The sequence below is a fragment of the Caloranaerobacter azorensis DSM 13643 genome (assembly GCF_900129995.1).
GTDB lineage: Bacteria > Bacillota > Clostridia > Tissierellales > Thermohalobacteraceae > Caloranaerobacter > Caloranaerobacter azorensis.
Map to the genome: position 1 here is coordinate 1 of NZ_FQXO01000015.1, position 44,248 is coordinate 44,248.

Consider the following 44,248-nt stretch of genomic DNA (forward strand, 5'->3'; position numbering starts at 1 on the left):
CAACTAGCTAATGGGACGCGGGGCCATCCTATGCCGCTAAACACTTTGACTTATGCACCATGCGGTCCATAAGTGTTATGGGGTATTAATCCCGGTTTCCCGAGGCTATCCCCCTGCATAGGGCAGGTTCCCCACGCGTTACTCACCCGTCCGCCGCTTTCAGTACTTTAAATCCCCCGAAGGTTCATTAAAGTACCTACCCGCTCGACTTGCATGTGTTAGGCACGCCGCCAGCGTTCGTCCTGAGCCAGGATCAAACTCTCAAGATAAAAATTATATACTCAAAAGAATCCTGCTCCGCACTGTTCAGTTTTCAAAGACCAAATCTATTTTTCTGTCGACTTTTGCCGCCGACTCTTAATACTATAGCAGATTTTTTTATCCTTGTCAACAACTTTTTTTACTTTTTTTACTTTGCCTTTTCTCAACGGCAAAAAATAATTTACCACAAAATTTTAATTTAGTCAAGAATATTTTCTGCAATTTTTATATACATAAAAGCCAAGAGTTTGGAATACTCTTGGCTTTTAAAAAATAACTATTTATTATCAACAGGTTTCATAGTTGGGAATAATATAACATCTCTGATTGATGATTGATTAGTTAAAATCATTATCAATCTATCTATACCTATACCTAATCCTCCTGTTGGTGGCAAACCTACTTCTAGAGCATTTAAGAAATCAGTATCCATCATATGGGCCTCATCATCACCTGCTTCTCTTTGTTTCAATTGTTCGATAAATCTCTGTCTCTGATCTATTGGATCATTTAATTCAGAGAATGCATTGGCTATCTCCCATGTATTAATAAATGCTTCAAATCTATTAGTAATTCTCGGATCATCAGGGTTCCTCTTAGCCAATGGTGATACTTCTACCGGATGATGTGTAATAAAAGTAGGTTGAACTAAATGTTCTTCAGCATATTCCTCAAATAGCTCATTTATTACATGCCCTCTAGTCATTCCCGGTTTTATTTCTATTCCCTTTTCTTTTGCTATTTTTAATGCTTCTTCATCTGTATTTATTTCACTAAAATCTACTCCTGCATATTTCTTTACTGCTTCTTCCATACTCATTCTATTCCATGGCGGCGTTAAATCTATTTCTTTACCCTGATAATTTATTTTAGTTGTTCCTAACGCTTTTTCTGCAACATATGCAACTAATTCTTCAGTTAATTTCATCATATCCTCATAATCAGCATAGGCCTGATATAATTCAATAGCCGTATATTCAGGATTATGTTTTATTGACATTCCTTCATTTCTAAACATTCTGCCCATTTCATAAACCTTGTCAAAGCCACCTACTATCAACCTCTTTAGGTACAGTTCATTCGCAATCCTTAAGTACATATCTATATCTAACGTATTATGATGAGTAATAAATGGTCTAGCAGCTGCTCCTCCAGCTATAGTATTTAAAATTGGTGTATCAACTTCTAAGAAGCCTTTATTATCTAAGTACTCCCTAACTGCTTTTATTATTTTCGACCTTAAAATAAATGTTTGTTTTACTTCAGGATTAACAATTAAATCTACATATCTCTGTCTATATCTTAAATCCGGATCTTTAAGCCCATGAAATTTTTCAGGTAATATTTGTAATGATTTAGTAAGTAATACGATTTCTTGGGCTTTTACGGAAATCTCACCTTTCTTTGTTTTAAATACTTCTCCCTTTACGCCAATTATATCTCCAATATCATATGTTTTAAAAATTTCATATTCTTCTTCTCCAATTAAATTAACCTTTACAAAAACCTGAATTCTACCTTCACTATCTTGTATATCAATAAAACTTGCTTTCCCATGTCCTCTTTTAGACATGATTCTACCTGCTACTGAAACAAATTTTCCTTCCATTTCATCAAAATTATCAATAATATACTTACTGTGATGAGTTACCTCATATTTTTCTATCTTAAATGGATCTCTTCCCATTTCTCTAAGTTTATTAAGTTTCTCTCTTCTAAGTTTTAACATCTCATTAAGATTATTTTCTTCATATGTCATTTAATACACCTCCAAATTACCTAGTTATCTCTAGTACCTCGTACTTAATAACCCCATCCGGAACCTGTACCTCTACTATTTCACCTTTTTTTCGTCCAATTAGTGCTTCCCCTACCGGAGATTCATTAGAAATCTTTCCTTCATAAGGGTCTGCTTCTGCTGATCCAACGATAGTATATTCTATTTCTTCATCAAATTCTAAATCTTTAACCTTAACTTTAGTACCTATACTTACTGTTTCTAAATTAATATCTTCATCATCTATAACTCTTGCTGTTCTTAATATTCCTTCTAACTTAGCTATTCTCTCTTCTAATTGTGCTTGTTCATTCTTTGCCTCATCATATTCTGAATTCTCACTAATATCTCCAAATGCAAGTGCATGCTTGATCCTTTCGGCTACCTCTTTTCTTTTAACTGTTTTAAGATGTTCTAATTCATCTTCAATCTTTTTTAAACCCTCTAGGGTTAAAACTACTTCTTTATCTGCCACTTTACTCTCTCCCCTTCACGACCAATTTTATCTAATTTTGATTATTTTTGATATTATTCGTCTTAAATAATAAGCACCGTAATTTTTTTACAGTGCTAGCCCATCTTTTGTATGATGACTATTATAATTTAGCTGTATAACATTGTCAAGAGGTTAATCAACTTATTTAATATAATAATACAAATTTACCTATACATGCCCAAAAATTATTTTTCTAGCTTCTTTAAACCTATATCTTTTATTATTAATTTCAACTTTTACTAAATCTCTGGAATTAAACATTTGTATACTCTGATAGAAATATGAAGGTATCTCTTTATTAAATTCATAACCTGACGGTATACTTTTTATATTTTGATTCATCTTAAATATAAAATCGGTTATTACTACCGCCTTCTTTCCAATTCTACTCATTTCCTTAAATATCACTCTCTCAATACTAAAATCAAATATAATACTACTGCTATAGATGTCTGACACATTTAAATTTAATTTACTATTTAGATTGACAATTATATTGTATTTATTTAACTTTTTAATAAACTGTGCCGTATATATAGAAAGCCCCGTTTCATTTAGAATATCGTCCGCCAATTCAATAATAAATTTTTCATCTTTCCCTAAAACTGTAACATATTTAAATTCTTTTGCAATTTCAAAAACTATGTTCCTACTTAAATCTGTATTATCACTTATAATAAGAATCTCTTTATCTTTGAATAAGTCATATTTTTCTTTAAGAAGTTTTTTTAATGCATATATTATTACTTTACATTTTAGCTCTCTACCGTCACATACCTTAATATTATATTCCTGTTGAACAAATTTGATACTATTACTATTAAGTAAATCAATTCTATATAAAAAAATTCTATCTATGTCCCTTAAATTTAAATAGTTAATCCCGTTCAATATTCTATTAATAATCCCATCATAATCATCATATTCATCTTCAAGAAAAATCCCTACCCCATACCCCTTCACTTCATTGTTATCATTTACATATTTACACACAACCTTAGGTTTTATCCTTTCCTTTAAAGCAAATAGGACTCCATCAGGAATAATTTTTATTATTCCTCTTTTAATAAATTTTTTATAGTATTGCGGCTCTAAAATATAAATCCACTTACCCTGCCATACAATCCCCTCTTAGTATCAAACTAAAATCCCCTCCATATCATTTAAATATTCTATTCTTGGTTTGAAATCTAAAGTATCTAGAGCTTTATTAAAATCTTCACTAGTCATTTCATCAGGTCTTTTCCCTAAAAAAGCAACTATCATAGCTTCCATTACATTTGTACCAAATGATCTGCCTTCAAATTCAGGAGTAGTAGTTATCAACATTTTAACTCCTCTATTCTTCATATCATCTATATCATATGGCGTTACTGTATTTGTTATTATAATCTTCTCTTTCATATTTTCAGGCATATATCTTTTTATATAATTAAAATCACCAGCTATTATATCTGCCTCGTAATAATATTTAGAAAATTTACTATCTACAGATTTATTTTGTTTTTGTCCAGTAGGATATAATATTTCAAACGGCATCTTAACAGCTATAGGAGCAATTATTCTTGCTACATTATACAATGTATTATATGATTTGATTCTTATAGGTATTCCTAAAGCAAATATAGCATCTCCATAGACTACATCACTACCAGCTTCTTGGAAAGCTTCAGCCATGCCATACCTATCTAGTGCCGATGTAATAAGAACCCTTTTATCTTTCAAGTCGATAATATTATTTTCACTTATATACCTTATAACTCTCTTCTCTAATGTATTCTTCAAAAAAGTACCATCTAGCATTGGAGTTTTTTTAGCAGCCGCTTTAATTGGAAGTGAATCTTTTATTATATACCTTTTATCTTTACAGGTTAAATAAATATCTATTCCACCCATTCCAAAAGCATCAATCTTACCATCTAATTCCTTAATCAGTTCTATGGCCTTATCTTTATCGCCATCCGTTCCAATTCTTTCTATTATAAAATCCTCTCCAAAAAGATTAACTTTTACCTTATGATTTCTCTTAGATGAACCTAAACTAACACTTACAACTCTCTTCAAAACGTTTACCCCCTATCCCTAACTAATTTAAGAATATTTTCTATAGTCCTAATATCGATTTCAATATCTTCTGTTAAAGGAGATTTACCTATGTCTATTGATATAATTTCTCTATCTAGCAGTTTATGTACTAGAGAATTTCTCATGTCAGAAAATAGTGTAATAATCAAATCATAATTCCTTAATTCTGCTATAATCTCTAATACCTTATTAAACAGTTCTAATCTGCTTTTGTTCTGTATAAAGCTCCACCGTTCTTCTTCTGACATTAAAAAAACATATTCAACACCATATTTTAAACAGATGTTTTCTACTTCTTCTTTATTTTTTATTGGAAATCCAATTAAAGCTACACTCTTTCCCTTTCTTATTTCTCCTAATCTTTCTAGTCTAGAAATAAACGTTCTCTGAATCCCTAAAATATTTGCAACTTCCTGTTGTGATTTCCCTCTTATTCTTAATTCAATAATTTTATCAATATTTCTATATATTTTATTTATATCTATTACCTTATCCCCAATTCTAATAATATCCAATATCATACTCCCCTCTCTATATGTGCACAACATTGAGCTCATATTTATATATTACCATCTTATATAATTTTTATAAAGGAAAAAGATAGCTATGCCCTTAACCATCTTATAAATTCTCCAAATATTTATTCAAAACATCTATAATTTCATCTTTATTATCAATAGTATTTATCCTTCTTCTCATATCTGCTGCTTTAGGCATCCCCTTAATATACCAACCAATATGTTTTCTCATTTCTCTAACTGCAATCTTTTCTCCTTTTAATTTAATTAATAATTCGAGATGTTTTATAGCCATATCTATTTTCTCACGATTCGTTGGCGGAGGTATTTCCTCACCATCTTCAATAAGTGCTACAATCCTTTTAAAAATCCAAGGGTTTCCCTGACTTCCTCTGCCTATCATTACTCCATCACAGCCTGTATAATCAATCATTCTTTTAGCATCCTCAGGAATAAAAATATCTCCATTGCCCACAACTGGAATCGACACATTATTTTTAACCTCTCTAATTATATCCCAATTTGCCTTCCCAGAATAAAATTGTTCTCTAGTTCTGCCATGTATAACTACTAATGATGCACCTTCTTCTTCAATAATTTTAGCTATTTCTACTGCATTTATATTTTTTTCATCCCATCCCATTCTTATCTTTACAGTAACAGGTTTATTTGATGCTTTAACAACCGCTCTTACAATCTGTCTAACTATCTTTGGTTCTTTTAACAAAGCACTACCATCCCCATTTTTAACTATCTTAGGTGCTGGACATCCCATATTTATATCAATAATGTCAATATCATCTCGTTTATTTAATACCGATAATACTACATGAGCCATAATATCTGGTTCGTGCCCAAATATTTGCAATGCTATCGGTCTTTCATTTTTATCTATTTTCATTAATTCGTAAGTTTTCTTATCTTCATAGTAAAGACCTTTTGAACTTATCATTTCACTATAAACGAGACCAGCGCCTAATTCACTACAGATTAATCTAAATGCCATGTCCGTAATACCTGCCATAGGAGCAAGAAAAACATTATTTTTCGTCTCAATATTACCTATTTTCACTATCCCACCTCATTTCTTCTTTCGTCAAAAAAGTAGCCTTATAAGGCTACTTGTTTCTTTCATATATTATTCTCAAACCTTCTAATGTTAATAACTTATCTACTCTATTAATAGTTTTTGACTCGCTTGCAATTAAAGTAGACAATCCCCCAGTACATACAACATTTTTTACTTCTCCTTTCATCTCTTTTTTCATTCGTTCAACAATATAATCAACCATACCTACATATCCATATATTATACCTGACTGCATACTGTTTACGGTATTCTTACAAATAACAGTTTTAGGTTTTACTAATTCAATTTTCGGAAGTTTAGCTGCCCTTTGAAAAAGAGCTTCACTTGATATTTTAATGCCCGGTGCAATAGCTCCACCCAGATAATCTCCTTCTTCAGATACTGCACAAAAAGTTGTAGCTGTACCAAAATCGACTATTATAGTAGGTCCTCCATATTTTTCATATGCTGCAATGGCATTTACAATTCTATCGGCACCTACCTGTTTAGGGTCATCATACCTGATATTCATTCCAGTTTTAATTCCGGGTCCAACTATAAGCGGCTCTTTATTACAATATTTTATCGACATTGCCTGTAACGAATACATAAGCGGTGGTACTACTGAAGATATTACAACAGCTTCAATTTCATTAAGCTTAAAACCATTATATTCAAATAATTGATTAATAAGCATACCATATTCATCTGAAGTTTTATTCTTATCAGTAGAAATTCTCCAATATTTTAATAAATTTTTACCTTCGTAAACCCCTAGTACAATATTTGTATTCCCAACATCAAATACTAATATCAAAATATCCACCTTCTCCTTCGCTATTTATATACAATCTCGAATATAGTTTATTTAAATTTTAGCAATTTCAAAGTCTTTATTCAATACAAATTAAAAATTATTAATATCGAATTAGTCTATAAGTAGTTCATCTAAAATTATACATATCCATATATTCCTCTTACTGATATCTCTCCTGATATTAGTTTTTCAATTTTCCCATTTTCTTCTATTAACAACTCTCCTTGTTCTGTTATGTCTATAGCTTTAGCTCTTCTTTCTCCCTTATTCGTAATAATTTTTATTTCTCTTCCTAATAAAATCGAAGCTTTTCTACATATTTCTATTGAAGTTTTTATACTACCATATTTAATGAGTTCATTATAAAATCTCTCGAAATTATTAAGAATTTCAGCCGTAATAAACTTTCTGTCTACATCATGTCCTACTTCAGCCTTAATAGAAGTAGCAATATTATTTATTTCTTTAGGAATTTCCTGCGAATTAATATTTACATTTACCCCTATACCTATAACTAAATAATTTATTCTATTAAGTTCAGCACTCATTTCTGTCAAAATGCCACAGACTTTTTTGCCATTTAATACTATGTCATTTGGCCATTTTATATAAGCATCTACTCCCACCTTGCTAAGTGCACTCCAGACAGCAGCAGCTCCTATCTGTGTTACTTTTGAGGCATCTATTGGATCAATATTCGGTCTAAGTATTATAGACATCCAAATTCCCTTGCCTTTTGGAGATACCCATCCTCTCCCCAATCTTCCTCTCCCCATAGTCTGTTCTTCCGCTATAACAACTGTGCCTTCTTTTGCACCTTCAGCTGCTAATTGTTTGGCTTTAATATTTGTTGAATCTATACTATCGAAATGTATTATCTTTCTTCCAATATAGTCTGTTTCTAAATATTCTGCAATCTCTCCATAAGTCAATATATCTGGTGTATAGATTAACTTGTACCCTTTTCGTGTAACCGAATCAATTAAGTACCCTTCTTCTCTCAATTGATTTATGTACTTCCATATTGCCGTTCTACTTACATTCAAAGAATCACTAATATCCTGCCCAGAAACAAACTCATTATTTTCTTTAAGCAGTTTTAAAATTTCATCTTTCACTATTTTTCCTCCTCAACAAGAGTATTTCTTAAACACAATAATATTATATCATTTGCAAAAAAAAATATGGTAATAATCTTCCATATTTTTTAATAAACTGCTTTTACAATATAATCGCCATATGGCATATCTTCGAATTCATATTTCCCAAATTCATCAGTAAACCTGAAATCTATAGGAATGTATTTATCTTTTTCTATTTTATACAAAATAACCAATGCATCTTCTATAGGTGTATTATTCTCATCATAAATATTCCCATTGATTTTAGTCTTGCTAACTCTATCCTCCAATAATATGTCTACTTTATATATGCGTTTTAAATCCTCTATATCTAAAATTGTCTCATAAGAACAATATTTCGAATCATTTATAACTAATTTATATTTCCCTTTTACTATACTTGAAAAAATAAATTGCCCATATTTATTTGTACATGTATATTTATAAAGTTTTTCATTTTTGAATAATGTAATCGTAATATAAGCTATTGGCCTTTTACATTCATCAAATACATGTCCTGTTATCAGAGTAAATTTATATGCTTCTTCTTCTAATATAATGTTATATATAATACGTCTTGATTTTATGTTTATATAGCAACTTCTATGAAGTTTATACCCGTTTTTTTCTGCTTCGATTCTAATTTTAGTATTTAATTTAACGCCATTATATGTATAATATCCGTCATTGCTACTATATACATAACCAATTATATTACCATTTTCATCTACAAATTTTATCTTAACACCTTCTAATGGACTGCCTCTGTCGTTCCTAATATGTCCATAAATTAAAGCATTTTCAAAATATTTATTCTCCTCTAAATATAAATCTATTCTTATTTCAGGATTTTCTTTATTTAATTCTTTCATTTCAGATTGACCTAAAATATACTTTTCCATAATTTCACCTACTTTTTATGTACATAGGCATATAGATAAACTATATGCCCGTAATCTATGCTGTTGCCTCTGGAATCTGTTTATTAGCTTTAATCTTATAATTGCCTTGTTCAACTTGTTCAAATATATATAGTCCCTCACTATTTGTTTTAGTCATTCTAATAGGAGTTAAAATCTCTTTGCCTTCTTCGTCTGTATCAACCCTGAATAGTATTACAAATGCGCCTTCAATTGGAGCTCCATCTTTGTCTTTTATAATACCGTTTATTGTTCCTTTTCTGGTAATTGGATCGATTGGCAGTGAAACAACAATATTTCTTACCTGGAATGGTGCATCTATAATTACGTTTATATCTACACTTGTATAACCTAATTTACTAGTCGATACAGAATAAATTCCCTGTGCAAGATCGAAGAATACAAACTGTCCATATTCGTTAGTATAAGTTGTTTTCAATATTTGAGGATTATTAGGATCTGTATTGTCAACGAGTCTTACCACTGCTCCTTGTAATGGTGTACCCTGCTCATCTGTTACATCCCCAGCTATTAAACTATTATTTGTACTAGATACAGGAGCAAGTGTGAAATTTCTTTCTATTTGCTGACCTGCTTGCATTGCAAAAGATATACCTTGAATAATATTAAACCCATCTTTAGTAGCAAATATCAAATATTGTTCTTCAGGAGATACTCCACTTATCGTATATTCTCCGTTAACGTCTGTAACGCCATGGTATAAAGGATTATATTGATTATCTGTTATCTTAACTGTAACTCCTTCTATAGGATTGCCATTGCCGTCAGTTACTTTACCAAATACAGTACCCTGATCAATATGGATATTATCTTCAAGTTGTAAGTCTATCCTAATCTCTTCGCCTAGATCAACTAACGAACGAGTTTCAGACTGCCCTAATTTATATAATTCTTTACATTCAGCCATATATTATCACCTCTCTATCATTATTATTGTTCTTTATTTGCTTTTACTATATATTTGCCTTGCGGAACATCGCCAAACAAGTAAACTCCACCTGAAATAGTTCTAGTATATCTTCTAGGAATTAATGTTGGATTTTCTGGATCCCCTGTTACTTCATAAAGTACAACAATTGCTCCCTCGATAGGATTTCCTTGTGAATCTTTTATGATACCATTAATAGTTCCTGTAGACTGTTCTGGAGCAACTTGTAGTGTTGTTTGTATCTTAGTTATTGAACTCGGCTGTAGTATATGGAGTTCAACTTCTGTTGTTTTATAGCCCTGTCCGGATAATCTGACAAAATAATTTCCTAAATCAAGGTTTATAAAAGCATACTGACCGTATTCATTTGTACCAGTTATTGCTTTAATAATCTCTTGTTCATTCTCTATTTGTATCAAAGTTACCATAATATTAACTAGAGGATTACCATTGATATCAAATACTTCTCCTGCAATTGCAGATTTATTTGCATCAGGGTCTGGCTGTAATACCTGATCTACAACTATTGTCTGTCCTGCTGCAATAGCTACAGGATCAGATTCGCTTAATAGATAACCCTGCTTTGTAACATGAACATGCAATTCAGATGCTGGTGCAATATTCGAAATATCATATTTCCCATATGCGTCTGTTAATGTGTGATACAAAGGATTGTGATCTTTATCTAATACTTTTACTAAAGCATTTTCAACTGGATCGCCATTTGGATCTGTGACAGTACCTGTTATTGAACCCGTATTGAGATATGGGTTTTCATCAAGCTGAACGTCTAAACGTATTTCTTGCCCTATATCTTGAATTTCACCTAATTGAGATTGTGTCAGTTTATATAATTCAGACATTCTAATGCCCCCTTTTTTCTCTATTATGCTTTTCCTGATTTATATATATGATAGTTTTAAGTAAGCCGTTACATATTCAAACTGAAAATATGCAAAATAAAAAGGACTCTAATCAGAGTCCTCTTTTAACTTCCAAAGAACATCAATAATACTCCAGCTGCTATTGCAGAACCTATAACCCCTGCAACATTTGGTCCCATAGCATGCATTAAAAGGAAATTGGATGGATTTTCTTCTTGCCCAACTTTTTGAACAACCCTAGCCGCCATAGGAACCGCTGATACTCCAGCAGCACCTATTAATGGATTTACTTTACCTCCAGATACTTTATACATAATCTTTCCAAATAAAACTCCTGCTGCTGTCCCTATTGAAAAAGCTATTAATCCTAGTACAATTATCTTAATTGTGGTTATATCAATAAAAGAATCAGCTTTAGCTGTAGCACCAACTGTTAATCCTAAGAAAATTGTAATTATATTAGATAGTGCATTTTGTGCAGTATTTGAAAGTCTTTCAACTACACCAGATTCTCTAATCAAGTTGCCAAACATAAGCATTCCAAGAAGTGGCGCCGAAGATGGCAACAATAATATACTAAATGTAGCAACAACTATAGGAAAAATAATTTTTTCCTTTTTTGAAACCGGTCTTAGCTGCTGCATCTTAACTTTTCTCTCTTGTTCGGTTGTTAGTAATCTCATAATCGGCGGCTGTATAATTGGAACCAATGCCATATAAGAATATGCAGCTACCGCTATAGCTCCTAGTAGATGGGGAGCTAATCTAGTTGTTAAATATAGTGCAGTAGGTCCATCCGCCCCTCCAATTATACCTATAGATGCAGCTTCAGGTCCTGTAAATCCCAAGAATTTAGCTCCAATAAAAGTAAAAAATATACCAAATTGTGCAGCTGCTCCTAAAAGTAAACTTCTGGGATTAGCAATTAATGGCCCAAAATCTGTCATTGCACCTACACATAGAAAGATTATCGGTGGATAAATACCTAATTTCGTTCCCTGATACAAGTAATATAATAATCCTCCTACTTCTTTGGTTTTATATACCATTTGACCTGTTACTGGGTCTTTCACTATCTCTTTTACAGGTTCAGCCATAAGACCCCCTAATGGTAAATTGGTAAGCAGCATACCAAAAGCAATAGGTATTAATAAATACGGCTCATATCCTTTTTTGATAGCCAAATAAAGAAGTCCGGAGGCAATCCCTATCATTACAACTTCTTTTATGGTTAATGCAGAAAAACCTGTGCTTGTCCAAAACTGCCTAAGTATATCCAAAAACATTTAGGTTTACCCCACTTTCTAGTATATTTAAATTTATTCAAGTGATACTAATGAATCTCCTGCATTTACAGAAGCACCTTTAGTTGTATTTATGCTAACCACTTTTCCATCTCTTGGTGCTACTATTTCATTTTCCATTTTCATAGCTTCAAGTATCACTAAAACTTGACCACTCTTTACATTATCTCCCTCTTTAACTTTTATATCCAATATAGTTCCTGGCATTGGAGCTTCTACTGTTTCAGCTCCCTCTGGAACATACTTTTCTTCTACTTCTTTTTTAGGCTCAACTTTTGGCTCTTTTTTCACTTCTTTTTTTGGCATTTCAGCAACTGGTTTATCAACAACAGGCCTACTTACTCTTTCTGATGCTTCTTGTCTTACTTCCTCCACCTCAACCTCGTATTTCTTACCATTAACTGTAATTATATATTTTTTCATTTTTTAGCCTCCTTATCTATCGATTAATTCAAACTGCTTAAATCTACCAGCTCTAGCCCAAACTGGCGTATTCGTAGGTACTCTTTTTATATTTCTTATCTTGATTTCAGAAGCCGGTCTAGAAATATTTGTCGCAATAGCAGCCGTTATGACTGCCACTAGCTCCTCATCATCCTCTTCTTCATTAAAAATTTCTTTTGGCTCAATTTTTTCAGGTTCAATAGATTTTTTTTGCCTCTTATCTACTCCTTTATTTTCTTTATAGAAAACAAATCTGAATCCATCTATAATATAAGAAATAACGAGCAATGCCAAAAAAACTATCCCCATGCTAAATACTGTAACTATCAAAACTTGCCCAATAGTAATATTATCTCCTAACAACTATATCACCTCTTTATAGGGGTATGTTTCCGTGCTTTTTAGCCGGTCTATTTTCCCTTTTACTTGATAACATATCAAAGGCACTAATGACTCTTTGCCTTGTAGTCATAGGTTCAATTACATCATCGACAAATCCTCTCGAAGCAGCCACATACGGATTCGCTACTGTATCTCTATACTCTTTAATCTTCTCAGTCCTTGTAGCTAATGGGTCTTCTGAATTCTGTATTTCTTTTCTGAAAATAATATTTGCCGCTCCTTCAGGTCCCATAACAGCTATTTCTGCATTAGGCCATGCAAACACTAAATCTGCACCCATATCCTTACTGCACATTGCGAGATACGAACCACCATACGCCTTTCTTATAACTAAAGTAACCTTTGGTACAGTAGCCTCACTATATGCATATAACATTTTTGCTCCATGCCTTATAATTCCACCGTATTCTTGATCTGTCCCCGGCAAAAATCCTGGAACATCTACTAAATTTAATAATGGTATATTAAAAGCATCACAAGTCCTTATAAATCTAGAAGCTTTATCTGAAGCATTAATATCTAAACAGCCAGCGAGCACTTTAGGTTGGTTTGCAATTACCCCAACTGATTTACCATTTAATCTTATAAAGCCCGTTATAATATTTTGAGCAAAATAAGGCTGTACTTCAAAGAAATCTCCATTGTCAGCTATTATTTTTATTATCTCTTTCATATCATATGGTTTGTTAGGATTATCAGGTACAATCTCGTTTAATATCTCATCTATTCTATTCATATCATCCTCGGTATCAAATACTGGAGGATCCTCTAGATTATTTGACGGTAAAAAGCTTAATAATTTTTTTATTCTATTTATAGCGTCCTCTTCTGTGCTATCGACAAAATGTGCAACTCCACTTATGCTATTGTGAGTCATAGCCCCTCCTAATTTTTCTGCAGAAACATCTTCTCCAGTTACAGTTTTTATAACTTGAGGCCCTGTAATAAACATTTTACTCGTATTCTCTATCATAAATATAAAATCTGTAAGTGCTGGTGAATATACGGCTCCACCTGCACATGGTCCCATGATTACCGATATTTGAGGAATAACTCCAGATGATATAGTATTTTTATAAAATATCTTTCCATAGCCAGATAGAGCATCTACACCTTCCTGTATTCTAGCTCCCCCTGAATCATTCAATCCAATTATAGGTGCTCCCATTTTTAATGCCATATCCTGAACTTTGCAGATTTTAGCAGCATGCATTTCTCCTAATGAACCGCCTATAACAGTAAAGTCTTGAGCATAAACAAATACAAGTCTGCCGTCAATTGTACCATATCCAGTAACTACACCTTCTCCCGGTGCCTTCTTTTTATCCATTCCAAAATTAGTACATCTATGTTCAACAAAAGTATCTAATTCAATAAAACTTCCTTCATCAAGTAATAAATTTATTCTTTCTCTCGCTGTCAACTTACCACTTTTATGCTGCTTCTCTATTTTATCAATTCCACCGCCTAATCTAATCTTCTCTTTAGCCGCCTTAAGTTTTTCTACTTTTTCAATTGACATGAATTTACCCCCTTAGGTATAAATTAATCTCTCTGACATAGCTCAATTAACACACCATAAGTACTCTTTGGATGCAAGAAAGCTATTTTTGCCCCACCTGCTCCATACCTCGGTTTTTCATCTATCATTCTAATACCTTTACTTTTCATTTCTTCTATTGCCTTTTCTATATCATCAACTCTATAAGCTATATGTTGAATTCCCTCTCCTTTTTTCTCAATATATTTTGCTATAGGTCCTTCTTTATCTGTTGATTCTAAAAGCTCAATTTCAGTATCACCAATTGGTAAAAAAGCAACTTTTACTTTTTGCTGCTCAACTATCTCAATCCCATTTAATTCTAAACCCAATACTTCTTTATAAAACTTTAAAGTTTCTTCTAGATTTTTAACTGCTATACCAATATGATCTACCTTTTTAACCATTTTTTTATCCTCCTCATTCTCCTAACATAGTAATAATTTTATCACTAGCAGTATAGGGATCTATTTCCCTTTCTGCAATTTTTTTAGATAAACTATTCAAATAATCTCCCGTACTAGTCTTTTTAAGTACCATAGCCATAAGCTTTTCTTCTACTAATTTCAACACCTCTAATTTAGCATTTGCTAGTCGGCGTCTGTCAAATTCACAAGAATTAAGCATATATTTTTTATGCTCAATTATTTTTTCTAAAAGATCATCAATCCCCGTATTATTAAATGCCGATACTTTAAGCACAGGTGGCTTCCAACCTTCGTTTTCTCCAAACTTAAGCATCATCTCTATTTCTAAAGCCGTTCTGTCTGCTCCATCTAAATCACTCTTATTTACTGCAAATATATCTCCTATTTCCATAATACCAGCCTTTATAGCCTGTATATCATCTCCCAATCCCGGCACCATAATCATAACAACAGTATCTGCTATTTTAACTATATCAACTTCAGATTGTCCAACTCCAACAGTCTCGATAAAAATATAATCTACTCCGAAAATATCTAGTATCTTAACTGCTCCATACGTTGCTTTTGAAAGTCCTCCTAATGAACCTCTAGTACCCATACTTCTAATAAATACTCCCGGATCGGTTGCTAAATCTTGCATCCTTACTCTATCACCTAATATTGCTCCACCTGTAAACGGACTAGTAGGGTCTATTGCGATTATTCCAACCTTTTTACCTCTTTTTCTCAATTCTTTTACTAATTTATCTGTTAAAGTACTTTTACCACCACCAGGTGGTCCTGTTATACCAATAACATGAGCCTTTCCCGTATGTTTATAGAGTCTCTTAATAATATCTATAGCTTCACTATTGCCCATCTCAAACATCGATATAAGTCTTGCACAGGCTCTTTTATCCCCTTCAAGTAGTCTTTTTTCGAAATTCAAAGCACTGCACCACCTAAAAGTTGCTATTTTCTTTTAACATGTTCCCTAATATAATCTATTACCGCAGATGTAGGAGTACCAGGAGTAAATATCTCTGATATTCCCGCTTCTTTCAAGAAAGGTATATCATCATCAGGAATAACTCCGCCGCCTACTACCAAAACATCTTCGGCTCCCTGTTCTCTTAATAAATTAACTACTTTTGGAAACAAATGATTATGCGCTCCAGATAATATACTCATAGCTACTACATCCACGTCTTCTTGAATAGCAGCTGCAACAATTTGTTCCGGTGTTTGTCTTAAACCTGTATAGATAACCTCCATTCCAGCATCTCTAAGCGCTCTAGCAATTACCTTTGCTCCTCTATCATGTCCGTCTAATCCTGGTTTAGCCACTAGCACTCTAATAGGTCTTTCACTCATTATTAAACCTCCTCAAGATAATGATATAAATTTTGATAAATAAAGATAATTATTAAACATTTATAAAATTATTGAAGGTTGATATTCTCCAAATTCTTCTCTCAATACGCCACAAATTTCTCCTAACGTAGCATAAGCTTTAACTGCATCTAAAATATATGGCATAATATTTTCATCAGTCCTTGCTACTTTTCTTAAAGCCTCAAGAGTCGATTTTACTTTTTCATTATCTCTTTCTGCTTTTAACTTTCTCAATTTTTCTTTTTGTAATTCACCTACTGAAGGATCTACTTTTAATATGTCTTTATGTCCTTCTTCTTCTATTTGATATTTATTAACACCAACTACTATTCTCTCTCCTGTTTCTACTTCCATTTGATATCTATATGCACTATCCTGAATTTCTTTTTGTATAAAGCCTTTTTCTATAGCTCTAGGAGAACCGCCAAGTTCATCTATTTTCTTAATATATTCATAGGCTTCTTCTTCTATTTTCTTAGTCAAGCTCTCTACATAATATGAACCTGCTAGCGGGTCTATAGTTGCAGTAACACCGCTCTCATGAGCTACTATCTGCTGAGTTCTTAAAGCTATTCTAACCGAATCTTCTGTTGGTAATGCCAATGCTTCATCTCTAGAATTAGTATGAAGTGATTGAGTTCCACCTAATACAGCTGCTAAAGTTTGAATTGTTACACGAATTATATTATTATCCGGCTGTTGAGCTGTTAAAGTAGAACCTGCTGTTTGAGTATGGAATTTCATAATCATTGATTTCTTATTCTTAGCTTTAAATCTTTCTTTCATAATTCTTGCCCATAGTTTTCTAGCTGCTCTAAACTTAGCAACCTCTTCTAATAGGTCATTATGAGCATTAAAGAAGAATGATAATCTAGGTGCAAATGAATCAACATCAAGCCCAGCCTTAATAGCTGCTTCAACATAAGCTATACCATTAGCAAGAGTAAATGCAACCTCTTGAACGGCTGTAGAACCAGCTTCCCTTATATGATATCCGCTGATACTTATTGTATTCCAATTTGGAACATGTTTAGAACAGTATTCAAAAATATTTGTAATAAGTCTCATTGAAGGTTGAGGTGGAAATATATAAGTTCCTCTCGCAATATATTCCTTTAAAATATCATTTTGTATAGTTCCTCTTAATTTATCTTTTGACACTCCTTGTTTTTCTGCTACCGCTATATACATAGCCAGCAATACTGCAGCAGGAGCATTTATAGTCATAGAAGTACTTACTTTATCTAGTGGAATACCGTCAAATAGAATCTCCATATCTTTGAGAGAATCAACAGCAACTCCGACCTTTCCTACCTCTCCTTCTGAAAGAGGATGGTCTGAATCATATCCAATCTGAGTTGGTAAGTCGAAAGCTACACTAAGACCAGTCTGTCCTTGTTCTAATAAGTATTTATATCTCTTATTTGACTCCTCTGCTGTTGCAAAACCCGCATATTGCCTCATTGTCCAAAGCCTACCTCTATACATCGTAGGCTGTACACCGCGTGTAAATGGATATTGACCAGGATATCCTAAATCTTCATTATAATCTAAATCTTTAATATCTTCTGGTGTATAGAGTCTTTTAACCTCTAATCCTGATCCTGTAGTAAATTTTTCTTTTCTCTCAGGAAATCTCGAAATAGCCTTTGATAATGTAGAATTTTCCCATTCTTTTTTAGCATCTGAAATTTTTTCTAATTTTTCATTATCAAACATCTGTAATCCTCCTTTTTAAGTAGGCCATGATTTGATACATGCAGTTGAGCAAATGTTTTCCTGCTCAAATATAGACTATTATACAATTCAAAATTTTGCAATATATATTTCAAATTTTTTAAATATTGAAGTATATTTTTCACAAATAAAATTATTCTATACATAAAAAATTATTCCTCTAATTATTTATTATTTCCGATAATTAATTTCCTGAACGATTAACAATTTAAACATTTGCTATTTCAAAAAATAAAAGCATAAGCCCTTTAAACTTATGCTTCTATTTTTATTTTCTATTAATTTTTCCCAGAAACTCCTCAACATTTATTATGTATCTAGTATGTGTACCTTTTCCTATTAATTTTTCTTCATCATAAGCCTCTACATCAAAATATAATTTTTTACCATCTATCTTTGTAAGCTTTGCTATACCTTTTACTTTCATTCCAACCGGTGTAGCTCCTAAATGTTTAACATCTACATGTATTCCCACAGTTGCATGCTCTTTACCTAACTCTTTGTCAACTGCATTTAATGCAGCATTTTCCATAAGTCCTATCATCATTGGTGTTGCAAAAACATGAACATTTCCACTGCCAAATTTTGCAGCTGTGTCATCTTCAGTTACTATCTTCTCTGCTATACCTTCTAAACCAACTTTCAAATTAAATTCCATATACTCGCCCACCTTTCTATATATTTTTTAAAAATTTATATCCATTTTTTATTATAACATACCTAAAAAAAAAGTGGTCAATGACCACTTTTTTTAATCCATATTAAATATTTCTTCAAATTCTTCAGCATTAAGTGTTTCTTTTTCTAATAATGCCTCTGCTACTCTATGAAGTTTATCTATATTCTCCTTCAATAACTTTTCGGCTGTATGATAAGCCTTATCGATTATACTTCTCATTTCTTTATCTATAGCGGCCGCTACTTCTTCACTATAATTTCTACTTCTAGTTAAATCTCTTCCTAAGAAAACTTCATCCGTATCTGTACCATATGTCATAGGACCTAGCTTTTCACTCATACCATAATGAGTTACCATATTCCTTGCTATCTTAGTAGCCCTTTCCAAATCGTTTTGAGCTCCTGTACTAATGTCGTTTAAAACTAATTTTTCAGCTACTCTACCACCAAGAAGATGTACCAATGTCTCCTCCATTTCTGTTTTAGACATATAGTATTTGTCTTCTTTAGGTAGTATCATTGTAAATCCACCAGCTCTGCCTCGTGGAATAATACTAATTAGATGAACCGGATCTGTATTAGGCAATAACCTAGCTACAACAGCATGCCCTGCTTCATGATATGCTGTAAGCCTTCTTTCCTTTTCACTTATTACTCTACTTCTCTTTTCAGGTCCTGCTATTACTTTAGTTATAGCTTCTTCAATAAGTTCCATCGGTATTTTCTTTAAATTTTTCCTTGCAGTCAGTAATGCTGCCTCATTTAATAAATTCTCTAAATCAGCTGGAGTAAATCCAGAAGTTCTTCTTGCTACAACTTTAAGGTCAACATCATCTTCTAATGGTTTATCTTTTGCATGTATTTCTAAAATAGCTTCTCTAGCTTTAATATCCGGCACTCCTACATACACTTGTCTATCAAATCTTCCCGGTCTTAAAAGTGCAGGGTCTAGTATATCAGGTCTATTTGTAGCAGCCATAACGATAATTCCTTCGTTTGCTCCAAATCCATCCATTTCAACAAGAAGTTGATTTAGAGTCTGCTCTCTTTCATCATGACCCCCACCTAATCCGGCACCTCTTCTCCTACCAACAGCATCTATCTCATCAATAAAGACTATACAAGGAGCATTCTTTTTAGCCTGCTCGAATAAATCTCTTACCCTCGAAGCACCTACTCCTACAAACATCTCAACGAAATCAGAACCACTTATACTGAAAAAAGGTACTCCGGCTTCTCCTGCAACAGCTTTAGACAAATATGTTTTACCAGTACCAGGAGGACCTACCATTAAAACTCCTTTAGGTATTCTAGCACCTAACTCTATATACTTTCTCGGATTTTTAAGAAAATCTACTATCTCTTTAAGCTCTTCTTTTTCTTCATCTAATCCTGCTACATCCTTAAAGGTTATTTTCTTTCTGCCATCATCTCTATGCAGCTTTGCTCTGCTCTTTCCAAAATTCATAACCTTACTTCCGCCGCCCTGCGACTGCTGCATAAATACAAACCAAAAAATAATAGAAATCAATATCATAATAAATATTGTTGGAAGAATATTCAAAAGCCATGGTGTTTCAGGCGGCTTCTTACCAACATATCTTATCTTATTTTTATCTATTAAATCTTTTAAATAATCTTCATAAAGGTTTTCCTCTGTACCATCTGGAAGGATTAAAGAAAATGATGTCCCATCTTTTAATTTCCCGGTTATTATTCCCTCTTCTCTTACTACAGTAATAGATTCAACTTTATTATTCTTTATCTGCTGAACAAATTCTGTAAAATCAAACTGCTTCGTTTCTCCTACTGGTCTATTAAAGAATTGAACTGCCGCTATGATTATTATAAACATCAGCAGATAAAAGCTTATGCCTTTGAAATATCTCTTCAACTAGAGTCCTCCTCTCACTACCCTAAATCTCTCATACTAAGATATTTTACCATAATGATTATTAAAACACAATAATGCCCTAGCAAGGTTTATTATTTATAAACTTCTTCTTTAAGAACACATATATATGGTAAATTTCTATATTTTTCGTTGAAATCTAATCCATAACCAACAACAAATTCATCTGGTATTGTAAAACCTATATAATCTACTTTAACATCAGTTTTTCTTCGTTCAGGTTTATTAAGCAGAGTACATAACTTTACACTTTTAGGACCCCTAGATTTAAGATTTTCAACTAAATAACTTAAAGTCAGCCCTGTATCTATTATATCTTCTACAATCAATACGTCTTTATCTTCAATGCTTGAATCTAAATCTTTTAAAATTCTTACAACTCCAGATGATTGTGTAGATGACCCATAACTAGATACAGCCATAAAATCAATACTTAATGGTAAATCAATATTTTTACATAAATCCGACATAAACATTACTGCTCCTTTAAGTACACAAATTACAACTAAATCCTTGCCCTTATAATCTCTAGTTATCTCCTGCCCCAGTTCTTTAATCCTCTTCTGTAACTCATCTGTTTCAATTAATATTTGACGAATATCTTGTTCCATATAAATCCTCCTTACTTTTAATTTGTATCTTTAAAACCCTTTTGGTTTCAGGCTTAATTTTATATATTTCACTTATTCTATATCCTACAACCCAAATAATATTACAATCATCTACTAAAAGCGGAATCCTATCTCTCATGTCTCTAGGGATTTTTAAATCTATAAAAAAATCTTTTAATTTCTTCTTCCCTTTCATTCCCAGCGGAGAAAATCTATCCCCCGGTCTTCTGTTTCTAATATATAGGTTTCCATATATTTTATCATAATCGAAATATTTTATAAACCTATTATTCTTTTTTACATCGACTTCATTAACATTTAATATCTCTGTAATTATTTCACACTTTAACTCATCAATTTGGGTTGTACTCTCTATACCAATCATATATTTATAATCTACTATTTTCTCCTTTAAATCAACCTTTTCTACTGTAAAATGTCCATAGCCTATACTAATTTGTATATTCTTAGGTAAATTTATCCTCTTTCCTGTGCTATTTTTAAGTATAAGATTTATAGCATCATATATATGTTTTTCTTCTATTCCCTTAATATGCCCCAACAATCTTTCAATAGCCATTCTCAATATTCTCGACTTTATAGAATCGTGCTGCTTTGAAAATTCTTCTCTATCTATGATAATTTTATCTTTAGTCTCTTTATATACCATCTGCTCATATTTTTCTAAAGCGTACTTTTTTAAAAAATCGCTATCTATAGCCATCAGTCTCGAAGTTCTATAAATGGTATCAATAAAACTTTCATTAAAGTTCTCTTTGATAAATGGAATTAGCTCAAGCCTAATCTTATTTCTACTATAAATTGGTTTAAAATTCGTCTTATCAATTCTAACTTCAATATTGTTTTCTTTTATATACTCCTCAATTTCATCTCTACTAACATCTAATAACGGTCTTATAATATCTCCATTTTTATAATCCATCCCCTTTAATCCATCTAATCCAGTTCCCCTTATAAATCTCATCACTAAAGTCTCTGCTTGGTCATTTTTGTTATGGGCAACCGCAATCTTGCCATTTCCTAACTGTGATAATACTTGTCTAAAAAAATTATACCTTATTTCTCTACCAGCCTCCTCTTCAGAAAGCCTATTTTCTTTAGCATATTTAGACATATCTACTTTTATTGAATAAAAAGGAATTCTTAATTCATTAGATACTCTTCTTACATATTCTTCGTCTTCATCTGCTTCTTTCCCTCTAACACCATGATTAATATGTGCGATATATAAATTGAAATCAATTCTTTCTTTAGCTTCTCTTAGAACATAAAGAAGAGCCATCGAATCAGGCCCTCCCGAAACACCCACAACAACATTATCTCCTTTTTCAATTAAATTATTTCTTATAATCGTATCTATTACTTTTTCCTTCATATAACCACCCATCTATTCGCATCTATCTATCTTCATTAAACTCTCTATTTCTATTATACATAAAATTTTATTCCTAAAAATATAGTTAATACAAAAAAACATATACTAACTAAAAATATTAAATTAATAATATCATTACTAATTATAGTCTTATTACTAGCTGATTCAATAAGAAGTGCTTTTAATCCTTCTATATAACAATTTATATCATTAAATTTATTTAACAAACCATCTTTAATAAACACTTTTAATTTTTCGCTTATATTAAGCGAATCTACGATATATAACATTTTTTTCATAGAAGTACGAAAAGGATCGTACTCTCGCCTCGTAATAAGACATACAATTAACATAGTCGTACTAAAAATTAGTCTTTCAATATGTAAATTTTTATTTTCTATTCCCCACGAGTTTATATCATATGTAGGAGTAAACTCTTTAATACACCTATCTTTTTTAAATACTCCTCCAAAATCTACAAACATTATCTTTTTAGTCCTTCTATTTATTATAATATTCTCTAATTTCAAATCTCCATAGATATATCCTAGTTGATAAAGTTTGTTCATCATCTCTAATAATACTAATGATATTCCTAAAATATCTTTTATACTCAATTTACCTCTATTAATAATTTCTTTTAAATTATTTCCCTCTATATATTCCATTACAAAGTAGTAATATCTCTTATTTCTATATACCCAGTCATCAATTTCATAAACTCTAGGTATATTATCTAATAAGGGGAGTTTTTGCAAAATCTCAAATTCCCTAGTCAAAGACATTATATCTTCGCTTATTTTCAGTGCTCTTATATTACCTTCATAATCTATTACCTTATATACTGTACCTACTCCACCCTGCCCTATTTTTTTTAGTATTGTATACTCATTCTTATACCATTTACCTTCAATCCTATCTCCTCTTTTAAGCATTCAAACTCCCCCAAAGCTATAAATTTACACTATATTCGCCGCAAGCATCCCTTTGTTTACTTCTGCTGTTCCTAATAACATTTCTACAGCTCTTTTAAGAGCTGGTCCTGTCGGAGTTGTCCCACCTGTAGCTATATTACTTAAACTTTTCTGTAATTCATCAATATCTTCTGTAAAATCGCAAATAGTTTTATAAAATTCGTAATCTGTACCCGGGAAACCTATAACCGCAATCTCTGTTTTTCCCTTTCTCTGTTTAAGTGTTCTAAGTAAATTAACAATACTCTTTTTAGCTATACTTATCTTATTAGTCATACTTCCACTTAAATCAATGACTATACAACATCTAATGTCTACTTCTTCTCCAAATTTATCAATAACATCAATTATTTTTCTCCTAGATTCAGGATTGAAATCTTCTAGCCCTTCTCCAAGTATATTTTTTAATTCTTTGTTTACTGCTTCTTGTATAGTCTTGTGTACCGTTTTAACCGTTAACATCTCCATAGTTTTTGAAAAATTCTCCAAATCTGTTATTTCCCAAATTCCTCCTCCTTGGTTAGCTATTTGTTGAATTTCAGCCAACGGCTTTTCTTTTGTACGATTATTTACTATCCCTATAGTGCTTACTGTTATTCCCAGTTCTTTAGCTTTTTTAGATACTTCAATAGGGTTTATCCCTACATTAGATTCCCCATCACTCACCAATATTATTTGTCTTATTAATCCTTTCTTATCCATCTTTCCCCTCCTATCTTTTTTTGTAATTATTGACAATAAAATGTTTTGTATTCATATTTGATTAGCAGTTTGTCCTTATCTATTTATATTTTTTATTTTGATTTAATATTCATAAAAAAAAGCGGCTAACGCCGCGTTTCGCTTTTACCTTCTTCTCCAAACTTTAGTTACAAGAACCGTCATATCATCTTTATTTTTGTTGACACTTACAGATTTTGCTATGTTAATTATTTCTGTAGCAATTTTTTGAGGGTTAACACTAGATATATTACTAATAACTTCCGCCATCCAATTTTCTTTATCATCCACCTTATCATTAGAATCTAAAACGCCATCCGACATCATTATTATCAAATCACCATCTTCTATATTATCTTCATATACTTGAAAATCTACATCTTTTAATATGCCTACAGGTAGACTCTTTGAATTTATTATATCTACTCTATCTTTTCTCTTTATAAAAGTCGGAGCACAGCCGATTTTAATAAATTGTGCCTTACCCATATATAAATCTATTATAGTCATGTCAACAGTTGAAAACATCTCATCAGATGATTTTAAAAGTAAAATTGAATTAATAGTCTTAAGCGCCAATTCTTTATCGAAACCTGCCTCTAAAAACCTTTCTAAAAGCGAAATCGTTATATTGCTCTCCTGATTTGCCTTTCTGCCTACTCCCATTCCATCACTCAAAGCCACAAAATAACCATTCTCATTCTCACCAAATGTATAACTATCACCTGAGACATAATTGAACGACTCGTCCCACTTACAGACCTTTGTTATAGCTCCATATCTATTCGCCTTTATAAGTTTTAGGCTGCATCTGTTATTCTTTCCGGGTATACTGCAACTAAATTTATCTCTAGTTAAATCAAATCCAACAATTTTAGAGACGATAGGTATAATATCTTTCAAGCACATGCCTTTTCCTTTACAAGATTTTAATTCCAATAAAATTTCAAATTTTCCATCCTGAAATTGTGTACAATTTACTTCCTTTATATCGATTCCATTTTCTTTAATTTTTAAATAAATTTCTCTTTCTAAATCATCTGCAAATCTGATGTCTTTATAAATGGTATTTGCCAAATCATTTATTATAGCAGCTACTCCATCCAATTGCTCGCTTACCAATTGTCTACTCTCCAAAATCTTCTTCTCCCACCTATAATTAATTTTATATATATCAAAAAGATAATTACATTTATCTATTATATTTTGAGGTTTTAAGCATCTTTTTTTAAAATATCCTGGCAGTAAATTTTCATTTATATTCCCATTAAGTTCTATTAAACTCATAATATCAAACATGGAGTGATATGCAGTATAAAAATCCTGTTTCCAACAGAATTTATACATACTGCATCCTTTACAGACATCATTAACTACCTCGTCTACAAAACTAGATATATCTTTCTGCTGCGAAAAATTCCTTACTTCTGCTGCTTTTTTAAATGTCAATGCTAACTCATTAAACACATTAGACACTTCTTTTAATCTTTTATAAGTTATATCTCTTATTCTTTTACTATACTGTATATTTGAATAAGTTAATCCATCTTTCCCTAATATCATTCCATTATTTTTCTCTATAGTAGCGGCTAATATAAAAAATATGAATACGCTAATCGCAATCTCCTTATATAAGAGCATACTTTCCACAAAACCATTTATATAAAAAGACATTATAGCATTCCCGACAATAAAACCTAGACTAGTTCCCAATTTCCCTAAATCTTTAAACAAGCCCCCTAATAGTCCTGAAAAGCCGTATATTGAAATAATCAATGGAATATTATTATTTGACATTCCCGTTATCAAACCAATTGTTACTCCAATAGTAGTTCCAAATGCTGGACCTTTAAAATAGGCAAACACCAAAATGATAACAACTCCAATAATCACTTTTAAAGATAAATTAAAAACGGCTATATTCCCTAATCCTGAAATGGCTAATGAAATCATTATTGCACCACTTATAATTTCTTCATTTGTAAAGACATCACTTAATTTCCTTTCAAAGATAGAAATGCTATATGAAAAGATATATGTTAATGTAAATACTATTACCCCTTCAAATACTGTCATAATAAAATCATAAATATAAAATGTACCTGTAAACAGCATTGCAGTTTTTGTAATAATTAACAATAAAGACGATAAAATAGAATATTTTAATGTGTTTACTCTGATCCTATCTTTTAAAATTCCATTTAAAAAAAACAACAGCCATATTGTAATTAGATAATAATAGGCATTCATACCATGAACGCTTAATATTCCAAAAGATGCAAATATCATTATCCCTATAGAGCTGCCATATTTAATTAAATACGCCGTTAAAAATGCAATTCCAAAAGGTGTTAATCCGTCCATTATAGAAGCTCGTGATATCAGCAGCGCTAAAGTTCCTATTACTATATTTTTAAAATTTAGTTTTAGAATTAAACTTTTTAAAATTTTCAATAAAGCATTTTCATCTTTAATCATAAGTGATTCGGCTCTGTTTATCATTTGAATCCCCCATCCCATTTTTTATTTTCTGTTATTCTATCAAATAAACTATGAAATATTTGTCAATTAAGGTTGTCCTATTCAAAAAACTTTTTGACAAAGATTACACTTCTTTTAGCTGAAATCTGAAATTTGGACATATATTTCACTGATATATTCCTCTTAAAAAATAGAAAATTTATATATAAACTTTAAATTAAATCCGTTACAATCAAAATTTTGCAAAGAAAAAAAGCGACTTTAATCTTAAGTCGCTCTTTGTCATAAATTGATTATTTTTAGTTGCTAATACCTTTAATAAATTTATTTTTACTCTTTTCCTTATCTATATATAATATTTCACCGGGCTTAAGCATATTCAATTCTTCTCTAGCAATTCTTTCAATAAATTCGGGTGTATCAGCATATTTGATTTTCTCTTGAAGTTCTGCAATTTCCATATTCAAACTATTAATCTTATCTTCTTTCACTTTTCTCTCTTGTTCTAAACGCCTCATCATTTTTTGCTGACTTAAAAATGTAGTACTTAAATAAAACAAACACACTAATAGTAATATATATCTAATTCTAAATTTTTTCTTCTGTTTAGCCTTGTGCATAATTACCCCTCCAGCATCTCTTAAATCATATATGAATATTTCTATATATCCTTTTTAAATCCTTCATTTTTTTATCAGTATAGTATTTGCATATTTTCTAATGTCATCAAAAATACGTTTTGGCAATTTAGCTATTTTTCTTACACTTCTATTAAATCTATTAACTCTATCATTTATTTTTCTAAAAGGGATTGATAACAAATGTATAATAAATCTAAATGGATATGTCAATACGTTTACTATATATTTGAGCAATTCAATAAACTCCCTTACTAAATAAACCATTAAAGTTATAACTGGTTTACTCAAAAGTTTTGTATAAATTAGTGCACCGCAAATAAAACCTAAAAGAACATAGCCTCTCAACTGCCCCCAATTGCTAAAGATTAGTGTAGCTAGTGCTATAATCGATACAATAATCCAAAAAATCAAATCCTCTATTAATGTAGCAATTTTATTAGGCTTAGAAAAATATCTAAATATCCTATATAAATCATATACAAAACCGATTAAAATTCCCCCATACACAGTAAGCAAAAAAATATATGCTTGGCTTTCGACTGTATTGCCCACAAAATCACCCCTAATGAAAATGAAAACCAATGGTATAAACCATCGGTTTTATTTAAACATTTTACCTAATAAGCCAGACCCTTTTGAACTTGAAGTATCTTTGTTAGTATATAAAATACCGTTTATCTTACCTTCTATAACTATATTCCCATCTTCTAAATTAAGTTTGCTAATGTTTAAATCCTCTCCTTTAACAGTCATCAAACCTTTTACAGTCAATAAGATAATTGTGTTATCATTAAAACTATCAACATGTTCTACTCCTGATATATTGAGCTTTTCTCTATTTTCTAATATTATGTTTTGACTTCTATTCGTAGCCTTATTTTCATTCATCCCCCATCCCCCCAAAATACTTATGTTAAATGATTATGTATTAACTTTCTGTTTTATTACTAAAATATATGCATTTAAATAGTTAAATTATATTATACATATTATGAGCATTGTCTTTAGTTGCATGTTCTAATAACTGCACTACTTCTATCTTCATGGTTCTAGTACCAAAGTTTATTTCGATTATATCCCCTATATTCACTAAAGTACCGGGTTTAGCCACTTTGCCATTTACTAATACTCTGCCCTGTTCACAAGCTTCTTTAGCAACTGTTCTTCTCTTTATTATCCTAGAATTTTTAAGAAATTTATCTATTCTCATATATAATCCCCTTTCTACATCTATACTTATATTGAAAAAGAAAAAATCAGGTCAATGACCTGATTTTTATTTGTTAACTGCCTCTTTTAAACTCTTACCAGCTTTGAAAACTGGTGCATTTGATGCTGGAATATCGATCACTTCTTGAGGATTTCTTGGGTTTCTTCCTTTTCTAGCTTTTCTCTCTCTTACTTCAAAAGTACCAAAGCCTACTAATTGAACCTTTTCTCCTCTTACTAATGCTTCCTCTACACTCTTCATGAATGCATTTAATGCGCTTTCAGCATCTTTCTTTGTTAAACCACTTTTTTCTGCTATGCTTGAAACTAATTCTGCCTTGTTCACAATAAATACCTCCTTATTATTCAATTATATTAAAATTAGTACGTATAAGCATATTCTACCTTCCCAAGTAAAATCCTTCTTTTTAGTATTATTTTTTATCTATTTTTTTATTTTTATGTATCTTTGTTTTCTCCCATAACTCATCCATCTCTTCTAATGTCATAAGCTGTAAATCTTTTCCCATCTCTCTGCTCATATCTTCCATAATCTTAAACCTGTCAACAAACTTATTTATCGTCTTATTTAGAGCAATTTCTGGATTTACTTTTAAAAATCTACTAACGTTTACTACGGCAAATAATAAATCACCTATTTCTTCTTCAATTCTATCCTTATCATTATCTTCCAATTCAATTATCACTTCTTGTAATTCTTCTTTCACTTTTTCTAATGCCCCATTTACATCTGGCCAATCAAAACCTATATCGGCAGCTTTCTGCTGCAACTTAAAGCTCTTTACTAGAGCAGGCAGTCCTTTGGTTATACTTTCAAGCCTTTGACTATGGCTTTTAATATTTTTTTCTTTATCTTTTATCTTATTCCAGTTTATCATCACTTCTTCAGAATCTTTACAATTAAGCTCTCCAAACACATGAGGATGTCTATTAATTAGCTTGCTGCAAATACTAGATATTACATCCCATATATTAAAATACCCTTCTTCTTTACCTATTTGAGAATGGAATACTACTTGCAATAACAAATCTCCTAATTCTTCGGCTAATGCATCCATATCATCTCTGTCTATCGCATCAACTACTTCATAAGCTTCTTCTAAAACATATTCTCTAAGAGATTGATGAGTCTGTTTAACATCCCACGGACATCCTTCTTTGCTCCTCAATCTCTGCATAATATTTATTAGGTTATTTAAGTCATATCTTGTTCTATTCTCATCATTGATTTTAGGAACATAAATACTTGTCAAATAGTCAATCCATTCTATTCTGTCTAGTTCATATAATGGTATCTTTACTATTTTTTCTTCTCCTGGCACTCCTGCTGCTCTAATTACATATATCTGATATTCATCGCCATATACTTCCATCAGCTTCAATTTTACTTCTGATGCTATTATTCTATTATAAACTTGTGTTATTATATTGTCTACATTAATATCTATTGACTGCACATTTAAATTCAAACCATCTACAATCTTCATTCCACTTATCGGGTCTTTCTCAACAGCATTTATTACACTGTCTATAAAACTTACCCCTGAATGTATCTGTAACTTTACTTCACCTTTATCCCTGTACTTTGTCAATAATGATACTGTTTTTTCCGCTACTAAAGGATGTCCCGGTATACAATAAATAATAATACCATGTTCTTTAGATTTTTTCACTAGGTCTTTAGCTATATCCTCATAAATTATATCAAAATCTTCGCCTCTTTCATACATAAAATCATATGATTCAAATTTAATATTATTTTCATGAAAAAAACTTACTGTTGGATGTTTTTCAGTCCTTAAATAAATTTTATGACCTCTTTTCAAAATTTTTATCGTACCTATTGTTAATAAATCAGGATCGCCTGGCCCTAATCCTATAACAATAATCTTTCCCATACAAAACCCTCCATTATCCTTATGTTTGCCAAAAAAGCTAGGTTTATACCTAGCTATTCTCTTAAAATTCCTATTGCCCCTAATACTTTAGAGATTTTTTTACCACCTGGCAGTAATTCGAAATCTCTTGAAGTTATCGCTCCAGTTGCCAACAGTGCAGAACCATACACTAATGCTCCTATAACTATAGAGATTATAGTTGCTATCTTACTATTTATTATAGACGACAAAAATACATATGAAAACTTCACAAATACAACCATTAATATAACCGAAATTATCGGCTTTAAAAAAATATTTACAAAGTTCAAAGATGTCTTTGTATATTTCATAACTGCCATAAAGTTTAGTACCGCAGCCACCAAATATGCAACTACCGTGCTTAAAGCTGCACCTTTAACACCTATTTCAGGTATTCCTGTCAATATATATGTTAAAATTACCTTTACCACTGCTCCAATTGCTAAATTCTTCACAGGAATCATTGGCTTTCCTAATCCCTGCATAATAGCTGTTAATGATTGTACTAAAGTTAGAAAGATTAGACTAAAAGACAATATTGCAAGTATAGAACCAGCACTTTGTTGAACTTCAGGTTTCGAGGCAAAATAAACTAATTCTATAATAGGTGTAGATAAAATATATAGTCCTAATGCTGCTGGCAAACCAATAAGAAGCATAATTCTAATACCAGACCTTGTTATTCTAGTAATCCTAGTATAATTCTTTCTTGCAAATGCAGCAGATACAGCAGGAACTAAACTCATTGCTAAAGCAGTCGATAAAACCTGTGGTAAATTTATTAAAGTTTGAGCCATACCAGCTAATCTACCATACAATCCGTTCGCTTCTGTTTCTGTAAAACCGATCATCTGCAATCTTCTCATAACTATAGCGACGTCTATGCTATTCATTATAGGTACTATTGCTGCTCCAATAGTAATCGGTATTGCAATTAATAAAACTTTTTTAATAACAGAATTTAAGCTCTCTAAAGGATAATCAGCGCTATTTTTTATTTCTTGTTTTATATACCTTCTCTGTGAAAGATAAATAATCATTATTACAATAGTGCCTGCTAAAGCTCCAGCAGAAGCTCCAAAAGTAGCTCCTCCAGCAGCTAACGGTAATCCTCTTTCTAAAAATTGATATGCTAAAACAAGACCAATAACAACCCTAAACAACTGTTCCGTTAATTGAGATACCGCAGTAGGAACCATTGTCTGTCTGCCCTGAAAATACCCTCTAAATGCAGACATAATAGGAACAAACATTAATGCTGGAGATATTGCAATAAATGAATAATAGGCATCTTTATTTTTAAATAGATGCGATAAATAATTTGCCCTTAATAGTACAAATAGAGATGTAGTAATGCCAGCAAATAAAAATCCAAAAAATGTTATTTTAAATAGCCTATGAGCTCCTTTATAATCTCCCAATGCTCTTTTTTCGGCTACAAGTTTCGCAACCGCAACCGGAAAACCTGCTGTAGATATTGCTAATAATAGATTATAAAGCGGATAAACGGTTTGATAATAGCCCATACCTATGTCTGTAAGTATATATAGTAATGTAATTCTATACACTGACCCTATTATTTTAACCAGTACTCCTGCTATCCCTAATATAGCAGCACCTTTTAAAAAATTTTCTTTAGTCATAAACTTCCTCCTAATTTTCGCCCTCTTTTAGTTAACAGAACTATTATATCAAAAATACAGTACTCATTAAATAGTGATTTTATTGAAAAGCTACTTCATGTTTACATTTATGTTTGCCAAAAGAAAAGCCTACCATACAAGGTAGGCTATGTAACTTAAAATTATTACTCCATTTGCTTTGATAAGAATCCTGCTACGATTTCAGCTAGTTTTGCTTCTAAATCTCCCATTTTTTTATTATTATCTTTAGTACATAAAATAACTGCTCCTATCGGATCTCCTTGAGTAATTACAGGTGCTACTACTTGGCTAGTATATTTATCAGCATTAGGCTCATCAGCCGTTACTCTTATAGGCTTACTATTCCCAGAAGCTATATATGTCTCTTTTCCTTCCATAATCTTTTCTAGCTCTGGACTAACCTTTTTATCCAAATACTCATTTTTAGATCCTCCAGAAATTGCAACCACTGTATCTCTGTCTGTTATTACAGTTGTATGTCCTGTAGTTTCATAAAGCGACTCTGCAAATTCAGTAGCAAATTCACTTAATTCAACAATAGGTGAATATTTTTTCAATATTATTTCGCCTTCTCTATCTGTGAATATTTCCAAAGGATCTCCTTCTCTTATTCTAAGAGTTCTTCTAATCTCTTTAGGAATTACTACTCTACCTAAATCATCAATCCTTCTTACTATTCCTGTAGCCTTCAAATTTTCCCCTCCTTACCACATGAATTTAAGGTGGATTTTGTTTTAAACACTTATGTGTTTTAACAAAATTACACCGCTTAATTGTATATTTATTATTTTACTATCAAGAACTTTTTATACATCATTAGCAATTTAAAGTAAATAAAAAAAGCTCATAACCCTTTCGTTAATGAGCTTTTTGCCTAAAGACTATTCTAAAAATGTTTCTACATCAGCATTCTCTCTCAACTCTTTTAATTTTTTATCATATTCCTTATCTTTTAACCATTTTATTATATCATCTTTAACTTCATCAAATGAATATAATTTGTCAATTTTATCCTCTACTTTGATAATATGATAGCCCTTCTCTGTTTTTACTATATCGCTAATTTGTCCAGGTTCTAGGGAAAGAGCAGCTTTTTTGAATTCTGGTAATAGCATACTATCCTTACCAATATAACCTAAATCTCCACCCTTTGATGCTGAAGGGCATATTGATTTTTCTTTTGCCAGTTCAGCAAAGTCTTTACCATTTTTTAATTGCTTAAGAATTTCTTTCGCTTCATCTTCAGTTTTAACTAATATATGTCTTGCTCTTACTCTATAATCTCTAAATGAATCTATATTATCTTCATAATATTTTTTTGCTTCATCAATAGGGATTTCTATATCTTTCAAAACTTCTTCTTTATATTTAGAAATCAATATTTCCTTTTTTATTTCTTTTCTAAAGTATTCTTCAGTTATATTGCTCTGTTTTAAAAATTCCTTAAATTTTTCTTCGTTTTCAAAATAACTAATATAATTTTTAATCTCTTTATCTACTTCTTCATCTGTTACTTTTAGTCCTAATTTTTCAGCCTCTTGGGATATTATCTTCTCAATAATCAACTTATCCAAAAATCTTCTCATTGCTTCTTCTTCGAGCTTCTTCCATATCTCAGGTCCTACTTTGCTTTCAACGGCATTTTTATATATATTAAAATCCTTTTCAAAATCTTCTTTATATATACTATCTCCATTAACTTTCGCTACAATTTCCCCTTTAGCACTTTGATTCACACAACCTGACATTAAAAAAATAAGTGATACTACCAACAGAATCCCAACTGCTTTCACTTTTACCTTATTAAACAAATCTATCAACTCCTCTACTTTACCTTCATGTACTCTTTCTATATAATTATATATCAATTTGCCCCTCATGAAAACTGCTAATTTTTTGAATAACTCGTTCAACTTCTCTTAATATATCTTCTTGCATTCTTTTCATTAGCCTATACTTTATATGAGGAGTTTTTGAAATATCAAATGACATGCGCCTTCCAAAACTATTTAAAAGCTCATTAATAAGCTGTGGTGTAATAGCATCTGGCTTAACAAATTCTATCTTGATATAATTATCTATCTGAGTTAACGAACTTATTTTAGCCTTTTTACACATTGACTTTATTAATGATATTTTAAGTAAATTATCAACTTCTTTAGGTATATCCCCAAACCTATCCATTATTTCCTCTTGAACATCTACCAAATCCTCTCTGCTCTGAATTGATGATATTTTCTTATATATCTCTATTTTTTGTTCTTCATTAGCTATATAATATCTAGGTATATACCCATCTACATTTAACTCTATAGTAGTTTCTATATCTTCTTCTCTTATTTCGCCCTTTAATTTCTTTATCGTTTCATCTAAATACTTTACATATAAATCATAACCAATCGAAGCCATATGCCCATGCTGTTCAGGTCCTAATAAGTTTCCAGCCCCTCGTATTTCTAAATCTCTCATAGCTATTTTAAACCCTGAACCAAACTCAGTAAATTCCTTTATCGCCTTTAAACGCTTTTCAGCAACCTCAGACAGTACTTTATCCTTTTCATAAGTGAAGTATGCATATGCTATCCTATCACTTCTTCCTACTCTACCTCTTAACTGATACAATTGCGATAATCCCATTTTATCTGAATCATAAACTATTAAAGTATTTACATTAGATATATCCAATCCTGTTTCAATAATGGTCGTACATACTAATATATCATACTCTCTTTTTAAAAAATCTATCATAACCCTTTCAAGCTGCCGTTCGCTCATTTGTCCATGCCCAACTACTATTCTAGCCTCTGGTACTAATTTTTTTAATCTAGCCGCCATCTGCTGAATATCTTGTACTCTATTGTATACAAAATAAACCTGTCCGTCTCTATTTAACTCCTTAATTATCGCATCTCTGATTATGCTCTCATTATATTCCATAACGTATGTTTGCACTGGATATCTTTCTTCCGGCGGTTCATCGATAACACTCATATCTCTAATACCAACTAATGCCATATGGAGAGTTCTTGGTATTGGAGTCGCAGTCAACGTTAATACATCAATAGACTCCTTTAACTTCTTTAAAGTCTCTTTATGTTTAACTCCAAATCTCTGTTCCTCATCTATAATCAACAATCCTAAATCCTTAAATTTCACATCATTTGATAACAATCTATGTGTTCCAACTACAATGTCTAAATTCCCGCTTTTTAAATCTCTTAAAATTTTCTTTTGATGAGTTGGTGTCCTGAATCTACTCAACATATCTACTTTGACAGGAAATTGGCTAAACCTTTCTTTTATTGTATTATAATGCTGCTGAGCTAAAATAGTCGTAGGTACTAAAAACGCAACTTGTTTCCCATCCATAACGGCTTTAAATACAGCTCTTAAAGCTACTTCTGTCTTCCCATATCCTACATCCCCACATAACAACCTGTCCATAGGTTTATCTTTTTCCATATCTCGTTTAATCTCTTCTATACACTTTAATTGGTCGCTAGTCTCTTCGTAAGGAAATAAATCTTCAAACTGTTTCTGCCAAGGCTGGTCCTTTGAAAAAGCGAACCCTTTAGTAGTCTGTCTTTTTGCATAAAGTTCAAGAAGCTCTTTAGCCATATTTTCAATTGCCTTTTTAGCTTTTTGTTTAGTCTTAATCCATTCTCCTGTTCCAAGTTTGTTCACTTTAGGTTTTATAGAATCTGCTCCTATATATTTTTGTATTAAGTCCATTTGATCTACAGGAACATATAATCTATCTTTACCAGAATATTTTATACTCAAATAATCTTTTTTTACTCCTTGAACTTTTAATTGCTCTATTCCTACATATACACCTATTCCATGTGTTTCATGTACAACATAATCTCCCGGCTTAAGGTCAGTAAATGAAGTTATCCTCTTGGTATCTTTACTATATCTTTTAACTCTTTTCTTTTTAGATTTTCCATATATTTCTTTATCGCTGATTATCGTAAATTTTAAATCTGGATATTCGAATCCACTACTGATAGTCCCTGCTAAAACAAAAATTTGTCCAGACTTTATTTCTACATTACGATTATCTATAAAACTGCATTCTATTCCATACTCACTAAGAGTTTCAACTAGCCTTTTCCCTCTATCTTCTACTCCTGAAAGTATTATTATCTTATATCCTCTATACTTCAAATTTTTTAGTTCGTTAACTAAAAATTCTATTTTGTTATGAAATGACTGCATGCTTTTTGATATAATATTAACCGCTGCCTTAATTTCAAAAATATTAGAAGTCTTTCTTAATCCTGTTGATACAATACAAGGCCTTTGGCTTAATTTTTCTTTTAAACTATCAAAATCATAATAAATACTCTCCTGTTTAGGTAATACTTCGCCTCTTTCAAAAAAATCTAAAAATTTGTTTCTAAAACTTTTTAAATAAGTGTCCGCTTTTTCTTCTATCCTCTGCGGTTCATCTATAATCATTAATGCCGATTCGGCAAAATAATCTACTATACTTTTATATTCAACAGGGAAATAAGGTATAAGAGGTTCTATATTGTCAAAATTTAATCCTGAATTAACTAATTCAATATAATGTTTAAATTTCTCAGTAAGTTTCTGAATCATTAACTGACTATCTTTTTCATCACTCATTCTTTTTATGGTCTTTGTTAAATCATCTTCTATTCGCTTTACTATTTCTTCTCTATATTCATCTTCTAATATGATTTCTTTAACTGGACCTATTTTAACTTCTGAAACATTCTCAATCGACCTCTGGGTTTTTATATCAAAAGTTCTTATCGAATCAATCTCATCATCAAACAATTCTATTCTTACAGGATTTTCTAAAGTTATAGGGTAAAAATCTACTATACCACCTCTTATGCTAAATTGACCTTTCCCTTCAATCATATCTACTCTTTCATAGCCCAATATATTTAAATTTTTTATTAGTTCTTCTAAATCAATCTTATCCCCATATCTTAATACTGCTTTGTATTTACTCAATATTTCTTTATTAAAAACTTTATCCATTATTGATTCAATAGAAGCTACAACAATTATAGGTTTACCTTCGATCAGTTTATCTATAACCCTTAATCTCTGATATAAAATACCATGACTATAAGCATCAACATTATAAAAAACGACTTCCCTCTGCGGAAACAATTCTACACCTTTAGATGAAAACAATTTTAAATCTTCAACTATTTTCTTAGCTCTAAGTTCATTATAAGTAACTATAAGAACTTGTCTACCTGTATGCTGATTTAGTCCATAACAGATGTGTGATAAACTCTCTTCTGATAATCCATATAAAGATACAGGATATTTTCTATTGTTTATAAATTCTATTAATTCGTTATATTGCTTTGAATTCTTAAGCGAATTAATAAAGACATCCAAAAACAAGGAAATCAGCTCCTTTTTAACAGCAACTTTAGCCCAGGCAAAACCTGGGCTGATGACTGACATCTATCAATTTTTACATTTTATTGATATTTTATTCATATACTAACCATTATATTCATTCATAGCCTTATCTAATCCTTTAAAAATAATCGCTTCTACAGCTAATGCTGCTCTCTCTATCGCAGAATCAATTACTTCTCTTTCATCTTTAGTAAATCTACTTAATACAAAATCGACTAAATCCATACCTTCTTTAGGTTTCCCTACACCTATTCTTATTCTTGGGAAGTTTTCACTCTGCAACTGGTATATTACTGACTTCATTCCATTATGACTTCCAGCACTACCTTTTTTCCTTATCCTCAATGAACCAAATTTTATATCAATGTCATCATATATTACAATAATATTTTCAATCGGCATCTTGTAATAGTTATATATATCTAAAACACACTCTCCACTTCTGTTCATATATGTCTGCGGTTTTACTAATATAACTTTTTCATTATTTATAAATGTTTCCCCATACACTGCTTTATGTTTTATTTTATTTAATCTTACATTATTTCTCACTGCTAAACAGTCAATTGTGTCAAATCCTACATTATGCCTAGTCCCATCATATGCTCTGCCTGGATTACCTAACCCAATTACTGCATACAAAGAAATCAACTCCTATGCTAAACCTTATAAGTCAAAATCAAATTAATCAAATAATTTGCTTACAGATTCATTCGAATAAATTCTTCTAATAGCTTCGGCAAATAATGGAGCAACTGAAACAACATCAATTTTATCAATCTGTTTATCTTCGGTTAAAGGAATAGTATCTGTTACTACTAATTTTTCAATTACTGAATCCTTTAATCTATCAATAGCAGGTCCAGAAAGAACTGGATGTGTACAACAAGCATATACTTTATTTGCTCCAAAATCTTTTAATACCTTAGCAGCTTTTGTTAGTGAACCGGCAGTATCAACTATATCATCAACTAAAATTACATTTTTATCTTCCACATCTCCTATAATGTTCATTACTTCTGATACATTAGCTTTAGGTCTTCTCTTTTCGATTATAGCAATTGGTAAATCTAACAAACTTGCAAAATTCCTAGCTCTCTTAACTCCTCCAATATCGGGTGATACTATTACTGTCTCTTTATCTATTATATTTTTAAAATAATCTGCTAATATAGGTATGCCTGTTAAATGGTCTACTGGTATATCGAAATATCCTTGAATTTGTCCTGCGTGCAAATCCATACTTACAACTCTGTCTGCCCCTGCTGTTGTCAATATATCGGCCACAAGTTTTGCTGTAATTGGTTCTCTTGCTTTAGTTTTTCTATCTTGCCTAGCATAGCCATAATATGGAATTACTGCATTTATTCTGCCTGCTGAAGCTCTTTTTAAAGCATCAATAAGAATAAGCAGTTCCATTAAATTTTCATTAATTGGAGGGCAAGTAGGCTGGATAACAAATACATCTGCACCTCTTACAGAATCTGAAATGTGAACAGAAATCTCGCCATCGCTAAATCTTCCTACTTGACTTTCCCCGAGCTCAATATTTAGCTCATCGCAAATCTTTTTAGCAAAACATTTGTTAGCATTACCAGTAAGAATTTTGATTTCTCTTCCTCCTATATTCATAAAAAAACTCCTCCTATGTTTTTATTCTTTATTTTTATTAAATTTTCTTTCAATCCAACCCTCTTTATTCACCTGTCTTGCCCTTGCTATAGATAGAGTTCCTTTACCAACTTCCTCCGTTATTGTAGAACCTGCTGCTACATATCCTTTTTCTCTAACTATTACAGGGGCAACTAGATTAGAATTGCTGCCAATAAAAGCATTATCCTCAACAATTGTTCTATGCTTGTTTACTCCATCATAATTCACAAAAACCACACCACAGCCAATATTAACATTTCTACCTACGTCTGCATCGCCAATATATGCTAGATGTGAAGCCTTAGAATTATCTCCAATTACAGAATTTTTTACCTCTACAAAATCCCCTATTTTAACTGATTTACCTATTTTACTATTAGGTCTTAAATATGCATACGGACCTATTGTCGTATTTTCGCCAACCTCACTATCAATTATGGTTGATGACTGTACTACTACTCTGCTGCCAATATTACTGTTAATTATCCTCGAATTGCTTCCTATTATACAGTCCTCTCCTATTTTTGTATTGCCTTCTAAAAAAACTCCTGGATATACAATAGTATCTCTGCCTATTTGAACATCCTTACCTATATATGTATTATCGGGATCTAATATTGTAACCCCTGATAACATCAATTTCTCATTAATCCTTCTTCTCATTATTCTATCAGCTTCAGCCAATTGTACTCTGGAATTGACGCCGAATATTTCTGTATTATCGTTTAGTTTATATCCTCCTACTTTTAAGCCTTTCTCGTTTAATATCTTAATTGAATCGGTTATATAATATTCATTTTGAGCATTATTACTATTAAGATTATGCAAAGCCATTTTTAAATACTTACCGTCAAAACAATATATCCCCGAATTAATTTCCCTTATTCTCTTTTGCTCTATCGTAGCATCTTTTTCTTCTACAATTCCTATTATATTGCCTTTATCATCTCTAATTATTCTACCATACCCTGTTGGATTATCAAACTCAGCAGTTAAAACAGTAGCATTATTACTATTTTCTCTATGATAATCTATCAAGTCAGTAATTGTTTTGCTAGTAATTAAAGGAGTATCTCCATAAAGGATTATAACATAATTATCGTCTTTTATTAAATCTTCTGCCTGCATTACTGCAAAACCAGTTCCATATGGTACTTTTTCACCAATAGGCTGCTCTACAAAAACTACCCCTTCTTCCTTTATAGTATCCTTCACTTTTTCTTTACCATGTCCTACAATAACGATATTTTCTTTTATTCCCGCACCCTTACTAGCTTCAATTACATGACTTAACATTGGTTTTCCACATACTTGATGTAGTACTTTAGGCAGCTTTGACTTCATTCTAGTTCCTTCACCTGCTGCCAGAATAATCGATATAATCACTATAAACACCCTCTCTAATAATATTTAAATGAAATCTATCTCCATTATAATAAATAATTAATAAAAATAGATTTGTTTTATTTAATAATAATAAATATATACAACAATCTATACAATTCAACAAAAAAAATATGTATCCTTTAAAATATTATTAATTTTTTGTCAAAAAAGTAATAGAAAAAAGAGGGTATTGACCCCCCTCTTATTTACGCTCTCATATTTTCTTGCAATGCTTTCTCATATTCTGCTAGAATAGATTCTTGAATTTTACTTCTCGTTTCTGAATTAATAGGATGAGCTATATCTCTAAATTCCCCATCTGGCATCTTTCTGCTTGGCATTGCTATAAAAAGACCATTATTTCCTTCTATAATCTTTATATCATGCACTACGAACTCATCATCAAATGTAACCGATACAATAGCTTTCATCCTACCTTCGTCACTTATCTTCCTAATTCTTACATCAGTAACTTTCATTGCTTCACCACCTTCCCCCGTAGCTGTTCAATATATAAATTAGTATTCTCTTAATTTTGACAAATTCCTTCTAATTTTAGAACAATTTAATCAATATTATTCAATAACTCTCTATTAGGCTTAACTATAATCTCCTCTGCTTCTTCATCAATCTTTTTTAATATTAACAACGGTAAATAATTATCTACCAATTTTTCTTTTGGCAGCTCTGTCGCAATAAATACACCTGTCCCTATTACTTCAGCTTTAAATTCTTTCATCATATCACAAATTCCCTTTGCAGTACCCCCAGCCTTCATAAAATCATCTATCACTAAAACTTTATCTCCTGCCTTTACAGCCTTTCTTGATAAAGACATAGTTTGAATTTTTTTTGTTGAACCAGTTACATAATTTATGTTTACCGCAGCCCCTTCTGTAACTTTTATATTCCTTCGTATTATCACTAGCGGTACGTCTAATGATTGAGCCGTCATTAAGGCTATCGGTATCCCTTTAGTTTCAACAGTAACAACATAATCTATATCTTCGTTAATAAATTTATGTGCAAATATCTTCCCCGCCATTCCAACAATTGATGGATCATATAATAAATCGGTCATATATATAAATCCGCCAGGAATTATTCTTTCTTTTTGAGTTAATGAAGATGTTACTTCGTTCAAAAAATCATTTATCATCTGTTCAGTAATTTGAGGAGTATATTTCACTCCGCCAGATGCGCCGGGAATAGTCTCAATTTTCCCCAGTTTAAGTTTTTCTAGCATTCCCTTAATTATTACTATATCTTCACTAATCGTAGACTTTGCTGCATTCAATCTATCTGTAAAATAATTGTAAGTAAAAATATGATTAGGCCTATCGCTCAATATCTTCATTATAGCTCCTATTCTTTCGTTCCTCTTAAGCTTAATCACAAGAATCCTCCTAAACACGAATATTTTTTCTTTTTAAATATAATTTTATTCGTAAAATATAAATAAATCAATACTTTATGAAAATTATTTTAAAGATATATAATTTCCTGTGAATTCCTTATATGATATAATTTACTCAGTAACAATCTTTTATTCTGATAAGAATAAAATCTCTATTTTAAATAAATTTCAGAAATTATGTTATTAAATTGTCTATAATAATTAATATAATTTCCTATAGACTATAAAATAATATTGATTAGAAATAATATTATTACTGTATTATCGGGAGGTATTTTTATGTTTAACTTTGACATACATAAACACAATTTCAAACATGTACATTTTATCGGGATAGGCGGTATTAGCATGAGTGGACTTGCAGAAATTTTATTAAATGCAGGATATATCGTTTCAGGGTCTGATATAAAAAATTCCGATATAATAGAAAGTTTAAAGAAAAAAGGAGCTGCTATATATATAGGTCATAACAAAAACAATATAAATGGTGCAGATTTAATAGTATATACGTCTGCTATTAGTAAAGATAACCCAGAATATACTGAAGCCATAAAAAGAAACATAGTAACTGTCGACAGAGCCACTTTTCTAGGGCAATTAATGAGAATGTATAAATCTTCTATTGCAGTTTCTGGTACACATGGAAAAACAACTACAACGGCTATGATGTCTGTTATACTTGAACATGCTAATTTAGAGCCAACTATATTATTAGGCGGCGTTTTAGACAGCATTGGAGGTAATGTAAAAATCGGCAAAGAAAATATATTTTTAACCGAAGCATGTGAATATAAAGGCAATTTTTTGAAATTTAATCCTAATATAAGTATAATCCTCAACATAGAAGAAGACCATTTAGATTACTTTAAAGATATTGAACATATAGTCGAAACATTTGCTAATTTCGCAGCATTACTTCCTAGAAATGGATTATTAGTTATAAATAACGATGATATAAATACTCCAAAAATTATTAATAAGGTAAATTGTAATATTGTTACTTTCGGAATAAAAAATAAAAGTAATTATAAAGCAGATGATATATCTTTCACATCCAATGGATTCCCTAATTTTAGGTTAATAATTAATGATTCAAAAGAATATAGAATAAATCTCAAGGTAATAGGAATACATAACGTATATAATGCTTTAGCTGCTATTGCAACAGCTCATTATCTTAACATTCCTATTAATACCATAATAGAAGCAATCGAGAACTACACAGGAACTCATAGAAGATTTGAAATAAAAGGCAGTATAAATGGGATTAAAATAATAGATGATTATGCACACCATCCAACCGAAATAAAAGCGACTCTTAATGCAGCTAAAAAACTTCCTCACAATAAAATATGGTGTGTATTCCAACCTCATACGTATACAAGAACTAAAGCTCTACTAGATGAGTTTAGTGAATCTTTCTATGATGCCGATAACGTAATAATAGCTGACATATATGCCGCAAGAGAAAAAGATACAGGACTCATTCATTCAAAAGATTTAGCCGATTTACTTATAAACAAAGGCATAAAATCTTTATACATTGATAATTTTAAAGATATTGTTAATTATCTATTAAAACAAGCTAATGAAGGCGATATTATTCTTACCGTTGGAGCAGGAGATATATATAAAGTCGCAGAAATGTTGTTAGATAATAGTCAATAGTTAATAGCTTTTTAGCCCCCTAATAGATTTGGACAAAATTAACCATAGAAATATAATAAATTTAGGGGGTGAATTTAAGTGCCAAAAAAACAACTCACTGAAGAATTTAGAGTTAAAGTAGTTAAAGAAGCATTAGAAACTGGTGAACAAGGTATAGTAGCAAGACGCCATGATATTCATCCAGTTACCTTATCAAGATGGATAAATAACTATAAAAAATATGGAAAAACAACAGTTTCTAAACAAACTTCCAAAACTACTAATAAAGATGTTAAGTCTCAGATACTAGAAAAAGAAAATGAACAACTAAAGAAACTTTTAGGTGAAAAAGAACTTGAAATACAAATTCTTCGT

Annotated in this window: 43 protein-coding genes and 1 rRNA gene; 2 read left to right on the forward strand and 42 right to left on the reverse strand. The window is 31.2% G+C overall.

Features of this window, described 5'->3' with window-relative positions; translation table 11 throughout:
- The 42 genes from BUB51_RS03630 to purR all read right to left on the reverse strand — a co-directional run.
- A 16S ribosomal RNA gene (locus BUB51_RS03630) occupies nucleotides 1–269 on the reverse strand; the annotation flags it as partial.
- A 269-nt stretch (nucleotides 270–538) separates the two neighbouring features.
- Nucleotides 539–2,020: a lysine--tRNA ligase gene (lysS, locus tag BUB51_RS03635; RefSeq protein WP_035165201.1), complete on the reverse strand. Its 1,482-nt coding sequence runs from the start codon at nucleotides 2,018–2,020 to the stop codon at nucleotides 539–541.
- A 16-nt stretch (nucleotides 2,021–2,036) separates the two neighbouring features.
- Entirely contained in the window at nucleotides 2,037–2,513 is a 477-nt protein-coding gene (gene greA, locus BUB51_RS03640) for a transcription elongation factor GreA (protein ID WP_035165199.1), read from the reverse strand.
- A gap of 189 nt (nucleotides 2,514–2,702) precedes the next feature.
- Entirely contained in the window at nucleotides 2,703–3,527 is an 825-nt protein-coding gene (locus BUB51_RS03645; RefSeq protein WP_073195587.1) for a hypothetical protein, read from the reverse strand.
- Nucleotides 3,528–3,671: 144 nt separating this feature from the next.
- On the reverse strand, nucleotides 3,672–4,598 hold the full coding sequence (locus BUB51_RS03650) for a quinate 5-dehydrogenase (RefSeq protein ID WP_073195589.1): 927 nt from the start codon (nucleotides 4,596–4,598) through the stop codon (nucleotides 3,672–3,674).
- A gap of 5 nt (nucleotides 4,599–4,603) precedes the next feature.
- On the reverse strand, nucleotides 4,604–5,134 hold the full coding sequence (locus BUB51_RS03655) for a transcriptional regulator (RefSeq protein WP_200791884.1): 531 nt from the start codon (nucleotides 5,132–5,134) through the stop codon (nucleotides 4,604–4,606).
- A gap of 106 nt (nucleotides 5,135–5,240) precedes the next feature.
- Nucleotides 5,241–6,209, reverse strand: coding sequence for a tRNA dihydrouridine synthase DusB (gene dusB / locus BUB51_RS03660; RefSeq protein WP_073195593.1), 969 nt, complete (start codon nucleotides 6,207–6,209; stop codon nucleotides 5,241–5,243).
- Between the two features lie 46 nt (nucleotides 6,210–6,255).
- Complete coding sequence (locus BUB51_RS03665) at nucleotides 6,256–7,032, reverse strand: type III pantothenate kinase (RefSeq protein WP_479722835.1); 777 nt, start codon at nucleotides 7,030–7,032, stop codon at nucleotides 6,256–6,258.
- A 128-nt stretch (nucleotides 7,033–7,160) separates the two neighbouring features.
- Nucleotides 7,161–8,141, reverse strand: a complete 981-nt coding sequence (locus BUB51_RS03670) for a biotin--[acetyl-CoA-carboxylase] ligase (RefSeq protein WP_073195597.1) — start codon at nucleotides 8,139–8,141, stop codon at nucleotides 7,161–7,163.
- An 89-nt stretch (nucleotides 8,142–8,230) separates the two neighbouring features.
- Nucleotides 8,231–9,046, reverse strand: a complete 816-nt coding sequence (locus tag BUB51_RS03675; RefSeq protein WP_073195599.1) for an MSCRAMM family protein — start codon at nucleotides 9,044–9,046, stop codon at nucleotides 8,231–8,233.
- Between the two features lie 55 nt (nucleotides 9,047–9,101).
- Entirely contained in the window at nucleotides 9,102–9,992 is an 891-nt protein-coding gene (locus tag BUB51_RS03680; RefSeq protein ID WP_073195601.1) for a carboxypeptidase-like regulatory domain-containing protein, read from the reverse strand.
- A 23-nt stretch (nucleotides 9,993–10,015) separates the two neighbouring features.
- Nucleotides 10,016–10,876: a carboxypeptidase-like regulatory domain-containing protein gene (locus BUB51_RS03685; protein ID WP_073195603.1), complete on the reverse strand. Its 861-nt coding sequence runs from the start codon at nucleotides 10,874–10,876 to the stop codon at nucleotides 10,016–10,018.
- A 125-nt stretch (nucleotides 10,877–11,001) separates the two neighbouring features.
- Nucleotides 11,002–12,183: a sodium ion-translocating decarboxylase subunit beta gene (locus tag BUB51_RS03690; protein WP_200791885.1), complete on the reverse strand. Its 1,182-nt coding sequence runs from the start codon at nucleotides 12,181–12,183 to the stop codon at nucleotides 11,002–11,004.
- Nucleotides 12,184–12,216: 33 nt separating this feature from the next.
- Nucleotides 12,217–12,624, reverse strand: a complete 408-nt coding sequence (locus tag BUB51_RS03695; protein ID WP_073195605.1) for a DUF2118 domain-containing protein — start codon at nucleotides 12,622–12,624, stop codon at nucleotides 12,217–12,219.
- 12 nt (nucleotides 12,625–12,636) lie between these two features.
- On the reverse strand, nucleotides 12,637–13,008 hold the full coding sequence (locus tag BUB51_RS03700; protein WP_083599495.1) for an OadG family protein: 372 nt from the start codon (nucleotides 13,006–13,008) through the stop codon (nucleotides 12,637–12,639).
- A gap of 13 nt (nucleotides 13,009–13,021) precedes the next feature.
- Nucleotides 13,022–14,569 carry an acyl-CoA carboxylase subunit beta gene (locus BUB51_RS03705; protein ID WP_073195608.1) on the reverse strand — a complete coding sequence of 516 codons (1,548 nt, stop codon included), beginning with the start codon at nucleotides 14,567–14,569 and terminating at the stop codon, nucleotides 13,022–13,024.
- Between the two features lie 23 nt (nucleotides 14,570–14,592).
- On the reverse strand, nucleotides 14,593–14,994 hold the full coding sequence (mce, locus tag BUB51_RS03710) for a methylmalonyl-CoA epimerase (protein WP_073195610.1): 402 nt from the start codon (nucleotides 14,992–14,994) through the stop codon (nucleotides 14,593–14,595).
- A gap of 13 nt (nucleotides 14,995–15,007) precedes the next feature.
- Nucleotides 15,008–15,943, reverse strand: a complete 936-nt coding sequence (gene meaB / locus BUB51_RS03715; protein WP_073195611.1) for a methylmalonyl Co-A mutase-associated GTPase MeaB — start codon at nucleotides 15,941–15,943, stop codon at nucleotides 15,008–15,010.
- 23 nt (nucleotides 15,944–15,966) lie between these two features.
- The gene (locus BUB51_RS03720) at nucleotides 15,967–16,368 is read right to left on the reverse strand and encodes a cobalamin B12-binding domain-containing protein (protein ID WP_035163007.1); all 402 of its coding nucleotides are present in this window, start codon (nucleotides 16,366–16,368) and stop codon (nucleotides 15,967–15,969) included.
- 60 nt (nucleotides 16,369–16,428) lie between these two features.
- Nucleotides 16,429–18,108, reverse strand: coding sequence for an acyl-CoA mutase large subunit family protein (locus BUB51_RS03725; protein ID WP_035163008.1), 1,680 nt, complete (start codon nucleotides 18,106–18,108; stop codon nucleotides 16,429–16,431).
- A gap of 286 nt (nucleotides 18,109–18,394) precedes the next feature.
- Nucleotides 18,395–18,784, reverse strand: a complete 390-nt coding sequence (locus BUB51_RS03735; protein ID WP_073195615.1) for a thioesterase family protein — start codon at nucleotides 18,782–18,784, stop codon at nucleotides 18,395–18,397.
- Nucleotides 18,785–18,877: 93 nt separating this feature from the next.
- Nucleotides 18,878–20,698, reverse strand: a complete 1,821-nt coding sequence (gene ftsH, locus BUB51_RS03740) for an ATP-dependent zinc metalloprotease FtsH (protein ID WP_200791886.1) — start codon at nucleotides 20,696–20,698, stop codon at nucleotides 18,878–18,880.
- Between the two features lie 92 nt (nucleotides 20,699–20,790).
- The gene (hpt, locus tag BUB51_RS03745) at nucleotides 20,791–21,327 is read right to left on the reverse strand and encodes a hypoxanthine phosphoribosyltransferase (protein ID WP_073195616.1); all 537 of its coding nucleotides are present in this window, start codon (nucleotides 21,325–21,327) and stop codon (nucleotides 20,791–20,793) included.
- Nucleotides 21,296–22,723 (reverse strand): tRNA lysidine(34) synthetase TilS, encoded by a 1,428-nt coding sequence (gene tilS / locus BUB51_RS03750; RefSeq protein WP_073195618.1) that lies wholly within the window; start codon nucleotides 22,721–22,723, stop codon nucleotides 21,296–21,298. The genes hpt and tilS overlap by 32 nt, the downstream gene beginning before the upstream one ends.
- Nucleotides 22,724–22,776: 53 nt before the next feature.
- Complete coding sequence (locus tag BUB51_RS03755; RefSeq protein ID WP_073195621.1) at nucleotides 22,777–23,658, reverse strand: protein kinase domain-containing protein; 882 nt, start codon at nucleotides 23,656–23,658, stop codon at nucleotides 22,777–22,779.
- Nucleotides 23,659–23,682: 24 nt separating this feature from the next.
- On the reverse strand, nucleotides 23,683–24,399 hold the full coding sequence (locus tag BUB51_RS03760) for a vWA domain-containing protein (protein WP_035163017.1): 717 nt from the start codon (nucleotides 24,397–24,399) through the stop codon (nucleotides 23,683–23,685).
- A gap of 144 nt (nucleotides 24,400–24,543) precedes the next feature.
- A complete protein-coding gene (gene spoIIE / locus BUB51_RS03765; RefSeq protein WP_073195623.1) occupies nucleotides 24,544–26,919 on the reverse strand; it encodes a stage II sporulation protein E in 2,376 nt (791 codons plus the stop codon).
- A gap of 278 nt (nucleotides 26,920–27,197) precedes the next feature.
- Complete coding sequence (locus BUB51_RS03770) at nucleotides 27,198–27,518, reverse strand: FtsB family cell division protein (RefSeq protein ID WP_035163021.1); 321 nt, start codon at nucleotides 27,516–27,518, stop codon at nucleotides 27,198–27,200.
- A 63-nt stretch (nucleotides 27,519–27,581) separates the two neighbouring features.
- Nucleotides 27,582–28,091 (reverse strand): spore cortex biosynthesis protein YabQ, encoded by a 510-nt coding sequence (gene yabQ / locus BUB51_RS03775; protein WP_073195625.1) that lies wholly within the window; start codon nucleotides 28,089–28,091, stop codon nucleotides 27,582–27,584.
- A 48-nt stretch (nucleotides 28,092–28,139) separates the two neighbouring features.
- Nucleotides 28,140–28,427: a sporulation protein YabP gene (gene yabP / locus BUB51_RS03780; RefSeq protein WP_073195627.1), complete on the reverse strand. Its 288-nt coding sequence runs from the start codon at nucleotides 28,425–28,427 to the stop codon at nucleotides 28,140–28,142.
- Nucleotides 28,428–28,509: 82 nt separating this feature from the next.
- Entirely contained in the window at nucleotides 28,510–28,749 is a 240-nt protein-coding gene (locus tag BUB51_RS03785; protein WP_035163026.1) for an RNA-binding S4 domain-containing protein, read from the reverse strand.
- A 66-nt stretch (nucleotides 28,750–28,815) separates the two neighbouring features.
- The gene (locus BUB51_RS03790) at nucleotides 28,816–29,094 is read right to left on the reverse strand and encodes an HU family DNA-binding protein (RefSeq protein ID WP_069650631.1); all 279 of its coding nucleotides are present in this window, start codon (nucleotides 29,092–29,094) and stop codon (nucleotides 28,816–28,818) included.
- An 88-nt stretch (nucleotides 29,095–29,182) separates the two neighbouring features.
- Nucleotides 29,183–30,667 carry a bifunctional methyltransferase/pyrophosphohydrolase YabN gene (gene yabN, locus BUB51_RS03795; protein WP_073195629.1) on the reverse strand — a complete coding sequence of 495 codons (1,485 nt, stop codon included), beginning with the start codon at nucleotides 30,665–30,667 and terminating at the stop codon, nucleotides 29,183–29,185.
- Nucleotides 30,668–30,720: 53 nt separating this feature from the next.
- Complete coding sequence (locus tag BUB51_RS03800) at nucleotides 30,721–32,331, reverse strand: putative polysaccharide biosynthesis protein (protein WP_073195631.1); 1,611 nt, start codon at nucleotides 32,329–32,331, stop codon at nucleotides 30,721–30,723.
- A gap of 164 nt (nucleotides 32,332–32,495) precedes the next feature.
- Entirely contained in the window at nucleotides 32,496–33,044 is a 549-nt protein-coding gene (gene spoVT, locus BUB51_RS03805; RefSeq protein WP_035163030.1) for a stage V sporulation protein T, read from the reverse strand.
- A gap of 189 nt (nucleotides 33,045–33,233) precedes the next feature.
- Nucleotides 33,234–34,220: a SurA N-terminal domain-containing protein gene (locus BUB51_RS13560; RefSeq protein WP_073195633.1), complete on the reverse strand. Its 987-nt coding sequence runs from the start codon at nucleotides 34,218–34,220 to the stop codon at nucleotides 33,234–33,236.
- The gene (mfd, locus tag BUB51_RS03815) at nucleotides 34,210–37,749 is read right to left on the reverse strand and encodes a transcription-repair coupling factor (protein WP_200791887.1); all 3,540 of its coding nucleotides are present in this window, start codon (nucleotides 37,747–37,749) and stop codon (nucleotides 34,210–34,212) included. The genes BUB51_RS13560 and mfd overlap by 11 nt, the downstream gene beginning before the upstream one ends.
- Before the next feature lie 102 nt (nucleotides 37,750–37,851).
- The gene (gene pth, locus BUB51_RS03820) at nucleotides 37,852–38,412 is read right to left on the reverse strand and encodes an aminoacyl-tRNA hydrolase (RefSeq protein ID WP_073195635.1); all 561 of its coding nucleotides are present in this window, start codon (nucleotides 38,410–38,412) and stop codon (nucleotides 37,852–37,854) included.
- Nucleotides 38,413–38,454: 42 nt separating this feature from the next.
- Nucleotides 38,455–39,402 (reverse strand): ribose-phosphate diphosphokinase, encoded by a 948-nt coding sequence (locus BUB51_RS03825; protein WP_073195637.1) that lies wholly within the window; start codon nucleotides 39,400–39,402, stop codon nucleotides 38,455–38,457.
- A 21-nt stretch (nucleotides 39,403–39,423) separates the two neighbouring features.
- Nucleotides 39,424–40,809: a bifunctional UDP-N-acetylglucosamine diphosphorylase/glucosamine-1-phosphate N-acetyltransferase GlmU gene (glmU, locus tag BUB51_RS03830; RefSeq protein ID WP_083599499.1), complete on the reverse strand. Its 1,386-nt coding sequence runs from the start codon at nucleotides 40,807–40,809 to the stop codon at nucleotides 39,424–39,426.
- A 206-nt stretch (nucleotides 40,810–41,015) separates the two neighbouring features.
- Nucleotides 41,016–41,288, reverse strand: a complete 273-nt coding sequence (gene spoVG, locus BUB51_RS03835; protein ID WP_035162889.1) for a septation regulator SpoVG — start codon at nucleotides 41,286–41,288, stop codon at nucleotides 41,016–41,018.
- An 86-nt stretch (nucleotides 41,289–41,374) separates the two neighbouring features.
- Nucleotides 41,375–42,205: a pur operon repressor gene (gene purR, locus BUB51_RS03840; protein WP_073195640.1), complete on the reverse strand. Its 831-nt coding sequence runs from the start codon at nucleotides 42,203–42,205 to the stop codon at nucleotides 41,375–41,377.
- A 300-nt stretch (nucleotides 42,206–42,505) separates the two neighbouring features.
- On the opposite strand from purR, the gene murC reads away from it, so the two are divergent.
- Both murC and BUB51_RS03850 read left to right on the forward strand, forming a co-directional pair.
- A complete protein-coding gene (gene murC, locus BUB51_RS03845; protein WP_073195642.1) occupies nucleotides 42,506–43,894 on the forward strand; it encodes a UDP-N-acetylmuramate--L-alanine ligase in 1,389 nt (462 codons plus the stop codon).
- A 78-nt stretch (nucleotides 43,895–43,972) separates the two neighbouring features.
- Nucleotides 43,973–44,248: transposase (locus BUB51_RS03850; RefSeq protein ID WP_073195644.1), on the forward strand; the 276-nt coding region annotated here is incomplete at its 3' end.

What these genes read in the sequence shown, in the direction of transcription:
- BUB51_RS03725 (WP_035163008.1), bottom strand. Translation starts at nt 18,108, where the DNA reads ATGTTTGATAATGAAAAATTAGAAAAAATTTCAGATGCTAAAAAAGAA.
- murC (WP_073195642.1), top strand. Translation starts at nt 42,506, where the DNA reads ATGTTTAACTTTGACATACATAAACACAATTTCAAACATGTACATTTT.
- BUB51_RS03690 (WP_200791885.1), bottom strand. Translation starts at nt 12,183, where the DNA reads ATGTTTTTGGATATACTTAGGCAGTTTTGGACAAGCACAGGTTTTTCT.
- BUB51_RS03770 (WP_035163021.1), bottom strand. Translation starts at nt 27,518, where the DNA reads ATGCACAAGGCTAAACAGAAGAAAAAATTTAGAATTAGATATATATTA.
- mce (WP_073195610.1), bottom strand. Translation starts at nt 14,994, where the DNA reads ATGGTTAAAAAGGTAGATCATATTGGTATAGCAGTTAAAAATCTAGAA.
- tilS (WP_073195618.1), bottom strand. Translation starts at nt 22,723, where the DNA reads ATGAAGGAAAAAGTAATAGATACGATTATAAGAAATAATTTAATTGAA.
- BUB51_RS03695 (WP_073195605.1), bottom strand. Translation starts at nt 12,624, where the DNA reads ATGAAAAAATATATAATTACAGTTAATGGTAAGAAATACGAGGTTGAG.
- BUB51_RS03760 (WP_035163017.1), bottom strand. Translation starts at nt 24,399, where the DNA reads ATGGATAAGAAAGGATTAATAAGACAAATAATATTGGTGAGTGATGGG.
- BUB51_RS03825 (WP_073195637.1), bottom strand. Translation starts at nt 39,402, where the DNA reads ATGAATATAGGAGGAAGAGAAATCAAAATTCTTACTGGTAATGCTAAC.
- spoIIE (WP_073195623.1), bottom strand. Translation starts at nt 26,919, where the DNA reads ATGATAAACAGAGCCGAATCACTTATGATTAAAGATGAAAATGCTTTA.
- lysS (WP_035165201.1), bottom strand. Translation starts at nt 2,020, where the DNA reads ATGACATATGAAGAAAATAATCTTAATGAGATGTTAAAACTTAGAAGA.
- yabP (WP_073195627.1), bottom strand. Translation starts at nt 28,427, where the DNA reads ATGAATGAAAATAAGGCTACGAATAGAAGTCAAAACATAATATTAGAA.
- BUB51_RS03755 (WP_073195621.1), bottom strand. Translation starts at nt 23,658, where the DNA reads ATGCTTAAAAGAGGAGATAGGATTGAAGGTAAATGGTATAAGAATGAG.
- BUB51_RS03800 (WP_073195631.1), bottom strand. Translation starts at nt 32,331, where the DNA reads ATGACTAAAGAAAATTTTTTAAAAGGTGCTGCTATATTAGGGATAGCA.
- BUB51_RS03735 (WP_073195615.1), bottom strand. Translation starts at nt 18,784, where the DNA reads ATGGAATTTAATTTGAAAGTTGGTTTAGAAGGTATAGCAGAGAAGATA.
- hpt (WP_073195616.1), bottom strand. Translation starts at nt 21,327, where the DNA reads ATGGAACAAGATATTCGTCAAATATTAATTGAAACAGATGAGTTACAG.
- BUB51_RS03680 (WP_073195601.1), bottom strand. Translation starts at nt 9,992, where the DNA reads ATGGCTGAATGTAAAGAATTATATAAATTAGGGCAGTCTGAAACTCGT.
- yabN (WP_073195629.1), bottom strand. Translation starts at nt 30,667, where the DNA reads ATGGGAAAGATTATTGTTATAGGATTAGGGCCAGGCGATCCTGATTTA.
- BUB51_RS03785 (WP_035163026.1), bottom strand. Translation starts at nt 28,749, where the DNA reads ATGAGAATAGATAAATTTCTTAAAAATTCTAGGATAATAAAGAGAAGA.
- BUB51_RS03685 (WP_073195603.1), bottom strand. Translation starts at nt 10,876, where the DNA reads ATGTCTGAATTATATAAACTGACACAATCTCAATTAGGTGAAATTCAA.
- BUB51_RS03675 (WP_073195599.1), bottom strand. Translation starts at nt 9,046, where the DNA reads ATGGAAAAGTATATTTTAGGTCAATCTGAAATGAAAGAATTAAATAAA.
- BUB51_RS03705 (WP_073195608.1), bottom strand. Translation starts at nt 14,569, where the DNA reads ATGTCAATTGAAAAAGTAGAAAAACTTAAGGCGGCTAAAGAGAAGATT.
- BUB51_RS03720 (WP_035163007.1), bottom strand. Translation starts at nt 16,368, where the DNA reads ATGAGTGAAAGACCTATTAGAGTGCTAGTGGCTAAACCAGGATTAGAC.
- spoVG (WP_035162889.1), bottom strand. Translation starts at nt 41,288, where the DNA reads ATGAAAGTTACTGATGTAAGAATTAGGAAGATAAGTGACGAAGGTAGG.